The organism is Roseovarius mucosus, from assembly GCF_002080415.1.
Taxonomy (GTDB): Bacteria; Pseudomonadota; Alphaproteobacteria; order Rhodobacterales; family Rhodobacteraceae; genus Roseovarius; species Roseovarius mucosus_A.
Genome location: NZ_CP020474.1, coordinates 1687501 through 1742106, shown reverse-complemented (window position 1 = coordinate 1742106; position 54606 = coordinate 1687501). Strand labels below are relative to the sequence as shown.

57 protein-coding genes and 1 tRNA gene (2 of these 58 cut by a window edge) are annotated in these 54606 nt (G+C 61.5%); 29 read left to right on the top strand and 29 right to left on the bottom strand.

What is annotated here, in order from left to right; all coding sequences use genetic code 11:
* Positions 1 to 857, top strand: partial view of an EscU/YscU/HrcU family type III secretion system export apparatus switch protein gene (locus ROSMUCSMR3_RS08465; RefSeq protein ID WP_081507044.1) — the 3' portion only. 232 nt of this gene lie to the left of the window's left edge; the window shows 857 of its 1089 coding nt (coding positions 233–1089); the start codon falls outside the window, past its left edge; its stop codon occupies positions 855 to 857.
* Positions 854 to 1282, top strand: coding sequence for a hypothetical protein (locus ROSMUCSMR3_RS08460; RefSeq protein WP_157132407.1), 429 nt, complete (start codon positions 854 to 856; stop codon positions 1280 to 1282). Before ROSMUCSMR3_RS08465 ends, ROSMUCSMR3_RS08460 begins: the two co-directional genes overlap by 4 nt.
* A gap of 10 nt (positions 1283 to 1292) precedes the next feature.
* On the opposite strand, the gene ROSMUCSMR3_RS08455 is transcribed toward ROSMUCSMR3_RS08460, so the two are convergent.
* The 9 genes from ROSMUCSMR3_RS08455 to ROSMUCSMR3_RS08415 are packed head-to-tail and all read right to left on the bottom strand — an operon-like array spanning position 1293 to position 5842.
* Positions 1293 to 1775, bottom strand: coding sequence for a flagellar basal body-associated FliL family protein (locus tag ROSMUCSMR3_RS08455; RefSeq protein ID WP_081507043.1), 483 nt, complete (start codon positions 1773 to 1775; stop codon positions 1293 to 1295).
* A 24-nt stretch (positions 1776 to 1799) separates the two neighbouring features.
* Positions 1800 to 2534: a flagellar basal body L-ring protein FlgH gene (flgH, locus tag ROSMUCSMR3_RS08450; protein WP_008281470.1), complete on the bottom strand. Its 735-nt coding sequence runs from the start codon at positions 2532 to 2534 to the stop codon at positions 1800 to 1802.
* Positions 2535 to 2542: 8 nt separating this feature from the next.
* Positions 2543 to 2959 (bottom strand): flagellar basal body P-ring formation chaperone FlgA, encoded by a 417-nt coding sequence (flgA, locus tag ROSMUCSMR3_RS08445; protein ID WP_081507042.1) that lies wholly within the window; start codon positions 2957 to 2959, stop codon positions 2543 to 2545.
* Positions 2959 to 3744, bottom strand: coding sequence for a flagellar basal-body rod protein FlgG (gene flgG / locus ROSMUCSMR3_RS08440; protein WP_008281472.1), 786 nt, complete (start codon positions 3742 to 3744; stop codon positions 2959 to 2961). The genes flgA and flgG overlap by 1 nt, the downstream gene beginning before the upstream one ends.
* A 14-nt stretch (positions 3745 to 3758) precedes the next feature.
* Positions 3759 to 4472 (bottom strand): flagellar hook-basal body complex protein, encoded by a 714-nt coding sequence (locus ROSMUCSMR3_RS08435; protein WP_081507041.1) that lies wholly within the window; start codon positions 4470 to 4472, stop codon positions 3759 to 3761.
* A gap of 1 nt (position 4473) precedes the next feature.
* Positions 4474 to 4743 (bottom strand): flagellar biosynthetic protein FliQ, encoded by a 270-nt coding sequence (locus ROSMUCSMR3_RS08430; RefSeq protein ID WP_008281474.1) that lies wholly within the window; start codon positions 4741 to 4743, stop codon positions 4474 to 4476.
* A gap of 4 nt (positions 4744 to 4747) precedes the next feature.
* Positions 4748 to 5038: a flagellar hook-basal body complex protein FliE gene (gene fliE, locus ROSMUCSMR3_RS08425; protein ID WP_081507040.1), complete on the bottom strand. Its 291-nt coding sequence runs from the start codon at positions 5036 to 5038 to the stop codon at positions 4748 to 4750.
* 12 nt (positions 5039 to 5050) lie between these two features.
* Positions 5051 to 5443, bottom strand: coding sequence for a flagellar basal body rod protein FlgC (gene flgC / locus ROSMUCSMR3_RS08420; protein WP_008281476.1), 393 nt, complete (start codon positions 5441 to 5443; stop codon positions 5051 to 5053).
* Between the two features lie 9 nt (positions 5444 to 5452).
* Positions 5453 to 5842 (bottom strand): FlgB family protein, encoded by a 390-nt coding sequence (locus tag ROSMUCSMR3_RS08415; protein WP_081507039.1) that lies wholly within the window; start codon positions 5840 to 5842, stop codon positions 5453 to 5455.
* Between the two features lie 86 nt (positions 5843 to 5928).
* On the opposite strand from ROSMUCSMR3_RS08415, the gene ROSMUCSMR3_RS08410 reads away from it, so the two are divergent.
* Positions 5929 to 7278, top strand: coding sequence for a FliI/YscN family ATPase (locus ROSMUCSMR3_RS08410; protein ID WP_237183563.1), 1350 nt, complete (start codon positions 5929 to 5931; stop codon positions 7276 to 7278).
* A gap of 6 nt (positions 7279 to 7284) precedes the next feature.
* On the opposite strand, the gene ROSMUCSMR3_RS08405 is transcribed toward ROSMUCSMR3_RS08410, so the two are convergent.
* Positions 7285 to 7710 (bottom strand): tellurite resistance TerB family protein, encoded by a 426-nt coding sequence (locus tag ROSMUCSMR3_RS08405; protein WP_008281479.1) that lies wholly within the window; start codon positions 7708 to 7710, stop codon positions 7285 to 7287.
* Between the two features lie 121 nt (positions 7711 to 7831).
* On the opposite strand from ROSMUCSMR3_RS08405, the gene ROSMUCSMR3_RS08400 reads away from it, so the two are divergent.
* Positions 7832 to 9406 (top strand): lysine--tRNA ligase, encoded by a 1575-nt coding sequence (locus ROSMUCSMR3_RS08400; protein ID WP_081507037.1) that lies wholly within the window; start codon positions 7832 to 7834, stop codon positions 9404 to 9406.
* A 61-nt stretch (positions 9407 to 9467) separates the two neighbouring features.
* The gene (locus tag ROSMUCSMR3_RS08395) at positions 9468 to 9866 is read left to right on the top strand and encodes a c-type cytochrome (protein WP_008281481.1); all 399 of its coding nucleotides are present in this window, start codon (positions 9468 to 9470) and stop codon (positions 9864 to 9866) included.
* Positions 9867 to 9918: 52 nt separating this feature from the next.
* Here ROSMUCSMR3_RS08395 and ROSMUCSMR3_RS08390 read toward each other — a convergent pair whose 3' ends face one another.
* On the bottom strand, positions 9919 to 10578 hold the full coding sequence (locus ROSMUCSMR3_RS08390; protein ID WP_081507036.1) for an OmpA family protein: 660 nt from the start codon (positions 10576 to 10578) through the stop codon (positions 9919 to 9921).
* 123 nt (positions 10579 to 10701) lie between these two features.
* Positions 10702 to 11538: a methylated-DNA--[protein]-cysteine S-methyltransferase gene (locus tag ROSMUCSMR3_RS08385; protein ID WP_008281483.1), complete on the bottom strand. Its 837-nt coding sequence runs from the start codon at positions 11536 to 11538 to the stop codon at positions 10702 to 10704.
* A gap of 98 nt (positions 11539 to 11636) precedes the next feature.
* Here ROSMUCSMR3_RS08385 and nth point away from each other — a divergent pair, with 98 nt between their 5' ends.
* Both nth and ROSMUCSMR3_RS08375 read left to right on the top strand, forming a co-directional pair.
* On the top strand, positions 11637 to 12281 hold the full coding sequence (gene nth / locus ROSMUCSMR3_RS08380; protein ID WP_081507035.1) for an endonuclease III: 645 nt from the start codon (positions 11637 to 11639) through the stop codon (positions 12279 to 12281).
* A complete protein-coding gene (locus ROSMUCSMR3_RS08375; protein ID WP_081507034.1) occupies positions 12278 to 13264 on the top strand; it encodes an adenosine kinase in 987 nt (328 codons plus the stop codon). The genes nth and ROSMUCSMR3_RS08375 overlap by 4 nt, the downstream gene beginning before the upstream one ends.
* Positions 13265 to 13520: 256 nt before the next feature.
* Here ROSMUCSMR3_RS08375 and ROSMUCSMR3_RS08370 read toward each other — a convergent pair whose 3' ends face one another.
* A complete protein-coding gene (locus ROSMUCSMR3_RS08370) occupies positions 13521 to 14297 on the bottom strand; it encodes an enoyl-CoA hydratase (RefSeq protein ID WP_008281486.1) in 777 nt (258 codons plus the stop codon).
* A gap of 64 nt (positions 14298 to 14361) precedes the next feature.
* Positions 14362 to 15213, bottom strand: a complete 852-nt coding sequence (mutM, locus tag ROSMUCSMR3_RS08365) for a bifunctional DNA-formamidopyrimidine glycosylase/DNA-(apurinic or apyrimidinic site) lyase (RefSeq protein ID WP_081507033.1) — start codon at positions 15211 to 15213, stop codon at positions 14362 to 14364.
* Positions 15214 to 15299: 86 nt separating this feature from the next.
* Between mutM and ubiE the strand changes: the two genes are divergently transcribed.
* From ubiE to ade, 10 genes are all read left to right on the top strand, one after another.
* Positions 15300 to 16043 (top strand): bifunctional demethylmenaquinone methyltransferase/2-methoxy-6-polyprenyl-1,4-benzoquinol methylase UbiE, encoded by a 744-nt coding sequence (gene ubiE, locus ROSMUCSMR3_RS08360; protein ID WP_081507032.1) that lies wholly within the window; start codon positions 15300 to 15302, stop codon positions 16041 to 16043.
* 3 nt (positions 16044 to 16046) lie between these two features.
* Positions 16047 to 17585, top strand: a complete 1539-nt coding sequence (gene ubiB / locus ROSMUCSMR3_RS08355) for a 2-polyprenylphenol 6-hydroxylase (protein ID WP_008281491.1) — start codon at positions 16047 to 16049, stop codon at positions 17583 to 17585.
* 123 nt (positions 17586 to 17708) lie between these two features.
* Positions 17709 to 19829, top strand: a complete 2121-nt coding sequence (locus ROSMUCSMR3_RS08350; protein ID WP_112303068.1) for a YjbH domain-containing protein — start codon at positions 17709 to 17711, stop codon at positions 19827 to 19829.
* Positions 19830 to 20029: 200 nt separating this feature from the next.
* The gene (locus ROSMUCSMR3_RS08345) at positions 20030 to 20509 is read left to right on the top strand and encodes a YjbF family lipoprotein (protein WP_237183562.1); all 480 of its coding nucleotides are present in this window, start codon (positions 20030 to 20032) and stop codon (positions 20507 to 20509) included.
* A 189-nt stretch (positions 20510 to 20698) separates the two neighbouring features.
* Positions 20699 to 21145 (top strand): GntR family transcriptional regulator, encoded by a 447-nt coding sequence (locus ROSMUCSMR3_RS08340; protein WP_237183561.1) that lies wholly within the window; start codon positions 20699 to 20701, stop codon positions 21143 to 21145.
* A gap of 80 nt (positions 21146 to 21225) precedes the next feature.
* Entirely contained in the window at positions 21226 to 22572 is a 1347-nt protein-coding gene (gene aroA, locus ROSMUCSMR3_RS08335; protein WP_081507030.1) for a 3-phosphoshikimate 1-carboxyvinyltransferase, read from the top strand.
* Between the two features lie 86 nt (positions 22573 to 22658).
* A complete protein-coding gene (locus tag ROSMUCSMR3_RS08330) occupies positions 22659 to 23345 on the top strand; it encodes a hypothetical protein (protein ID WP_008281496.1) in 687 nt (228 codons plus the stop codon).
* 121 nt (positions 23346 to 23466) lie between these two features.
* Positions 23467 to 25509, top strand: coding sequence for an ASKHA domain-containing protein (locus ROSMUCSMR3_RS08325; RefSeq protein ID WP_081507029.1), 2043 nt, complete (start codon positions 23467 to 23469; stop codon positions 25507 to 25509).
* Positions 25510 to 25580: 71 nt separating this feature from the next.
* On the top strand, positions 25581 to 25976 hold the full coding sequence (locus ROSMUCSMR3_RS08320; RefSeq protein ID WP_232279205.1) for a hypothetical protein: 396 nt from the start codon (positions 25581 to 25583) through the stop codon (positions 25974 to 25976).
* A gap of 101 nt (positions 25977 to 26077) precedes the next feature.
* Positions 26078 to 27772 (top strand): adenine deaminase, encoded by a 1695-nt coding sequence (ade, locus tag ROSMUCSMR3_RS08315; protein WP_081507028.1) that lies wholly within the window; start codon positions 26078 to 26080, stop codon positions 27770 to 27772.
* Here ade and ROSMUCSMR3_RS08310 read toward each other — a convergent pair.
* The 7 genes from ROSMUCSMR3_RS08310 to ROSMUCSMR3_RS08280 all read right to left on the bottom strand — a co-directional run bounded on the left by ROSMUCSMR3_RS08310 (position 27769) and on the right by ROSMUCSMR3_RS08280 (position 31441).
* A complete protein-coding gene (locus ROSMUCSMR3_RS08310; protein WP_008281500.1) occupies positions 27769 to 28005 on the bottom strand; it encodes an Lrp/AsnC ligand binding domain-containing protein in 237 nt (78 codons plus the stop codon). The two genes, ade and ROSMUCSMR3_RS08310, sit on opposite strands and share 4 nt — an antisense overlap.
* Before the next feature lie 111 nt (positions 28006 to 28116).
* Positions 28117 to 28920: a DUF1217 domain-containing protein gene (locus tag ROSMUCSMR3_RS08305; protein WP_008281501.1), complete on the bottom strand. Its 804-nt coding sequence runs from the start codon at positions 28918 to 28920 to the stop codon at positions 28117 to 28119.
* Positions 28917 to 29321, bottom strand: a complete 405-nt coding sequence (flbT, locus tag ROSMUCSMR3_RS08300) for a flagellar biosynthesis repressor FlbT (RefSeq protein WP_008281502.1) — start codon at positions 29319 to 29321, stop codon at positions 28917 to 28919. The genes ROSMUCSMR3_RS08305 and flbT overlap by 4 nt, the downstream gene beginning before the upstream one ends.
* Positions 29318 to 29695, bottom strand: a complete 378-nt coding sequence (gene flaF / locus ROSMUCSMR3_RS08295) for a flagellar biosynthesis regulator FlaF (protein ID WP_081507027.1) — start codon at positions 29693 to 29695, stop codon at positions 29318 to 29320. Before flaF ends, flbT begins: the two co-directional genes overlap by 4 nt.
* Positions 29696 to 29767: 72 nt before the next feature.
* The gene (locus ROSMUCSMR3_RS08290) at positions 29768 to 30598 is read right to left on the bottom strand and encodes a flagellin (protein ID WP_008281504.1); all 831 of its coding nucleotides are present in this window, start codon (positions 30596 to 30598) and stop codon (positions 29768 to 29770) included.
* Between the two features lie 209 nt (positions 30599 to 30807).
* Complete coding sequence (locus tag ROSMUCSMR3_RS08285; protein ID WP_008281505.1) at positions 30808 to 31167, bottom strand: flagellar protein FlgN; 360 nt, start codon at positions 31165 to 31167, stop codon at positions 30808 to 30810.
* Positions 31157 to 31441 carry a rod-binding protein gene (locus ROSMUCSMR3_RS08280; RefSeq protein WP_237183560.1) on the bottom strand — a complete coding sequence of 95 codons (285 nt, stop codon included), beginning with the start codon at positions 31439 to 31441 and terminating at the stop codon, positions 31157 to 31159. The genes ROSMUCSMR3_RS08285 and ROSMUCSMR3_RS08280 overlap by 11 nt, the downstream gene beginning before the upstream one ends.
* A 1113-nt stretch (positions 31442 to 32554) precedes the next feature.
* Here ROSMUCSMR3_RS08280 and ROSMUCSMR3_RS21570 point away from each other — a divergent pair.
* Positions 32555 to 33052: a flagellar hook-length control protein FliK gene (locus ROSMUCSMR3_RS21570; RefSeq protein WP_217521288.1), complete on the top strand. Its 498-nt coding sequence runs from the start codon at positions 32555 to 32557 to the stop codon at positions 33050 to 33052.
* Between the two features lie 10 nt (positions 33053 to 33062).
* On the top strand, positions 33063 to 33755 hold the full coding sequence (locus ROSMUCSMR3_RS08270; RefSeq protein WP_081507024.1) for a flagellar hook capping FlgD N-terminal domain-containing protein: 693 nt from the start codon (positions 33063 to 33065) through the stop codon (positions 33753 to 33755).
* A gap of 52 nt (positions 33756 to 33807) precedes the next feature.
* Here the strand turns inward: ROSMUCSMR3_RS08270 and ROSMUCSMR3_RS08265 are convergent, their stop codons facing one another.
* From ROSMUCSMR3_RS08265 to ROSMUCSMR3_RS08250, 4 genes are read right to left on the bottom strand one after another with little or no spacing between them, the layout of a single operon-like run.
* A complete protein-coding gene (locus ROSMUCSMR3_RS08265) occupies positions 33808 to 34596 on the bottom strand; it encodes a heme ABC transporter ATP-binding protein (protein ID WP_081507023.1) in 789 nt (262 codons plus the stop codon).
* Complete coding sequence (locus tag ROSMUCSMR3_RS08260) at positions 34596 to 35663, bottom strand: FecCD family ABC transporter permease (protein WP_008281510.1); 1068 nt, start codon at positions 35661 to 35663, stop codon at positions 34596 to 34598. Before ROSMUCSMR3_RS08260 ends, ROSMUCSMR3_RS08265 begins: the two co-directional genes overlap by 1 nt.
* Positions 35644 to 36540 carry a heme/hemin ABC transporter substrate-binding protein gene (locus ROSMUCSMR3_RS08255; RefSeq protein WP_081507022.1) on the bottom strand — a complete coding sequence of 299 codons (897 nt, stop codon included), beginning with the start codon at positions 36538 to 36540 and terminating at the stop codon, positions 35644 to 35646. The genes ROSMUCSMR3_RS08260 and ROSMUCSMR3_RS08255 overlap by 20 nt, the downstream gene beginning before the upstream one ends.
* A complete protein-coding gene (locus ROSMUCSMR3_RS08250; RefSeq protein WP_081507021.1) occupies positions 36537 to 37601 on the bottom strand; it encodes a hemin-degrading factor in 1065 nt (354 codons plus the stop codon). The genes ROSMUCSMR3_RS08255 and ROSMUCSMR3_RS08250 overlap by 4 nt, the downstream gene beginning before the upstream one ends.
* Positions 37602 to 37892: 291 nt before the next feature.
* On the opposite strand from ROSMUCSMR3_RS08250, the gene ROSMUCSMR3_RS08245 reads away from it, so the two are divergent.
* The 7 genes from ROSMUCSMR3_RS08245 to ROSMUCSMR3_RS21125 all read left to right on the top strand — a co-directional run bounded on the left by ROSMUCSMR3_RS08245 (position 37893) and on the right by ROSMUCSMR3_RS21125 (position 47298).
* Positions 37893 to 39869 (top strand): TonB-dependent receptor domain-containing protein, encoded by a 1977-nt coding sequence (locus ROSMUCSMR3_RS08245; RefSeq protein WP_081507020.1) that lies wholly within the window; start codon positions 37893 to 37895, stop codon positions 39867 to 39869.
* Positions 39870 to 40081: 212 nt separating this feature from the next.
* A complete protein-coding gene (locus tag ROSMUCSMR3_RS08240; RefSeq protein WP_081507019.1) occupies positions 40082 to 41548 on the top strand; it encodes an aldehyde dehydrogenase family protein in 1467 nt (488 codons plus the stop codon).
* Positions 41549 to 41589: 41 nt separating this feature from the next.
* Positions 41590 to 42339 (top strand): SDR family oxidoreductase, encoded by a 750-nt coding sequence (locus ROSMUCSMR3_RS08235; protein ID WP_037297914.1) that lies wholly within the window; start codon positions 41590 to 41592, stop codon positions 42337 to 42339.
* Positions 42340 to 42460: 121 nt separating this feature from the next.
* Entirely contained in the window at positions 42461 to 43576 is a 1116-nt protein-coding gene (locus ROSMUCSMR3_RS08230) for a metallophosphoesterase family protein (RefSeq protein ID WP_081507018.1), read from the top strand.
* Positions 43573 to 46203, top strand: coding sequence for an AAA family ATPase (locus ROSMUCSMR3_RS08225; protein ID WP_081507017.1), 2631 nt, complete (start codon positions 43573 to 43575; stop codon positions 46201 to 46203). Before ROSMUCSMR3_RS08230 ends, ROSMUCSMR3_RS08225 begins: the two co-directional genes overlap by 4 nt.
* Before the next feature lie 461 nt (positions 46204 to 46664).
* Positions 46665 to 47075 carry a hypothetical protein gene (locus tag ROSMUCSMR3_RS08220; RefSeq protein WP_237183559.1) on the top strand — a complete coding sequence of 137 codons (411 nt, stop codon included), beginning with the start codon at positions 46665 to 46667 and terminating at the stop codon, positions 47073 to 47075.
* Between the two features lie 70 nt (positions 47076 to 47145).
* The gene (locus ROSMUCSMR3_RS21125; protein ID WP_157667280.1) at positions 47146 to 47298 is read left to right on the top strand and encodes a hypothetical protein; all 153 of its coding nucleotides are present in this window, start codon (positions 47146 to 47148) and stop codon (positions 47296 to 47298) included.
* Positions 47299 to 47433: 135 nt separating this feature from the next.
* On the opposite strand, the gene ROSMUCSMR3_RS08215 is transcribed toward ROSMUCSMR3_RS21125, so the two are convergent.
* A tRNA-Gln gene (locus ROSMUCSMR3_RS08215) sits at positions 47434 to 47508 on the bottom strand.
* 128 nt (positions 47509 to 47636) lie between these two features.
* Positions 47637 to 48140: an SH3 domain-containing protein gene (locus ROSMUCSMR3_RS08210; protein WP_081507015.1), complete on the bottom strand. Its 504-nt coding sequence runs from the start codon at positions 48138 to 48140 to the stop codon at positions 47637 to 47639.
* A gap of 102 nt (positions 48141 to 48242) precedes the next feature.
* On the opposite strand from ROSMUCSMR3_RS08210, the gene ROSMUCSMR3_RS08205 reads away from it, so the two are divergent.
* Genes ROSMUCSMR3_RS08205 through ggt form a run of 3 tightly spaced genes read left to right on the top strand, consistent with a single transcriptional unit; the run spans position 48243 to position 52165 of the window.
* Positions 48243 to 49229 (top strand): 2-hydroxyacid dehydrogenase, encoded by a 987-nt coding sequence (locus ROSMUCSMR3_RS08205; RefSeq protein WP_081507014.1) that lies wholly within the window; start codon positions 48243 to 48245, stop codon positions 49227 to 49229.
* Positions 49230 to 49268: 39 nt separating this feature from the next.
* Entirely contained in the window at positions 49269 to 50381 is a 1113-nt protein-coding gene (locus ROSMUCSMR3_RS08200; protein WP_081507013.1) for a THUMP domain-containing class I SAM-dependent RNA methyltransferase, read from the top strand.
* A gap of 11 nt (positions 50382 to 50392) precedes the next feature.
* Positions 50393 to 52165: a gamma-glutamyltransferase gene (gene ggt, locus ROSMUCSMR3_RS08195; protein ID WP_081507012.1), complete on the top strand. Its 1773-nt coding sequence runs from the start codon at positions 50393 to 50395 to the stop codon at positions 52163 to 52165.
* Between the two features lie 94 nt (positions 52166 to 52259).
* Here ggt and cueR read toward each other — a convergent pair whose 3' ends face one another.
* Complete coding sequence (gene cueR, locus ROSMUCSMR3_RS08190) at positions 52260 to 52646, bottom strand: Cu(I)-responsive transcriptional regulator (RefSeq protein WP_081507011.1); 387 nt, start codon at positions 52644 to 52646, stop codon at positions 52260 to 52262.
* On the bottom strand, positions 52643 to 54606 hold the 3' portion of the coding sequence (locus ROSMUCSMR3_RS08185; RefSeq protein ID WP_198385608.1) for a heavy metal translocating P-type ATPase. 496 nt of this gene lie beyond the right edge of the window; only the last 1964 of its 2460 coding nucleotides appear in the window; its start codon lies beyond the right edge, outside the window — the gene reads right to left on this strand; the stop codon is at positions 52643 to 52645. Before ROSMUCSMR3_RS08185 ends, cueR begins: the two co-directional genes overlap by 4 nt.

Genomic DNA, 54606 nt, shown 5'->3' with positions numbered 1-54606 from the left:
AGGGCGGGCTGGGCGCCTCAGCGCTGGGTGGAATAGCGGCGCAGATCGTTTTCGGCCTGTCCCTCTTTTTGCTTTTGCCAATGGTTATGGCACTTGCGGCCGTGATCGCACAGCGCGCTTTTGTCGTGGCTCCGACCAAGATCGAACCCAGGGTATCGCGCATCAATCCGGTTGAGAACGCAAAGAACAAGTTCGGGGCAACGGGGCTCTTCGAATTTGCCAAGAGCTTTGGGAAATTGTTTCTGTACAGCCTCTTGCTTGGGGGTTTTCTGACCTATCGGCTACCTGAAATGATGAGCACATTGCATGCAGAGGCCCCGATCATCGGGGCGGTGATGGGCAAATTGATCATCGAGTTCATGATTATTGTTTTACTCATCTCGCTCGCAATCGGCGGTCTTGATTATCTGTGGCAGTATTTCGATCATTTGCGGCGTCAGAGGATGTCTCACAAGGACCTTCGCGATGAGTTGAAGCAGAACGACGGCGATCCCGCGGTCAAACAGCAGCGCCGACGCCGCGCGATGGAGTTGGCATCTGGCAGGATGATGGCCGATGTGCCAACGGCGGATGTGGTCATCGTCAATCCCACTCATTTTGCAGTGGCCCTGAAATGGAGCCGCAAACCGGGGGCTGCGCCAACCTGTGTGGCCAAAGGCATGGATCATATAGCGCTCGCAATCCGCGATCTCGCCCGAGAAAGTGGTGTGCCCATCCTTGAGGATGCGCCAACAGCGCGCGCGCTGCATGCCACGACAGAGATCGGCCGTGAAATCGATCCAACGCATTATGCGGCTGTGGCCGTCGCCATCCGTTTTTCCGAAGACATGCGCCGCAAGGCAAGGAGTTTTGGGTGACCGCTCGAAGCCATGCAGATATGGTGGCCTTGACTGACGCGCTCTATCGTGCGGCCTCGGCCAAGATGCAGCGGATACTGTCAGAGGAGGCACGGTTGCGTGCAGACCTTAGCCAGCTTGAGACTATGCGCGGCGCTACGCAAGATATGCCCCAAGGCGATGCGAGCGGATACCGTGCGGTTGGCGCAGATCTTTTATGGCAGGGTTGGATCGGGCAAAGCAAGGCTCGCCTGCATTCCGACCTGGCACGCGTTCTGGGGAGTAAAGGACAACTAAGCCGAGAGCTGCGCCGCAGCTTTGGCAAGTACCAAGCGGCGGCACAGCTCTCTCAAGAGGAAAGGCACCGCACCGTGCAAGCGCGCGCTAAAGCGCAAGCTGCGCTCTTGGAAAGCCTTGCGCGGCTCCAACAGATGCCTCCGGACTGACCGCCGCCGCCTAGACGTCTTGTCGTGCGATTTCCGTGATCAGAACGCCCAGGATAGCATCCCCCAACACCTCTTGCGCCACGTCGCCGAGCGCTGCACGCAGTACATCCATGTTTCGAGCCTTGGTGAATTCCCCTTGAAAACCGCCTCTGTTGGCGTGATCGAAAAGTGCCTGCAACAGAACATCCCGCAGCTTTGGCTCTCGGTCATAGACCTCGGCTGTGCGACCTGCGGTGGTTTCTATGCTGAGTGACAGCACCACAAGTGCGTTTATCCTGTCCTTGGCAACCAGTGGGATGACGAACTGGTTGTTCAGCTTTACGATTTCACTGCCTTTGTGGGCCTCTGGTCGCGGTGTTGCGTGATCCGTGGTTGGTTCGGGTGGGTGTTCCGCCTGCGCGCTCTCTGGCTCAGGCTTGAGCACAACGCCTGCCCCGCCCCCCGCAGCCAAGCCAATCAGAAGCAAGAACAGAGGAAGCATTTTCGCAAGCATTATGATAGGTCCTGATTTTGGTTTTCAGAAGGGAAGAAGGCCATCGAGCAACTGCTGACCGATCCTGGGTTGTTGAACATCGGTGATCTGGCCGCGCCCACCATAGGAAATCCGGGCGGCGGCGATTTTGTCATAGGTGATCTCGTTCTGGCGCGAGATGTCTTCGGGCCGCACGAATCCGGACACCAGCAATTCGCGCAACTCGAAATTGACCCGCACCTCTTGAGAGCCTTGGATTTCGAGCACCCCGTTCGGCAGAACCTGCATCACGGTTGCGGCCACGCGCAGGGTCAGCTCTTCACTCCGGCTGACCGAGCCTTCTCCGCCGGATTGGCTGGTTGAATTGAGACCCGCCGCGCGGTCAAGACTGGCCCCTTCAGGCAGGTTGCGGTTGATCCGTTGGGGGATGCCGAAGAGATCCGGGATCGCCAGGCTCTCGGACCCGTCCCGAGAGCGCGATGTGGAGTTCGAGATCTGCGCCTCTTCGTCAATTTCAATGACCACCGTCATGATATCGCCACGCTGCGCTGCGCGCCGGTCGCCCAAAAGGGATTGCTTGCCACCGCTCCAGAGCGAGGCTTGTTGAAACGGGGCGTTCTGCGCGGTGCTGCGCGGCAGGCCCGGATCAAGCATGGCAAGCTGTTCGGTGGAGTTCATGGTCGGGGTGAAACTTGGCGGTTTGCCGAGATGGTCGAGCCGCGCGCAGGAGGCGGCCAGCAGAACCACGACAAAGATTAAATTGAGACGCAAGGCAGTCATGGTGGCTCCTATTGCGACACGAGTATCTGGCCGTTTGCCGTCACGCGCCCCGAGACAGTGGCGCGCGACGCAAGGTTCATCACGCGGACATGATCACCAATCCCGGCTCGGTCGAGCGAGCGGCCTTCTGTCATGATCTCTAGGCCGCCACGCAGATAGATCAGTGGGACGACCTGATTGCGCTCGACTACGGTGGGTGGCCCGACATCGCCTTGGCGCACCGGACGACCCGGATAGAGGGCGACGCGCGCCTCTTGCCCAATCAGGTCCTCTAGCGCCACATCGCTGTGGCCCTCGCCCTGTTGCAACAAGAGATCGGCCGGACCAAGGATTTCTTGTGGGCGGATTGTGCGGGTGGCGAGGATGACATCTGCCAAAGCCGGTCCGCTGAGAAAAATGCCGAGCATAAAAGCCAGAGACCGCATCACCGCACCTGTGTTGTGGCGCTGAGCATCTGGTCAGCGGCGGTGATGACCTTGGCATTCAGCTCATACCCTCTTTGGGCCTCAATCAACTCGGTAATCTCGCGCACCGGATCGACGGAACTGTCTTCCAGATAGCCTTGGCGCAGCGTGCCCAAACCATCTTGTCCGGCGGTGGTGACATTCGCGGGGCCAGAGGCCTCGGTTTCGACGAAAAGATTGCCGCCGATCGCCTCTAGCCCCTTGGGGTTGGTAAAGCCGACAAGGTCGATCTGCCCCAGTTGCTGCGCCTCGGCGGTGTCTTGGAAAAAGGCGAAAACCTCGCCTTCGGCGTTGATGGTGATGCTGCGGGCATCCTCGGGGATCGTAATCTCGGGGGCTATGGGAAAGCCCTCGGAATTGACGATGACCCCATCCGCCGAGCGTTTGAGCGCGCCGTCGCGGGTATAGCCGGACTGGCCAGAGGGCAATCGGACCTCGAGATAGCCGCCCCCGTCGATGGCGAGATCGAGATCGCCATTGGTCTGGGTCAGCGACCCTTGGGCCAGTTGCACGGAAATCGCTGATGGGCGCACACCAAGGCCCAGTTGCACGCCGGTGGGCAAAACCGTGCCATCGGCCGCATTGATGGTGCCAGCGCGCGCGAGTTGCTGATAGTGCAAATCCGCGAATTCTGCCCTGCGCGCATTGTAGCCGGTGGTCGACATGTTGGCGAGATTGTTCGAAATCGTTTCGACCCGCATTTGCTGGGCGGCCATTCCGGTGGCGGCGATCTTGAGGATATGCATGACGCGCTCCTGAGTTAACGGATGAGGGAATCGAGCGCGGAGGTCACGCGCTCATGTTCGGTATCGAGAAAGCTCTGGCCCATTTCATAGGCGCGCTGCACTTCGATCATGCGGGCGACCTGGCCGATGGGATCGACATTGGCCCCCTCCAGAAATCCCTGGTGGATGACCCCTTCTTCGACCGGCTCGAACCCGCTATCGGCATGGAACATCACGCCATCCTCGCGGATCATGCCAATCCTATCGATGGGGCGCACAAGGCCAATCTGGGCCAGCGGGCGGCCATTGTCGCTGAGCGTGCCGTCGGGAGAGAGACCGATACTGCTGGCGTCAGGGGGAATGAACACGGGCGCCCCGCCTGCATCCAGCACGCGAAAGCCATCCGGCGTGACCAGATCGCCTTGCGCCGAGAGTGTGAAGCTGCCCGCGCGCGTCAGCCGCTCGCCTGCCGGGGTCTCGATCAGGAAAAACCCGTCTCCCTCAATCGCTAGATCAAGCATGCCGCCCGTAGGGGTGAGGGGCCCCTGGAGCGTGGAGGTCATCCGCACATTACCCCGCGCCATCGAAAGAGAGGGGCCGCCTTCGGTGCGTTTGACGAATTCGGAAAAGATCAGCCCCTCTTGGCGATAGCCGGTGGTCGCGGCATTGGCGATGTTGTTGGCCACGACCTGCAATTCGCGCAAGAGCCCGGATTGCCGGGTGAGGGTTGTGTAGCCCGCGCTTTCCATCTCAGCCTCCTGTGATGATCGGGATGAGCCGGTCCTGAAAAAAGGTGACCAGCGTTTGCGTCATGAAGCCCATGGTGATCCAGAACACGACAATGATCGCGCCCAGTTTGGGAACAAAAGTCAGGGTCAGTTCCTGAATCGAGGTGAGCGCCTGAAAGAGGCCCACCACGAGGCCCGCCAGAAGCGCCACCGCAAGGATCGGAAAAGAGATAATCACCGAAATCCAAAGGGATTCGCGCAACGTGTCAAAGAACAGGACCTCGTTGAGCATCGGATCAGACCGGCATGCGGAGGATTTCCTGATAGGCCTCCACCACACGGTCGCGCACCGTGACGGCGGCCTCAACCGCGAGTTCGGTCTGCGCAAGCGCCTGCACCAGAGAATGTGGATCAGCCTTGCCGATCATGCTCGCTTTGGCGAGGGTTTCGCCCTCTGAGAGGGTGGCGGCAAAATCCTTGGCCACGGTCTGAAAGGCGCTGCCCGCCGCATTGTGACTGGCGGTCGGTTCGGTCGCCATGCGGGCGGCAGAGTATTTCTGGGCGGTATTCAATCCGGTAATATCCATTCTGGATCTCCTTTATCGGCGTAACAGGTCCATCAGCCCGGCAGACATTTGCCGTACCTGATCAAACATCTTTAGGTTGGCCTCGTAGCTGCGCTGCGCCTCGCGTGCGTCGGCGATTTCGATCATGAGATCGACCGTGGACCCTTGGTAATGCCCGGTTTCATCCGCAAGCGGGTGACTGGGATCGTAGATCCGCTGTGGGGCGCTCTGATCAAGGTGGACCCGGCTCACCGTGACGGCACCAGCGGTCCCGGTCCCGGCGTGGGTCGCCTCGAACGATACGGTTTTGCGGCGATAGCCGGGCGTGTCGGCATTGGCGATATTCTCGGACACATGCTGCAGACGTTGCGCCTGCGCCTTGAGCCCGCTGGCTGAAACCGAAAGGGCGTTGGAAAAATCGCTCATCTTGCGCCCCTATCGCCGCCCGATCGCCGCGCGCAGCACGGTGAGCGAGGATTTGTAGATCGCGAGCGCGCGGTCGTGTTGGCGTTTCACATCCACCGCGCGCAGCATTTCGGTCTCAAGCGTGACCGAGTTGCCATTTGGGTCCGCGACGGCATCCCTGTCTTTGGCAACAGCAAAATCAAGGCGCGTTTCATGGCCGAGCATATGCCCGCTCCGTGTCGCGCGCGGCATCTGTCCCCCGTCATCAGAGGCGTAGACCACCGCAAAATCTGCGATGTCGCGCGCGGCATAGCCCGGCGTATCGGCATTGGCCATATTCTGCGACACCAGCGCCTGACGGGCACCCGCGTGCTGCGCCAACGCATGAGCCATGCGAAATACTTCCATCTTTTCAAACATCGGGGCTTCTCCCTCGAGTGGCTTCAACCAAGGCTTAACCCTGATTCCTTTAGAAATTGTTTGCGGGATCATGATTGGAGCAGGCGATGCAGAGACAGGACATGGCGGCGTTGCGGGCGGAACTTTCTTCGCTGCGTCTGTCGCGGGTGATAGGCCGGGTCAGCGCGGTGCAGGGAAATACCTTGCGGATCAGTGGCCTGTCTTCTGAGGCACGGCTAGGAGACAGGGTGGACATTCGCCGCCGGTCTGGTGCGCCGCTCTCTGGCGAGGTGATCCGGCTTGAGGCGGCTTCTGTGATGGTCTTGCCTGAGTCTAGCCCCGAGGGGGTTGCCCTTGGGGACCGTGTGATTCTGGGGCAGGCAGAGGCCATCGCGCCGTCACACGGCTGGTTGGGTCGGATCATTGATCCCTTTGGTGCACCGCTTGATGGTCGGCCTCTTTTGCGTGGGGCCGAGGCACGGGCGTTGCGCGCAGAGCCCCCGGCCCCGGCGCGGCGGCGCGCGCTGGGCGCGCGGCTGGAAACTGGAATGGCGGCCTTTAACACGGTGCTGCCCATCGTGCGCGGACAGCGCGTGGGCCTTTTTGCCGGGTCAGGCGTTGGTAAAACCATGCTGCTGGGGCATCTGGCGCGGCACATGCAGGCCGATGTTGTTGTGATTGCTCTGATCGGCGAGCGCGGGCGCGAGTTGCGCGAATTCGTCGAGCATGTGCTGGGGCCTGAGGGTATGCGCCGCGCGGTGATCGTCGCCGCCACCTCGGACCGCTCGCCGCTTGTTCGCCGCCGTTGTGCCTGGACGGCAATGGCCGTGGCCGAGTTTTTCCGCGATCAGGGTCAGCAAGTGCTGTTCCTTGCCGATTCGATCACGCGCTTTGCCGAGGCGCATCGCGAGGTGGCGACGGCGGCGGGGGAAATGCCTGCGCTGCGCGGCTTTCCGGCCTCAACCTCGCATTTGATCATGTCGCTTTGCGAGCGGGCGGGCCCGGGCGAGGACGGGGCCGGCGATATCACCGCGCTTCTGACCGTTCTGGTCGCTGGCTCGGATATGGAGGAACCGATAGCCGACATTTTGCGCGGCGTGCTTGACGGGCATGTGGTGCTGGATCGTCAGATCGCGGAGCGCGGGCGCTATCCGGCGATCGATCTTTTGCGTTCCGTGTCGCGGAGCCTGCCGCGCGCCGCAACGGATGAAGAAAACACCCTGATTTCACGAACGCGCAGCCTTTTGGGCAATTATGCCCGGTCTGAGACCATGATCAAGGCAGGCCTCTATGCCGAGGGCAGCGATCCCGAACTCGATCAGGCGATACGGATCTGGCCCGAGCTTGACGGGTTTCTGGCCGAAAAAGAGGCGGTTTCCGCTAAGAACAGCTTTGCCCGTCTGGGTGTTATCCTGCGGCGGGCAGGAACGCCGCCACTTCGCGGCGCGGCACGTTGAACTGGCTTACGCGAGCATGTGCCGTGCCCGTGCGCCCCGTTCGATGGCGGCGGCATGCAGCCTGTCGATGGTCAGCTCGTAGCGGATTTCTTCGAGCAGGCGCAACTCGCGCTCGTTCAGTGTCCCATCTGCCGCAGCCACATCACAGGCAAGCGCATAGGCTGTCTCGAACAGCCGTTCGGGCAGGTTCGCACGCACAAGACCAAAGAGCGCATCAAGACCGTCTTCGACCGTAAAAAGGTCGAGCACGGTTTGCGACATCAACCTGAGCCGATCCAGATCATAGTCGGCAAAGATCGGCAGGTTATTCACCGTGCTTTCGATCTTGATGAGTTCAGCGGTGCGCATATCCTCATCCGAGGCCGAGACGGCGATCATCACCGCCACAAGGCAATCTTGCGGTGTAAGCGGGTGGGGCATCGGTTCTGACATGTGCGGGCCTTTCGCGCGGGGCTATGTTGCGGTGCAGAATATTGACTGTCACGCCCCCCGGCAATAGGAAGCGCAGATGCTTTGCCGGGATTTCGGCGGGCTGAAACCTGGAGTGTGACCGATGTCCGAATTGCGCGATGCCGCCATGAATTCGAAAGCCTGGCCTTTTGAAGAGGCGCGCCGCGTGCTCAAGCGCTATGAAAAGGCGCCGCCGGAAAAGGGTTACGTGCTGTTCGAGACCGGTTATGGCCCCTCTGGCCTGCCGCATATCGGCACTTTTGGCGAGGTGCTGCGCACGACGATGATCCGCCGTGCCTTTGAGGTGATAAGCGACATTCCGACACGGTTGATCTGCTTTTCCGACGATCTTGATGGCATGCGCAAGGTGCCGGGCAATGTGCCTGACCGTGAAATGCTGATGGAGCATCTTCAAAAGCCTCTCACCTCCGTGCCAGACCCTTTTGGCACGCATGAGAGCTTTGGCCACCATAACAACGCCATGCTGCGGCGGTTCCTCGATACCTTTGGGTTCGACTATGAGTTCTATTCGGCCACGGAATTCTATCGCTCAGGTCAGTTTGACGACGTGCTGCGCCGCGCCGCAGAACGCTATGACGCGATCATGGCGATCATGCTGAAATCGCTGCGTGAAGAGCGGCAGCAGACCTATTCGATCTTTCTGCCCATTCACCCCGAAACGGGCCGTGTGCTCTATGTGCCGATGAAAGAGGTGAACGCCAAGGATGGCACCATCACCTTTGACGATGAGACGGGGCGCGAATGGACCCTGCCGGTGACGGGCGGCAATGTGAAACTGCAATGGAAGCCTGATTTTGGCGCCCGTTGGGCTGCTCTTGGCGTTGATTTTGAGATGTATGGCAAAGACCACTCGACCAACACGCCGATTTACGATGGCATCTGTCGTGCGCTCGGCGCACCCGCGCCAGAGCATTTCACCTATGAGCTTTTCCTTGACGAGAGCGGACAGAAGATTTCGAAATCCTCGGGCAATGGTGTGTCAATTGATGAGTGGCTGACCTATGCCGCCACCGAAAGCCTGTCGTATTTCATGTATCAAAAGCCCAAGACCGCCAAGCGGATGCATTTCGATGTCATCCCACGGGCCGTGGATGAGTATCATCAGCAATTGCGCGCCTATCCCGAACAGACGCTAGAGCAGCAGTTGGCCAATCCGGTTTGGCATATTCACGGCGGCAAGGTGCCCGAGAGCCGGATGGTTGTGCCCTTCTCGATGCTGCTCAACCTCGCCTCGGTCTCGGCTGCCGAAGACAAGGAAACGCTCTGGGGCTTTATCCGTCGCTATGCGCCCGACGCCCGCCCCGAGACCCATCCTGATCTCGACGCGGCAGCCGGCTATGCGGTGCGCTACTACAAGGATTTTGTGGCCCCAGCCAAGGTTTACCGTGCGCCCACTGATCTGGAACGTGAGGCCTTGGTGGACCTGCGCACGCAACTGTTGGCCTATGATGGTCCAGCCGAGGATGAGGCGCTGCAATCCATCGTCTATGCCGTGGGGCGTGACCGGTTCGATCCGTTGCGCGACTGGTTCAAGGCGCTCTACGAGGTGCTTTTGGGGGCGTCTCAGGGGCCACGCTTTGGCGGGTTCATAGCACTTTATGGCGTGATGGAAACCGTGGCACTGATCGACAAGGGGTTGTCGGGCGAGTTGTCCTGATCAGGGCCGTTGCGCAGCTTTGGTGCTCTTGCTACCTTTGGTGAAAACAAAGGGGCGAGCGATGCGTATCTTGGCAATCCTGACCGCCGCAGGCCTTGCGGCCTGTGCAGCGACCGTCTCCATGCCCGACGCGGGCGAGGGGGCGGGAATTTATAATGCCAACTGTGCCCAATGCCACGGGGCATCCGGGCAGGGGGACGGCCCTTGGGCGTCTGGTCTCAGGCCGGCTCCGGCGGATCTGACGCAACTGTCGAAAGATGCGGTTTTCCCCCGCGCCCATGTTTTGTCGGTGATCGACGGCTATGACCGCACCGGACTTCCGGGTCAGGACATGCCCGAATTCGGCCTGCTGCTCGAGGGGGAAACCGTGCCGCTTGATGTGGGTGACGGCGTTCTCACGCCCACACCGCGCCCGCTTGCAGCGTTGATGGCCTATCTCGAAAGCATCCAAGTCAAATGAATAAGGGGGCTGACCGGGATTCGGCCAGCCCCCTCTTTTCAGTCAAACACGATCAGGCGTTGGGCAGGATCACGATTTCGACCCGGCGGTTCTGCGCCTTGCCTTCGCTTGTGAGGTTTGAGGCGACGGGCTGATCCTCGCCCCGGCCAATGGCGCGGAGGCGACCATAAGGCACGCCGCCGCTGGCAAGCACATCCGCAACCGCATTCGCGCGACGCAACGACAGGCCCTGATTATATCCTGCATCGCCGTCGCTGTCGGTATGGCCTACGACCTGCACCGTGGTGTTGGGATAGGCTTGCAGGCTCTGCGAGACCTTGAAGAGATCATCACGCAGCGCGGGGGCCACTGTTGCCCCGTCCACCGGGAAAAGGATGTCTTGCGGCATGGTCAGGATCAGGCGGTCACCGGTGTTGACGATCCGCACATCGCCGTCGAGTTGCTGACGCAACTCGGCCTCTTGCCGGTCCAGCGCGTTTCCGATGGCCGCGCCACCCACGGCACCAAGTACGCCACCAAGCAGCGCGCCCTTCCCCTTGCTGTCGCTGACAATCGCTCCGGTCCCGGCACCGATGAGACCGCCGATGATCGCCCCCTGCTGGGTCTTTTGGTTGGGGTTGGTGCCACCCACATAGCCCGGATCGGTGCAGGCGGTTGCCAGCAACAAGGATGCGCCGGAAAGCATCAGTAAGGGTTTTTTCGCTCGTATCATGGAATTCGCCTCTTCGGTTCAACTGGCCCGATGGATCGGGTCTGCGCCGATGATATGCAATAACAACCCGTATCCCAAGGGTCATTCACGGGGAAAAACCTGGCATTGCCTGCAACTTTCCGCCTATCCGTCGGCGCGGGCACCCTCCCAGGCAAGAATAGCGCGCTTGACGGGCAAGCCCCAGTGATAGCCGCCAAGCGCGCCTGATTTGCGCAAGGCCCGGTGACAGGGGATAATGTAGCTGACCGGATTGCGCCCAACCGCAGTGCCCACAGCCCGCACCGCACGTGGATTACCGATGGCGCTTGCGATTTCGGAATAGGTGGTCACGTGGCCCGAAGGTATTTGCAAGAGCGCCTCCCAGACCTTGATCTGAAACGGTGCGCCGATCATGTGGACCGCCGCCTCGCCGCGCCCGCCAAAGGCTGCATCGACCCAGCCCGCGATTTTGTCGGGCGCCTCGGTATACGCGGCCTTGGGCCAGCGGGATCGCATATCGGCCATCGCGATCTCTCGCCCGAATTCCTCGGAAAAGGCCAGGCCACACAGCCCACGATCGGTGCCCATGGCAAGCGCCTCACCAAAGGGGCTGTCGAACCAGCCGAAATGGATCGTCAGCCCGTCGCCCCCGCGGGCAAAATCGCCGGGGCTCATCGCCTCCCACCGCAGAAAAAGATCGTGGAGCCGCCCCGTGCCCGACAGGCCCGCCGCATCGGCAGCCTCCAGCGTCGTGAATCGCTCTGCCAACAGCGCCTTGGCATGGCCGAGGGTCAGGTACTGCTGATAGCGTTTCGGCGACACCCCCACCCATTGCGAAAAGAGCCGCTGGAAATGCGCAGCACTCATGCCCATCTCTCGCGCCAATTCCTCGAGCGTCAGCGCCGCGTCGTGGCCATCAATAAGGTCGATAGCACGGCGCATGACGTGGTAGTGATAGCCGGATTCGGGTTGGGCGTTCATCTTGGCGTTCCTGTGATTTCACAGGCAGGATAAGACGCCGGTTCAGGGCATGCGACCCGAATGTTGCGCATCCCGCCAAATCCCGGCATAGAACAGCCATGGCACGCCAACTTGACTATCATAAGGTCCGCGAGATTTTCGCCCGGTTCGAGGCTGCAGAGCCGGAACCCAAGGGCGAGTTGGAGCATGTCAACGCCTATACGCTTGTCGTTGCCGTCGCCCTTTCGGCGCAGGCCACCGATGTCGGCGTCAACAAGGCGACGCGCGACCTCTTCAAAGTCGCTGACACCCCGCAAAAGATGCTCGATCTTGGCGAAGAGGGGCTGATCCAACACATCAAGACCATCGGCCTCTATCGCAACAAGGCCAAGCATGTGATAAAACTCAGCCGGATCCTTGTCGAGGACTACGGCGGAGAGGTGCCCAACTCCCGCGCCGCGCTGCAATCCTTGCCCGGTGTCGGGCGCAAAACGGCGAATGTTGTGCTCAATATGTGGTGGCATTATCCGGCGCAGGCGGTGGATACGCATATCTTCCGTGTGGGCAACCGCAGCGGCATCTGCCCCGGCAAAACGGTGGACGCTGTCGAGCGCGCTATCGAAGACAACGTGCCCGTGGACTTTCAGCGCCACGCGCATCACTGGCTCATCCTGCATGGCCGCTACACCTGCAAGGCGCGCAAACCCGCCTGCGGCACCTGCCTTATTCGTGATCTCTGCTTATTCGAGGACAAGACCCTATGACAAAATATCAGGCCGTTGGCATCGGTAATGCCGTGGTGGACGTGATCAGCCAATGCGATGATGCCTTTCTGGCGCGCATGGCCATCGACAAGGGCGTGATGCAATTGATCGAAACCGAACGCGCCGAATTTCTCTATGAGAACATGACCGACCGTCGGCAGATGCCGGGGGGATCGGTGGCCAATACCATCGCGGGACTGGGCGCGCTTGGCCTCTCGACAGGTTTTATCGGTCGGGTCAGCGATGACGATCTTGGGCGCTACTACGCTGCGGCGATGGCCGAGGTCGGTACTGATTTCGTCAATCCACCACGCGGCGATGGCGCGCTGCCCACCTCGCGGTCGATGATCTTTGTCTCGCCAGATGGCGAGCGGTCGATGAACACCTATCTGGGTATCTCGACCGAACTCGACGATGCAGATGTGCCCGAGGCCGTGGCCGGGCAGGCAGAACTTTTGTTTTTAGAGGGGTATCTCTTTGACAAGCCCAAGGGCAAGGCAGCGTTTCAGGCGGCAGCGCGCGCGGCGCGGGCCGGCGGCGGCAAAGCCGGGATCACCCTCTCCGACCCGTTCTGCGTCAATCGCCACCGGGATGACTTCCGGGGTCTCTTGCGCGAGTTGGACTATGTGATCGGCAACGAACACGAGTGGTGCGCGCTCTATGAGACCGAGGATCTGGGCTCGGCCTTGGAACAGGCGGCGTCTGAAAGCGGCCTCATTGTTTGCACCCGTTCGGGGCATGATGTTGTGCTGGTTCAGGGGGATGAAACTGTCACTGTTCCCGTGCATCGCGTGACCCCGGTTGATACCACCGGCGCGGGCGATCAGTTTGCCGCTGGACTGCTCTACGGCCTGGCGACGGGCCAACCGCTGGCGGTGGCCGGGCGCATGGGCTGTATCGCGGCGGCCGAAGTGATTGGCCACTATGGCGCGCGCCCCGAGGCGGACGTGAAGGCGCTTTTTGCTGCCGAAGGATTGATCTGAGAGGTTGGCGTCTGGCGGCAGAGCGCAGAGTTTGAGTATTTTTGCCAAAAAGAAGCGCAAGGTTTTATTAACCCTGACGTGAGATGCTGGGTCTGCGGTACAGGCTGGAGAGCCGATGACCGCCCATGAAGAAGCCGCGCCCGGGTGTTGCGTGTGTCAAATCCGGGCGCGCATTTCGGTTTCTTTATGGTCCAAATACTCCGGGGTGAATTGGCCGTAGGCCAAGAGGGGCAGCGCCCCTTTTGGTGTAAACCGCTTACTTGTCGCGGAACTGCGCCTCGCGTTTCTCGGAAAACGCGGCCATCCCCTCTTTCTGATCCTCGGTAGCAAAGAGCGAATGGAACACGCGCCGCTCGAACAAGAGCCCCTCGCGCAATGTCGTCTCATAGGAGCGGTTGACCGCTTCCTTTGCTGCCATCACCGAAATTTGCGATTTCTCCGCAATTTTCTGCGCGGCTGCCATCGCCTCTTCCATCAGCTTCTTGGCTGGGACCACCCGGCTCACGAGGCCTGAACGCTCTGCTTCTTCCGCATCCATGAAGCGGCCCGTCAGGTTCATGTCCATCGCCTTGGACTTGCCCACCAGCCGTGTCAGGCGCTGCGTTCCGCCAAGGCCCGCGATCACACCGAGGTTTATTTCAGGCTGGCCGAATTTGGCGGTGTCCGAGCAGATGATGAAATCGCACATCATCGCCAGTTCGCAGCCCCCGCCAAGCGCATAGCCCGACACCGCAGCGATGATCGGCTTGCGCACCCGGGCGATGGCGGCGCTATCGGCGGTAAAGAGGTCTTCGGTGAAGACATCGACAAAGCTCTTCTCGCTCATCATCTTGATATCGGCCCCGGCGGCAAAGGCTTTTTCCGAGCCGGTCAGCACGATACAGCGCACTTTTTCGTTCTGTTGCGCCTCTCCCAATGCCTCTGCAAGTTCCGACATCAACTGCGCATTGAGCGCATTGAGCGCGTCAGGCCGGTTGAGCTTGATGAGGGCGACGTGGTCTTCTATTTCGACGATGATCGTCTCATAGGCCATGAAATCAGCTTTCATTTGTTTCCATCAGGGCCGATTCATTACCACTGTTGGCCGCGCGTTCAACCTATCTTTGACATAGCGGGCAATAGAAGCTGGAGCGACCGGCCTGTACGACGCGGGCGATCTGGCCTTTACATCCGGGGCTGCGGCAGGGCTCGCCCTCGCGCCCGTAAACATCAAAACTATGCTGGAAATAGCCCAACTCCCCGTCAGCCTGACGAAAATCCCGCAACGAAGAGCCACCGGCAGAAATTGCATCGCTCAACACGTCGCGGATGATCGGCACAAGGGCGGCGGCGCGTTTGCCTGAGAGTGCTCCGGCCCGCTGCAAGGGCGAGAGGCGCGCGCGATAGAGCGCCTCGCAGACATAGATATTGCCCAGACCTGCGACGATTCGTTGATCCAGCAGGGCGGATTTGATGGGGGTGTTGCGCCCCTTGAGGGCGGCGACCAAATAGGGTTCGCTGAATGCATTGCCCAAGGGTTCCGGCCCAATCCGGGCCAAGAGGGGATGCGTCTCTGCCGTGGCTGTGGGCAAAAGATCCATCGCGCCAAAGCGGCGCGGATCGTTGAAGGTGATGCGCGCGCCGTTTGCCATGTCAAAAACCACATGGTCATGCTTTTCCGGGGCCGGGTGATCGTGGACAAAGCGGCCCAAAGGGTCGCCTGAAACCAGCATGCGGCCCGACATGCCAAGATGAATGAGAAGGCTCTCGCCGGATGTCAGATCGGCGAGAATGTATTTCGAGCGTCGTCGCAGCGCTGTCACGGTCTGACCAGTCAGCCGTGCCGCCATATTGGGCGGAAATGGCCAACGCAAATCTGGACGGTTCACGGAGGCAGAGGCGATCACCTGCCCCTCCATCACCGGGGTCAGGCCGCGGCGGACTGTCTCAACCTCGGGCAATTCTGGCATATCGGACCTCTATGGGCACAAGGGGCGCATTGTAACCCCCTGTCATAGCCCTATAAGAAAGGCGAGACACAAGAGCGGCAAGGCCCATGAACGAGAAAACCACGCATTTTGGATTTCAGGATATCCCCGAGTCGGAAAAGGCCGGGCGTGTGCGCGGCGTGTTTGGCAGCGTGGCCAGTAAATACGACGTGATGAATGATGCCATGTCCCTTGGTATCCATCGAATCTGGAAAGATGCGATGATGGATTGGCTGGCCCCGCGCGCAGGCCAACGCCTTCTTGATGTGGCGGGGGGCACGGGAGATATCTCTTTTCGCTTTCTCAAGCGGGCCGGGCATGGTCATGCCACCGTGCTTGATCTGACAGAGCCGATGCTGGTCGAGGGGCGCAAGCGCGCCGAGGCCGAGAGTATGGCAGACAGCCTTGATTGGGTGGTGGGCGATGCGATGGCGCTGCCCTTTCCGGATTCGAGTTTCGACGTCTACACGATCAGTTTCGGCATCCGCAATGTGACCCGCCCCCAAGAGGCGCTGAACGAGGCGTTTCGCGTGCTCAAGCCCGGTGGGCGGCTGATGGTGCTGGAATTCAGCCAAATCCCCAATGAGTTGATGCAAAAGGTTTATGACCTCTACAGTTTCAACATCATCCCGCGTCTGGGGCAGATGATCGCCAATGATCGCGACAGCTATCAGTATCTTGTCGAATCCATCCGCCAATTTCCCGATCAAGAGACGTTTCTGGGGATGGTCCGGCAAGCCGGGTTCGAGAATGCCAAATACCGCAATCTGAGCATGGGCATTGCCTGTCTGCATTCCGGCTGGAAGATCTGAGCGATGCGTGGCCCGCACAATATCCTGCGCCTCATCCGAACCGGGGCGACGCTGGAACGCACGGGGGCGATGGGCCTCATCATGGATGCCTTCGAGGCCCCACCCTTGGTGCGCGGCACGATGCGTTTTCTGGCTTGGCCGTTTCAATGGCTAGGGGACAAGGGCGATCTTGCCACTCCGCCCGCGCCGCGTGCGCTGACCGCTCTGGGGCCTGCCTATATCAAGTTTGGCCAGATCCTCAGCACCCGTCCCGATCTGGTGGGCGAGGAATTGGCAACGCATCTGCGGGTGTTGCAGGATAAGTTACCGCCCTTTTCGGTGGATCTGGCCAAGCGCAGTATCGCGCAGGAACTCGGCCGACCGGTCGAAGACATCTTTGATGATTTCAGCCCGCCCGTGGCCGCCGCCTCTATCGCGCAAGTCCACAAGGCGCGGCTGCGCGATACGGGCGAGGCGGTTGCCGTCAAGGTTCTGCGTCCGGGGATCGAACGGGCCTTTCGTCGCGACATCGACGCCTTTTATTTTGCCGCGCGCATGGTCGAGCTTTTGGCCCCCGGTGCGCGCCGATTGCGCCCAACCGATGTCATCGCCCATTTCGAGGGCGTGGTGATGGGTGAACTTGATCTGCGTCTTGAGGCGGCTTCGGCCTCGGAATTTGCGGCCAATACCGCCAAGGATGCCGGGTTTCAGTTGCCGACGGTGCAATGGCCGCTTTCTTCGCGCCGAGTGATGACCATGTCTTGGGCCGACGGTTTGCCGCTTGGGGACAATGCCGCGCTGGATGCCGCAGGACATGATCGCGCCGAATTGGGCGAACGGGTGTTGCAGCTCTTCCTCAGCCATGCGCTGCGTGATGGCTATTTCCACGCCGATATGCATCAGGGCAATCTCAAGGTTTCCGGGAATGGCGATATCATTGCCTATGATTTCGGTATCATGGGGCATATCGACGAATATACCCGCCGGGTTTATGCCGAGATCCTTTATGGATTTATCAAACGCGATTACCGCCGCGTCGCCGAGGTGCATTTTGAGGCGGGCTATGTGCCTGCGGACCGGGATGTCGATGCCTTTGCCCGTGCGCTGCGCGCGGTCGGTGAGCCGATTTTTGGCATGGATGCCAGCAAGATTTCCATGGGCAGCCTGCTTAGCTACCTCTTTGAGGTCACAGAGCGGTTCGGCATGGAAACGCGCACCGAACTGATCCTGTTGCAGCGGACGATGGTTGTGGTTGAAGGCGTGGCGCGCAGCCTCAATCCACAGATCAATATCTGGCAGGTCGCAAAACCTGTGGTCGAGGACTACATCAAAAAGACCATCGGACCGCGCGCCGCTCTGCGGGATCTGGGGCGCACGGCCATGGTTCTGTCGCGCTATGGTCCAAGGTTGCCGGGGCTGGTCGAGGCTGCGCTTATCCGGCAAACCGCAGCGCCGGTGCCGGTCAAACGCGCGGTCTGGCCCGAGCGCGCGCTTTGGGCCGGGCTTGGGTGCCTGGTCGGTGCGGTTGGCGTTACGCTCACGGTATTTCTGGTCGGGATGTGACGGATTTTTGCACAAATTAAGAGCAATCACAGCAACGGCTGAAACTCACATTGCCGTGCCGCGCTGTGATCGTTATGGTCGCCCGGGAGAAGTTGCAAGGCGCTCGGAACCGGTGAACAGTCGATGACAATCAGATTGCGAAACATCTTGGGCGCAGTGGCCGTTATGACAGGGGCTACCGGCGCATCAGCGAACGATCTGGTCACGACACTTACCAATAACTATGGCACCCCGGGCGGTCTTATTGACATGCCCACCGCCGAGATGGCGCCGGATGCGCAATTGTCGACGACCATCGCCTATTTCGACGGGTTCAGCAAAACGACCCTCAGTTTTCAGGTGGCCCCTTGGCTGACAGGCAGTTTTCGATATTCCGGCACCAAGGATCTGACGCCGCAATTCGATATTTTCTATGACCGCAGCTTTGACTTGCGGTTCCGGCTGTTCAAGGAAACCGAATACTCACCGGCCATCGCGGTCGGGCTTCAGGATTTTCTGGGGACAGGCGTGCTTGGCGCGGAATACATCGTTGCCACGAAATCTGTTGGCAGCCGTCTGCGTGTGACCGCAGGTCTGGGTTGGGGGCGGTTTGGATCCAACAACTCGATTGGTGGATTCGGAACGAGAACACCGTTCAACTTTGCAGGTGTGGGCACCGGCGGGGACGTGAGCATATCCAACTGGTTCAAGGGGGATATCGGCCTCTTTGGGGGGTTCAGCTATAACGTATCGGACAAGCTGACATTCGCACTGGAATATTCATCCGACAGCTATGACACCGAACGTCGCGCCGGTATTTTTGAGCAAAGCACGGCGGTTAATGCGAGCCTGAATTACGAATTCGCACCCGATGCCAATCTCCGGGCCTATGTTCTGCATGGCGAAGAAATCGGCGTCAGCCTTGCCATCGCGATCAACCCGCGCGGGATGCCTGTTCCGGGCGGGTTAGAACCCGCGCCTCTGCCCGTTGCGGTGCGAGATCCCGATGCCGCCCGCGATCTTGGTTGGGCAGACCAGCCGGCGGCGCGTGCGCAAGTTGCGAAATCGCTCGAGGAAACGCTGGCTTTGGATCAGATTGACCTGATCCGCCTGCGACTTGAAGGGCGTGCGGCCTATGTCGGCATCCAGAATGAGACCTATGACCGCACATCGCAGGCCCTGGGGCGCACCGTGCGCGCAATGACCCGCGCGCTGCCTGCCTCGGTCGAGGATTTTCACGTCACGCTCTACGCCAAGGGTATCCCTGCCAGCACGGTCAGCTTTTCACGCACCGACATCGAGCGGTTAGAGCACAAGGCCTCGGATGAGGCGCTGGCGGCGGCAACCTTTCGCGACAGTCTGCGGTTCGGCAATCTTCCCGAGCCGGTTCTAGGCAAGTTTCCGCGCTACGGATGGAGCATTTTTCCCTTTACGCGGGTCAGCCTGTTTGACCCCGACGAGCCGCTGCGTTTTGACGTCGCGCTGCGTTTGCAGGGGCAGGCCGAATTGGGGCGGGGATGGGTTGCTCGGGCGGCAACCTCTGTCAAGCTGTTCGGCAATCTGGATCAATCCAACCGTTTCAGCAATTCACGCATTCCGCGCGTGCGGTCGGATGCGGCGCGATTCGCCCAATCCGATGCGCCTCGTGTCGATTGGCTGACACTCAGCAAATATCACCGGCTTGCCCCGGATTATTACGGGCGCATCACCTTGGGATACCTCGAACAGATGTATGCGGGTGTCTCGACCGAGGTGTTGTGGCGGCCCGTGGACAGCCGCATCGCCATCGGCGCGGAATTGAACTACGTCCGCCCACGCGACTTTGATGGTGACTTTGGCCTGCGCGACAGCAATACGGTCAGTGGCACCATTCCGGATTTCAACGGGCATGCCTCGGTCTATTACGATTTCGGCGGTGGATACCACGCGCAGGTCGACGCCGGCCGGTATCTGGCGGGGGATTGGGGCGTGACCATCGGTTTTGACCGGGAATTCGCCAACGGCTGGAAAGTTGGGGCCTTTGCTACCAAAACAGATGTCTCTGCGCAGGATTTCGGCGAAGGGTCATTTGACAAGGGCATTCGCATTACCGCCCCGATTTCGTGGCTGTTCGGGAAGCCCACACAGCAGGCCCCAACCGCCGTTATCCGCCCGCTGACCCGCGATGGGGGCGCGCGCGTCAATGTGACGGGCCGTCTTTATGAAACCGTGCGAAACTCGCACGAGCGCGACACCGTGGCAAGCTGGGGGAAATTCTGGAGATGATCGCTGCGTCCCTGCCTCGGCTGAGTCTGTTGGTCTGCGCCATGGTCCTTGCGGGCTGTACGAACCAGCGGAGTTCCGAGAATGTTTTTACCGTCACAAAGAGGTTGATTGAGCAGCGCCGCGCGCAGCCCGTCACCCCGGACCCAAAGATTGTGCAGGCAGTCGCCACGGATGCATTGTCAAGAACGACTGGCCCTGTCTTGCTTTATACTCTGGAGGACCGCAAAGCGGTCGCGGTTCTGCGGCCTATTGCAGAGAATGGTGCCTACCAGACTTGGGCCTCCTATGGCAGTTCCGAGCGGCTGAGCGCCACGACGTTGAACGGTGTTCTGGTCTCGACCCGGGGGCTTGGCAACGACCTGATGTCATCTCGCGTAGAGCCGCTGCTTGAGGTCGTATCGCGCCGTGAGGATGGCGTTGCCACGATCCAGCAACGCTATCTCGATGGTGAAAACCAGATCGTAAATCTGAAATCCGACTGCAAGATTACGCGCGGGGAAACAGAAGCCGTGACCAGTGTCGCTGGTTCGGTGCAAGGGGTGCGCATGACAGCGGAATGCTGGCAGGCCAACCGCAGCGTGGTGAATTCCTATCTGGTCGATGCAAATGGTGCCGTCGTGCAATCGCGCCATTGGGCGGGGCCGACCATGGGCTACAGCACCATTCAGCGGTTGCGTTGACCGCAAGCGTATGCGCTGCCTCGACGGTGGGGCGCATGCTGTGGTCGAGAGTGACGGCACGTTGCGTGCAGCAGATGCGTTCCAATCGTTCCTGATCGGAAACCAGTCGCATCGTCTGGCCGTACAGCCAGCAATGGCCTGCACCCGTTCAGCCGCGCAACGGTCGACATTCCTGTAATCCGGCAAGAGGTGGGCGCGCTTGGCAAGACCTATGGCTATCGGCGTCTGACCCATGCAACGAGCCTTCCGCCGGAGGGCGTGGCGCGCCGCCTCGGATCTTCTACGACCTGTCCCTGTCTGCATGTCACGGCGCTGCACCTTGCCTCTGGCAAACCTTTCGTGCTCGAGGATCGTTGGATCAATTTGCAAACGGCCCCCGCTGCGGCTGCACAGGATTTCGAAACGACCAATGCCAATGAGTGGCTCTTGGCCCATGTTCCTTACACTCATGGGGAAATACGCCTATCGGCTCAGGCCGCCTCAGGCGACGAAGCCCGATCGCTAGAGACCGACCCCGGCGCGCCCCTTTTTGTCATCGAGCGGCTGACATGGGATCATGGGCGCGGCGTAACGCTTGCGCGCCTTTGCTACGCGCCGGGGCACTTGATCGTGACCCAATTGGGCACCGCCCCTTAATCCAAGGCGGCGATGGTCATGGACGGGTCCGCCTGCTTGGGCTATCAGGCGGGCAATACAGACCAGTCAAGAGGCGCACCATGTCCGGCCACGGCACCCCCATTCCTATGACCTCTCACCGCTCCGGGCCGCTGTCCGGTGTCGCCGATGTGCCGGGGGATAAATCAATCTCGCACCGCTCCCTTATCCTTGGGGCCCTGAGCGTTGGGGAAACGGTGATCACCGGGCTGCTTGAAGGCGAAGATGTGCTGGATACGGCCAAGGCGATGCGCGCCTTTGGTGCCGAGGTGACACGCGATGCGGCGGGTGTGTGGCATGTGCATGGTGTGGGTGTCGGTGGCTTTGCCGAACCGGGCCACGTCATTGACTGCGGCAATTCGGGCACCGGCGTGCGGCTGATCATGGGCGCGATGGCGACCTCGCCTATCACGGCAACGTTTACGGGCGATGCAAGCCTTAACAAGCGCCCTATGGCGCGGGTCACGGACCCTCTGGCCCTTTTTGGGGCGCAAGCGGTGGGCCGGTCGGGCGGGCGGTTGCCCATGACCATCGTGGGTGCAGCAGAGCCGGTACCGGTTCGCTATGTGGTGCCTGTACCCTCTGCGCAGGTCAAAAGCGCGGTGCTCTTGGCTGGCCTCAACGCGCCGGGGCAGACTGTGGTGATCGAGCGTGAAGCGACGCGCGACCATACCGAGCGGATGCTGGTCGGCTTTGGCGCAGAAATCACTACTGAAGAAACTGATGAGGGGCGGGTGATTACCCTGACCGGGCAACCCGAACTTCGGGCGCAAACCATCGTGGTGCCACGTGATCCGTCTTCGGCGGCCTTTCCGGTCTGTGCTGCTTTGATCGTTCCCGGTTCTGACGTGCTTGTGCCCAATATCGGGCTAAACCCAACGCGCGCGGGCCTATTTGCGACGCTGCGCGAGATGGGGGCAGACCTGAGCTATGAGAACTTGCGCGAAGAAGGCGGCGAGCCGGTGGCCGACTTGCGCGCGCGCTTTTCGCCAGACCTCAAGGGGATCGAGGTGCCGCCCGAGCGCGCGGCCAGCATGATCGACGAATATCCGGTGCTGTCCGTTGTGGCCGCCTATGCCACCGGCGAAACCGTGATGCGCGGCGTCAAGGAATTGCGTGTCAAGGAAAGCGACCGGATCGAAGCCATGGCTGCCGGATTGCGCGCTGGCGGTGTCGAGGTCGAGGATGGGCCGGATTGGTGGATCGTACGGGGCAGGGGGCATGGGCATGTGCCGGGCGGCCAGACCTGCGCCAGCCATCTTGACCACCGGATCGCGATGTCCTTTCTCGTCATGGGCATGGCCAGCACTGCGCCGGTGCAGGTCGATGACGCAAGTCCCATCGCCACCTCTTTTCCGATTTTCGAGTCGTTGATGGCACAGCTTGGCGCGGATATCAGGCGTGATTGAACCCGCCGCGCGGGGCAGGCGGTGGGCAAGGCAAATGTGCGTGTGTCCCATTGCGCGCACCAGGGCAGAGGGCCTAATTTCGCCGCATGGATGACCCCGCCCACAACGCCCCGCCACCTGCTCCGCCGCCTGTGAAAACCGGCCTGCTGCGCACGGTGATTCGCTTGGCTGCATTGGCGGTGTTGGCCTTGGCCATGCACCACGTCTTTGTGTGGGCCGAAGGCTATATCCTTGAAAATGAACAGGGTTGGGCGATGCCCGGGTTCCTCGTCATGGCCTTGTTGGTCTATGCGGTGCTGATCGCTATTCCCTTTGTGCCGGGGATCGAAATCGGGTTGATGGTACTCGCAGCGGGCGGTGGCGATATCGCGCCCTTCGTCTGGCTGGCCACGGCCTCTGGGCTGACGCTGGCCTATATGGTGGGCGGCAAGGTGCCCTATCGCTGGCTGCACCGGGTGTTGCTTGATTTGCACCTCCTGCGCGCCTGCCGCTTGCTGGAAGAGTTTCAGACCCTGTCGCCAGCAGAGCGTGCGACCTATATTTCGGCGCAACTGCGCGGACGCTATCTCGACTGGATTGTCCGCTATCGTTATCTGCATCTCGCGGCGCTGATTAATGTTCCGGGCAATTCGATCATCGGCGGTGGCGGTGGCATCGCGTTTGTCTCGGGCCTCTCTGGGATCTTTCGCGCGCCTCTGGCGATCCTCACGCTCTTTGTCGCGACGGCCCCGGTGCCCTTGGCGATCTGGCTATTTGGCTGGTCGCTGACCTGACAGGCCCTGCCAGAGCGGTGCATGCCGCGTGCCGACGATTTTCTGACGCTTGTGGGCTGTCGGACAAGCGCCTATGGCTTATGTTCCCCGCAAGCAACGCTTCAGAAGCAGGATTTCGCATATGTCGACCGACCCACTCGTCGTTTTCACGCCCTCCGGGAAGCGCGGGCGCTTTCCCAAGGGAACACCGGTTCTGACGGCGGCGCGCCAACTCGGCGTTGATCTTGACTCGGTGTGTGGCGGGCGGGGGATCTGCTCGAAATGCCAGATATCGCCGGGCTATGGCGAGTTTTCCAAACATGGCGTCACCGTTCATCAGGATGCGCTGTCCGAATGGAATGCGGTCGAGGAACGCTATGACCAGAAGCGTGGGTTGAAGCCGGGCCGCCGTCTGGGCTGTCAGGCTCAGATCATGGGCGATGTGGTGATCGACGTGCCCCCGGAAAGCCAGGTTCACAAGCAGGTGGTACGCAAGGCCGCCTCTGCCCGCGTGATCGAGATGGACCCAGCCACCCGCCTCTATTTCGTTGAGGTGGAAGAGGCCGATATGCATGAGCCCACCGGCGATTTCGAGCGTTTGCAACGCGCGCTCAAGGCTCAGTGGGAGATCGACAACATCCGCGCCGATCTGAGCCTTTTGGCCAAGCTGCAACCCGTGCTGCGCAAGGGCAAGTTTCAGGTCACGGTCGCCCTGCACAGAGGGCATGCGGAAACCCCGGCACAGGTGCTGGAGATTTGGCCGGGTCTGCACGAAGGGGGGCTGTTTGGTCTGGCCATTGACCTTGGGTCTACCACTGTTGCGGCCCATTTGACCGATTTGGAAACCGGCGAAGTCAAGGCATCCTCCGGTATCATGAACCCGCAGATCCGCTTTGGCGAGGATCTGATGAGCCGCGTCAGCTATGCGATGATGAACCCCGGCGGCGACCGTGAAATGACGGCAGCGGTACGAGACGCGATCAATACCTTGGCCGAAGAGATTGCCAAAGAGGCGGGGATTGACGCCAAGCTCATCGTCGAGACGGTGTTTGTCTGCAATCCGGTGATGCACCACCTCTTGTTGGGGATTGATCCGGTGGAATTGGGCCAGGCCCCCTTTGCACTGGCCACCTCGGGGAGCATGGCGCTGAACGCCCGCGAACTGGATTTGGTTGCGATCAATCCGCGCGCGCAGATTTATGTGTTGCCCTGTATCGCAGGCCATGTGGGGGCCGACGCCGCCGCCGTGGCGCTGAGCGAAGAGCCGGGCAAATCCGAAGATCTGGCGCTGATCGTCGATGTGGGCACAAACGCAGAGATCCTTTTGGGCGACAAGACGCGGGTTTTGGCCTGTTCCTCGCCCACCGGCCCCGCCTTTGAGGGGGCGCAGATTTCCAGCGGCCAACGCGCCGCCCCCGGCGCGATCGAGGCTATTCGCATTGATCCCATGACCAAGGAACCCCGTTTCCGGGTGATCGGCTCTGACATTTGGTCGGATGAGGACGGTTTCGAGGCGGCGGTAGGCGACGGGGGCATTACCGGCATTTGTGGGTCTGGCATCATCGAGGCGGTGGCCGAAATGCGCATGGCTGGGCTATTGGATGAAAGCGGTCTGATCGGATCGTCCGAGGCCACTGGCACCGCGCGTATGATCGAGGATGGGCGCACCCATTCTTATGTTATCCACGATGGCAGTGCCAAGGGTGGGCCGGTCATCACCGTGACCCAAGGCGATATTCGTGCCATCCAGCTTGCAAAATCGGCTCTCTATGCGGGCGCGCGTCTGTTGATGGACGAGCGCGGCGTCGACAAGGTGGACCGCGTTGTTCTGGCAGGTGCCTTTGGTGCGCATATCTCGCCGTTGCATGCGATGGTGCTGGGCATGATCCCCGATGTGCCGCTAGACAAGGTGACATCGGCGGGCAATGCGGCGGGTACGGGCGCGCGCATCGCGCTGTGCAACGTGGCCGCCCGTCGCGAGATTGAGCGCGTGGTGGGGCAGATCACCAAGGTCGAGACCGCCATCGAGCCGAAATTCCAAGAGCATTTCGTTGCCGCCAACGCAATCCCGCACAAGACGGACCCTTTTCCGGAGTTGTCCAAAATCGTGACACTGCCCAATCCCAGCTTTAACACCCATGGCGATGGCAGCGACGGGGGGCGGCGCAAGCGTCGGCGGGGATAGTGCGAAATCGCGGCTTTTCATCATCTCAGGAGCGGGATACTGACGCGAACACTCTGTAAAAAGGCAATCAGATGAAACAGTTGTTCGTGCCGGCCCTCTTGTCCATTTCCCTCCTGAGCGCATGCGGTGGTCGTACCCCTGATCCCGTGGCCGAAGTGCAGCCCGGTGACAGCGCCCTTACCTGCGCGCAATTGCGCAGCGACATTACGGCCAATACCCGCGCCATCGAGGGCCTTGTCAAAGAGCAGGAAACCAAAACCGCCCAGAACATTGTGGCCGGGACTGCCGGGGCCTTTTTGCTGGTGCCATGGTTCTTCATGGATATGAAGGGTGCCGCAGGCGACGAGGCACGTGCCTATCAGCGCCGCAATGAAGCCCTGGTCAGCCGCTACAACGGCATGGACTGTAAACCAGAGATGAAGCTTGCAAAACCAGCAGCGCAGAAACCTGCCGCGCAGACCGAGTGAGGACAGCCTGATAGCAAGCCCAGGGCCGACAGGTTTCGGCCATCGGGCTTGCTCTTGACCCTTCGACGCGCGACAGTTGCAGGATGTCGGAGAGTCAGCGCATGGCAAATCTAGAACAACGGATTGCTCAGGGCCGGGGGGATGAACCCGCCGATTTGGTGCTGCGCGGGGCGCAGGTGTTTGACCTTGTGACGGGGGAAATGATCCCCGGCGATGTGGCCATTTGCGGCGATACCATCGTAGGCATTGGCGACACCTATGACGGGCGCGAGGTGATCGACCTTACGGGGCTGATCCTTGTCCCCGGTTTTATCGACACCCATCTGCACATCGAAAGCTCTCTTGTCACACCCTTTGAATTCGACCGCTGCGTAACGCCGCGCGGCGTAACCACCGCGATTTGCGATCCCCACGAGATTGCCAATGTTCTGGGGCTGGACGGCATCCGCTATTTTCAGGCGGCCTCGGAACAGACTTTGATGGATTTCCGGGTGCAGCTCTCGTCTTGCGTGCCCTCGACCCATATGGAAACCTCGGGTGCCGAGATCGACGCCGAAGACTTGCGCGCGGTGATGGGGCATCCCTCGGGGATCGGTTTGGCCGAAGTGATGAATTTCCCCGGCGTGATCCACCGCGATCCGGGCATGATGGCCAAGCTGCGGCTTTTTGAGGGGGGCCATATCGACGGCCATTGCCCGCAACTCACGGGGCGTGATCTCAACGCCTATTGCGCGGCAGGCATCCGCACAGAGCATGAGGCGACCACCGTAGAGGAGGCGCGCGAGAAACTGCAGCGCGGCATGCGCGTGCTGATCCGCGAAGGCTCGGTTAGCAAGGATTTGCATGCGCTCGCCCCGCTGCTGTCGGAGATCACGGCGCCCTATATGTGCCTCTGCACCGATGATCGAAACCCGCTCGATATCGCGGAAGAGGGCCATCTCGATCATATGATCCGGGTTTTGATAGCAGAAGGGGCTTCGCCTCTGGCGGCCTATCGCGCGGCGTCGCTCTCGGGGGCCGAGGCATTTGGCCTCAGAGATCGCGGATTGATCGCGCCGGGGCGGCGGGCGGATATCGTGGCGGTGGGCTCGCTCGCCGCCTGCGACGTGCGGCGCGTGTTTTGCGCCGGTCGTCTTGCGGATGCGGCGGCCTTTGCTGCGCGGGGCACGGTGCCCCCCATCGGGCGATGCTCCGTGCGGGCGCCTGCGGTTAGCCCACAGGACTTTCGCCACGCCGGCAACCGCGCCGAGACGGATGTGATCGGCATTCTCGAAGGCAAGATCCTGACCGCGCATCTGCGCGAACGGATCGAGCCGGTAGAAGGCGACAAACATCCCGATCCCACGCGCGATCTGGTAAGGATTGCGGTGATCGAGCGGCATGGCAAGAACGGCAATATCGCCACCGGCTTTGTTCGTGGTTTCGGGCTCAAGTCCGGGGCTATCGCCTCGACCGTTTGCCATGATCACCACAATATCGCCTGTGTCGGGGTGGATTATGCGGATATGGCCCTCGCCGCCACACGGCTGGGTGAGATTGAGGGCGGCTTTGTCGTGGTGCAGGGCGGGCAGGTTTTGGCAGAACTGCCCTTACCTCTGGCAGGGTTGATGAGCCTTGAGCCCTTTGAGGAGGTGCACCACCGTCTTGTCGATCTGCGGGCAGCAGCACGGTCCTTGGGTGTCACCTTGCAGGAACCCTTCCTGCAACTTGCGTTTCTCGCGCTGCCGGTTATCCCGGCGCTCAAGATTACGGACCGGGGTATGGTTGATGTCAACCGGTTCGAAATCCTAGGCTAGAACGCCTTGAAGGTCAGGGTCGTTTCGGTGCGCTCGATCCCGGCGATGTCCAGAAGGTTGTCGTTGATATATTTGCCGATATCCTCAGTCTCAGGGATGTAGAGCTTGAGCAGCAGGTCAAAGGGACCGGAGGTCGAGTAAAGCTCTGAATGGATTTCGCGCAGGGCTATGGCCTCTGCCACGCGATAGGAATGCCCCGGTTTGCAGCGGATGTTGATAAAGACGCAGCGCATGAATTCCTCCTGTGGCTCAGCCCCATAGGGCTTTTACTTGCAAGCAAATGCAACGGCAAACTCGGAATGGCCTGCTTGCCACGGCGCAAAACCCACACGCAGCGCCCAGTATCAAGCCCGGCGCGGAACCGATTGCAACAGCGTCAGCGCGATTGCTTGCGAGGATTGAACATTGAAACTTGCCACCTGCTCGCGCAAGAGGAACCGTTGGATCAATTGCTCCCGCACGCTCTCCGCACTCAGATCCGACAGGGAGCCTATCTTCAATTGCTGCGCGCTGCGGGATTTGATCTCGTCCAACTGCCGATCAAGATCAGCTTGCCCGAAACTGTCTGGAAGACCAAGCGCCACTTCGAACACGCGCCGCAGGGGTGGGTTTCCCAAGATCCGAAACCAGCGCGTGTCCTCGGTCTCTGCATCGCCTGCGATGTCGCCCAATTCGCGTTGGACGTTCAGGGCCAGGCGCAAGGCCTGATTCTGATCCCCGACGGCAACCTCAAATTCCCGACGCCGGAATTTCTCGGTGATCTCGGTTCCAAAGGTCGATAATTGCGTGCGCGGGATCGGACGGTCGGCGAAGGCAAACGCCTCGGACAGCTGTTTGTACCGGTCATCGGCAAGACGGTTGGCAATTGCATCATCCCGAATGGTGCCCTCTTCCAGAATGGCGCGGATAAAGGCGCGGCTGTTGATATCTTCCTGAAGGCCAAACGCCCCCAAGGCCACCCGCAAGAGGCGGCGATCTGAAACCAAACCTTCTGCCGTGGTGATCTTGGCAATATTCTGCTCGAAATATTCGGTATCACGCACGATCTGCGGGGATTTGTTGAACAGATCCGTCTGACGCTCGGACGTGCGCGACAAGAGCGCCCAGCCCGACAATCCACCCAGCGGCACTACAGGCGTAAAGTTCATGACGCACGATGCGCCAAAAGACGCTCTTCACGTGGTAGGAGGGCTCGCAGGGCCTTGAGGCATTTGTAGTATTCCCCGTCCAGAAGCGCCCGCGTGGCGAGGGTCAACTGGATACGGCTGTCGGGATCGCGCAACGCCTGGCTCAGCTCTTCGATTCGTCGCAGGATCTGGCGGCGCGCGTCCTGCGGATCGCCATCGCCCGAGAGCAGAAGTTGCGTAGCAAAGCAGGCCCTGCGTACAGGCGTTGTTGCACTTTCTGGGTGAATGGCATCCCGAAGCCGCAGGATATGCGCATTCGGCGTCATGATGGACAGCCGTGAGCGGCGGTCGCCGTTCTCGATCACCGCCCCGTTGATAAGCACCCGCTCTTTGGGATTAAGTTTTAGGACGAGGCCGCTCATTGGTCTGCTCTCCTATCGCTCAGCCCGCGCATGATGGCTGTATTGATGTCGATCAAGGGTTGAAGCGATGCGTTTGCATTCAGCACCGCGCTGCTGTGATGATGGCAAAACTGCGCGAGATAGACGACTTGGGCCCGCAACGATTGCGGCAGTGGGTTTTGTGGGTCGGCGACGTCAGTCGCCAAGATTGTCCAGAGCCGCCGATTGTCATGAAGGGCGGCCGCGAGATTGGCTATATCTCTTGGGTCCTGCCCTGCTGCGTGCACCAAGCGTTGGGTGATACGGGCAAAGGCATCATATTCCAGCCCACGGTCAGTCCGGACGGGCCGGGATTGGTCGCGATAGGCGCTCTGCGCCAGACGGGTCGCATTCACGTCAAGTCCTTTCAGGGTCAGTCTGTCACCGAAGAGATGTCAGGGGCGCCCCGAGAGACGCCCCTGAATGGCTTAGTTCCTGAACAGCGACAGGATGGCCTGCGGGGCCTGATTGGCGATGGACAAAGACTGTGTCGCCAACTGTTGTTGCACCTGCAAGGCCTGGAGACGCGCAGAGGTCTCTTCCAAATCGGCATCGACCAATGCGCCGATCCCGGATTTGATCGCATCCGTCACCTTGCTGACGAATTCGTTTTGATCCGATATCCGTTTGGCCGACGCACCAAGCGCTGCCGCCCCGTCGACCGCCGTCTGGATATGGACTTCGATTGCGGCAAGCGAGGTGTCAGCGGCTGCAGAGTTCGTCACATCAATGTCGCTCAGATCAAGGTTGGCCTCGAAATCAACAGAAGCCACGCTGATGTTCGACGCTGTGACCGTTCCGGTTGCGTCCCGATCGAGGGACGACAGTACCGTTATCCCTGCGTTGCCCGCCGTGTTGAGCAGATTCGCGCCGTTGAATTGTGACGCGCCGATAATCGACGTGACCTGATTCACCAGCTCGTCGACATCGTTCTGGATCTTGCTGTGATCGACGTTTTCACCGGTCGCGGCGACGACCTTTTCCTTGATCTCGTTGAGCAAATTGGTGATCTGCTCTGCCCCGGCCGAGGCCACGGCGACCGTCGATTCGCCCAAAGACAGCGCGTCGGAAACGGCCTTGAAGCCGCTGACGTCGGATTCCATCACCTTGGAAATGGCAAAGATGGCCGAATTGTCCTTGGCCGTTGCGACAGCCTTGCCCGTCGAGATCATATCCTGCGTCTTGGCAAGGTTAGAGTTCACGGATTGCAAGGTCTGAAGAGCGACCATGGCGCTGTTATTGGTCAGAATACTGGACATATCATGTTCCTTTCGGGTTTGGCGAATTTCGCCATTTCATGGTTCGTCTCCCCGGAGGAGACGGTTTGGACTGTCTTTCTGACGGTTGCAGGGTGCGGGATGGTCCCGGCTGCGCCATCCGTTTCGGGATGCAAGAGATAAAATGCCTTCAAGATGCTAACGGAGTGCTAAGTCCCATCTCTGAAACGCCGCGAATTTTAGCCAATCCCTCAGGCACGCTTTTCAAGATGGTGCGCGATGTCGCCGGGGATCGAGCGTTTGTGACCGTTCTGGTCATAGGTGTCCAAGGAACGTCGAATGCGGCGGTGCGCTGCGAGGCGCGCCGCAACAGTGCGAATACCCTGCAAGGCCCCGTCAAGCAGGGCCTGATTGCGGCTCAACTTACCTTGAACCGCAATCAGATCGCCGCTTGCCGTCGCCGAAAGGGCATTGAGCGCGTCTACCAACTGTTCCTTTTTCAACATGAGCGCCACGATCTGCGACAGATCTCCGCGCAAAAGGGCGTCGCGCTCTTCCTCCAGAATAAGGTCAAGCTGTTGGATGATGCGGGTACTCTGATCAAGCGTCATGGGCGCGCTCCATCATCGAGCGATAAAAGACATCTGCCAGCCCGATGCCACCCGCTTTGACCATCTCTTGTGCCAATGCCTCGCGGTGAAAGGATGCAAATTGCGATTCGCCCGTGCTCGCCACAAAGCTGTCGCTCTTGGGGTCCAGCCCCCCGAACTTGAGCATTTCAGCAAGAAAGCTTGCCTCTAGCCGTTCGGCCACTTGCTTGGTGCGGGTTAAGCTGGTCGAGGGCCGGTCCACGGCTCTGGAGGAAAGTTGTACAGGGTCAGTCATGAGAATCCCTCAAATTGATCACACTGGACACAAGAAGAACCGAAACCGGTAAAGAAGCAGTAACTGGTTTCTGCAATCCTCCGGCTTATCGCCATGGCATCACGGAGGGCGCCTATGTCAGTAATCCCCGCCAAGGATCCTCTTAATCCCGTCCTTGGGCTTTCATCGGCATTGCCGTCCGGTTTGGGCGCGGCTGCTGCCGGTGGACCGTCGTCTGAAAGGGCGAAAACATTCGCCGACATTTTCCAAAGTGCGGAAGAGGCCGCCTTGGATCTGCAGCGCGAGAAAGACGATATGTCAGACGCTGGGCTTGCCGCGTCTGTTGTGGATGTCGCGCGGACCCAAATCCGCAAGGAATTGGTGTCCAAGGGTGGATTGCCCAGCACCGATGCCGGGCCTCGGCCACATGCGGGGCCGGTGCCTGGGTTATCTGAGGCTGAGGACCAGAACGTGCCGCCTGTCTCAATGGCGGTCGATGGTGCCTTGTCGCAAGCAGAGGAGGATGCCCCCATAGTCCCGATCCAGGGCTATGCCACGGCGCAGTTCGAGGGATCAGTTGCGGACGGGATGAACCCCTCGGAGCAGCGATCGGCACCGCATCGGTTTGCAGATCAGACGACATCAGCCTCTTTCGCTCATCCGGTGGGCCCGGTACCAGAGATATCGCCAGAGGACTTCACCCAAGTGGACCTAGGCCAAAGATCGTTGACAGGTTCCCAGACGGGCGGGGATGCAAAGCAGCCAGCGGCGTGGCGCGCCGATCCTTTTGTCTCTCAGCCCCGGATAAAGGCAGAACCCGACCTCTCCGCGCCGCCGGGCATGCGCCCAGATAGTTCGAATGTTGGCCCGAACCTGCCCCATGCCTTAGGGCAAGTCGAATTTGATCCAGAGTATGCTCTGGTCACAGAATCGAAGACAGGTTCGCCTCGGGAATTGATGTCCGGGTCGTGGGGCGCGTATCCCGCACAGAAGGGTGCACGATACGCGCCTCTGCCGTCTCTGGCCATGCGGTCAGCAGGGCTCAATCTGCTTAGCGGAGGGGAGGCCGCAAAGGCAAATCCATTTGCAGATATCCCGGAGCTTGGTCTTGGAGACGAGGCGGAAATGCCAGCGGTGACTGAGGTTTCCGACTTGCGGTTTGCCGTGTCTACGGGGCCAAACGGGCAATACCAGCCGCTCCTGTCCTTGGCGCGGACCGACTTGCCGCAGGCCATTGCCCAGCAGATTGCGGTGGCGGTGCAGTCGCAGGGTGCTGGCAAATCCACCATCGACCTTCAGCTTGCGCCCGAGGAACTGGGCCGGGTGCGCCTCAGGTTGACAAGCCATGAAGGCGTCGTGGCCGTGACTGTATTGGCCGAGCGGCCAGAAACGCTCGATCTTCTTCGGCGGCACATAGAGACATTGGCGCGGGGGCTGCTGGATGTTGGTTATCAAGAGGCGCGTTTCGCCTTTTCTGGGCAAAACCCTGGCGGAAGCCCGGGCAAGACCCTGAACGCACAAGGCGCCACCCACCGCGAGGATGAGGGGCGCGGCGCGGTGCCAGACGTGTTTGTGCCCCCGGCTCTCAGTTCGCCTGCTTTGGCAGGCGCGCGCATCAATGTCTTGATTTAAAGGAAACAAGATGGACGTGACGACGATTCCACCGGGCACCGGCCTGGACCGCAGCCAAGCAGCCCCCCCCTCAACCAACGCTGCTGCCCCTGCGCGTCCTGCAACCGGTTTCAGCTCTGACTTTGAAACCTTTCTCAGGCTGCTAACGACCCAATTGCGCAATCAGGACCCACTCAATCCAATTGAATCTTCTGATTTCGCTGTGCAGTTGGCGACATTCTCGACGGTCGAACAACAGGTGCTGACCAATGATCTGCTCACAGATCTAGGCGCGCGGTTGGGCGCACAGGGCTTGTCGCAAGTATCCGGATGGATCGGAATGGAGGCGCTGGCAACCGGCCCCGTCGCGTTCTCTGGACAGCCGATTTCCCTGATCGCCACGGTCGAGTCGCAGGCGGATGCCGCCGAAATCGTTGCAAGCGATGCCCGCGGCATCATAGTGAACCGCCAAACGATCCCGGCGCGCTCGGGTCCGGTGGTCTGGTCCGGTCTCGATTCGGCGGGTTTCCCGCTTGCAGAGGGGGAATATACGCTCTCTGTGCACTCCTTCGCGAATGAAGAAACGCTCGCACGCCACAGCGCCAGCTTTTATCGTCAAATCGCAGAAGCACAGTTCGAGGCGGGCGAGACCGTCTTGATCCTCAGGAATGGCGAACGGATCGCCCCTGCACAGGTTCTTGGCCTGCGCCCGGCACCGCAATAGGGCCCTCTTCATGACGCAGGTTTTGCGTATGGCATGGGGTGCAATGTCGACATCAGCCTGCAAACTCTTGCGCGGCTTGGGGCAGCAGATAGGGCACATCCTTTGTTGGCGGCGTACTTATCCTGAGCGCACAGCCGTAGACCGCCGAGAGCGTGCCAGAGGTCAGAACCTCTTGCGGCTTGCCCGCGCCTGCAATCCTGCCCTTCTGCACCATGATGACATGATCGGCGAACATCGCGGTCAGGTTCAGATCGTGCATCACCGCAACCACGCCGCCCCCTGTCTCCGCATAGGTGCGGGCAATCTGCATGACGCTCAATTGTTGGCCAATATCAAGGCTCGAGACGGGTTCGTCCAAAAACAGCCAGTTTGCCCCGCCCGGTCCGACAGGCTCCCAAACCTGCGCAAGAACGCGTGCCAATTGAACGCGCTGCTGCTCACCCCCCGACAGGTCTTGGTAGAAACGGTTGGCCATATGCGCCAATCCCACCCGGGCCAAGGCGCGTTCGGGAACATCAGCCCGCCCGGCATATTGCCCTGCGCTATGGCCTATGCGGACCAATTCGATCACCGTAAAGGGAAAGGCGATCCGCGTGGCCTGTGGCAGCACCCCGCGTCGTGCGGCAAGTGCTGCAGCCGCACGCGGAGTTACCTCCAATTGACCAAGCTGAACTCGGCCCGAACCGGCGCTCTCGCCCGTCAGCACGCGCAAGAGCGACGTCTTGCCCGATCCATTCGGGCCGACAATGGCCGTCACCGCACCTGCGCGGGCAGAAAGCGTGACGTCGCGCAGGATGGTCCGGCCCCCAAGGCCGAGCGTGATCCGCTCTGCAGCCAGCATCACATATCCCCCATCGGGCGCTGTCGGAGCAATATCCACAAGAACACCGGCGCGCCCAGAACCGCTGTGACGATACCGATGGGCAGTTCGGCTGGGGCAATGATCACGCGGCTGATGATGTCTGCCCCAAGCAGCAAGATTGCCCCGAGAAGCGCCGCATTCAGCAGCAGTGGCCCGTGATCCGGCCCGGTTGCCAGACGAAGCAGATGTGGCACGACAATGCCGATGAACCCAATCCCGCCAGACACCGCCACCGCACCGCCAGTCGCCGCCGCAACCGCGAGAATGGCCAGCGTTTTGGTCCGTTGCACCGGGATGCCAAGATGCAGTGCGGTTGCCTCGCCAAAAGCAAGACCATTCAACCCACGCCCCAGCCCGAGGGCCCCGACCATGGCCACAACAAGGATCGGCATGGCGGTGGCCACCTTGGCCCATGTCGCCCCAGCCAGAGAGCCGAGGCCCCAGAATGTCAGGTCTCTCAGCTGCTGATCATCCGCCGCATAGACCATCAGGCCCGACACTGCGCCCGACAGCGCGCCAAGCGCGATCCCCGCCAGCAGCATCGTCGCCACAGACGTGCGCCCACCGCGCGTGGCAACCCCGTAGAGCAAAAGAACAGAGGCCCAGCCGCCCAAGAACGCTGCCGCCGGCACAAGGAACGGGCCCAGACTGTCGCGCAGGGCGATGGGCAGCAGGCCGCCCAGCACAATCGCCGTCACGGCCCCAAGACCGGCCCCGGCGCTAACCCCCACGATGCCGGGATCGGCCAGCGGATTGCGAAAAAGCCCTTGCATCACCGTGCCGGAAACCGCCAGAGCCGCCCCAACCAGCGCGCCCAGTAAAACGCGCGGCAGGCGAACCTCCCAAAGGATGATGCTGTGGACGGGTGTATCCTGCCCCCCCGCACCGACCATCGACCAAAGCGAGACCCCGGATGCGCCGGTTTCAAGACTGAGGGCGCACGTCAGAAGCAGACCGAGACCCAGCCACAGATGCGCGCGACGCGCCCGCGTGCGGCGATCCGTGAAACGGCTGGGCGTCAGCGCGTCAGCTTGGGTCACGGTCATTGTCGGTCTCTTGGGGCTGCGGATAAAGGGCTGTGTTCAAATCGAGGGCAGCCGATGCGGTGCGCGGCCCGAAGCCCAACAGATAGAGCCCGTTCATCCGCACAATTGCCTCATCGGCACCTGCCGGCGTGATGCGGATCGCGGGCATGGCAAAGAGTTGTTCGTCCAGGATGGCATGATCGCCAGTTCGGTCCATCATCAGGATCACATCGGGGGCGGCCTTTGCCACAGCTTCATCTGTCAACTGTTTGTAGCCTTCAAAGGCTGTAACCGCGTTGATGCCCCCCGCCATCTCGATGATGGCGGCGGCCTGCGTGTCGCGCCCGGACGCGAGGATGCGCCCGCCTTGCAGGCTGAGGATGAAGAGGACGCGCTTGCGCGCGGCCTCTGGCACTTGAGCAGTCCGCGTGGCCGCGGTTGCAAGCGCGGTGCGCGTCTCTGACGCCAAGGCTTCGGCGCGCTCAGGCACGCCCAAGGCTGCGCCAACAGCGGTAATCTTGGTGATGATTCCCTCGGCACTGTGCGCCTCTGGAATGGTGACAAAACCTACGCCTGATTGCCGCAGGACTTCGATCGTTTCGGGGGGGCCAGCCCCATCGATAGCGAGGATGAGCGACGGAGCGACCGAGAGCACACCTTCGGGGCTGAGCGCGCGCGCATAGCCCACATCAGGCAATTTGGTCACGTTGGGCGGAAAGGTCGAGGTCGTATCGCGCGCGATCAACCGATCCTCTTGCCCCAAGGCATGCACGATCTCTGTCACCGATCCGCCGATGGACAGCACTCGGTCGCCGTCCTGCGCAAGGCTTGTCCCCGCCAAGGCCAAGATCGCCACCTGCGCCAAGAGTGCGCGGCGCGTCAGGGAACTTCCACTCATGTCAGGGCCTCCGTGTCAGCGTTGTGCAGAGCCGGAAGCGCCTTTACGACCCGACCAAAGGCCGCGCGGCTGTCACGCCCCTCCTTGCCCAATCCAAAGATCTGAAAAATCAGCGATCCCTGAGCGTCAAACGCTTCTACCGAAATCGCCGCACCGCGTTGCGTCGGTTTGTCTACGGCCCAAACCTCGGCCACATGATCCAGCCGCAGATGCAGGTTGAACCCTGGATCCATCACATTCTGCCATGGTCCCATCGGTTTGAGGGTCACAACAGGGCCGGAATGAATCTGAATGCAGCCCCGATTGCCGACAAAGATCATCACTTCGGTGCCTGCCTGCGCCAGTTGGGTCAGAAGGGTGTTCACCGCCTCTGGGGCCAATGCCCGCACAAACGGTGCCCCCGCGATACGGTAGGCCCCAAGCCGGTTCATCCGCAGTTTGGACGTCAGGCGCAGGAATTGATGCGTATCGGTCATCCGCCGCCATTCCTCGCGCAGGACCTCGATTTTGTCGGGGTTTGATTTCGCAGCCTCCGGGGGCGTGCGCGCTGCAACCGTCAAGCTTTCGGACTGGTCTGGCAGAGCCAACGAGAGGCGAAGCGCCTCCCATGCGGTCAGCGATGATCCATCGCGCAGGAAAATCTTGTGCACCGCGTCGCCTGCGGCGTCGAACACCTGCAGACTGCGCCGGGGCCCTGTCTCGCTCTCGGTTTCGACCATAAAGGCATGGCGCCAATGGCTTGGGAACATCCTGAGGTCGATATCCTCGGTCAGGACCATCGCCGTGTGTTGTCCGCTGTGATAATTGTCATAGCGCCCCACTTTTTCATGCACGCAACTTTCATTGCGGGTGAGCGCCATCACTTCGCCAAGGCGTTGCGCGGCCCCCATCACCTGATCGGGGTGCGCGGCAATGGCCGTCACACCGCGTCCGATGTGGGCCGCGACCAGTTGCGCTTCGCTGATGCCAAGGCGGTTCGCCTGATCGCGGCTGCGCATCTTGGGGTTATCGGCCATAAAGGCACGGAGTGCGTCGGGGGTAAGGGGAGCAGAGTCTGTCATGCCGGCCTCATGTCTGGATGGATGGGCTGGCTGCATCGCACCTGCGGCGCGGACGTGGCTCTCGAAAACGATTTCTCAAAGTTGAATCGCAATCTTGACTCTTTTACTCATAAAAGACTAAGGAGCGCAAGGCCGATCCCAGAAAGATCGTTCGACCGCTGAAATCAAACGAAAAAACCGTGCCAGCCTTTCGCAAGCACAACGGTGTGACAGCCATTGTCAAGGAAACGAAAGGGACACGTGATGACATCGCGCACACGCTGCAGACTACTGACTACGACCTGCCTTTGCATGGGGCTCGGCTATGGCTCTGCCAGTCTGGCACAGGAAACACCCGGCCAAGAGGGGTTTCTTGGAACGCTGACGCTGGGAGAAAGCAAGCGTGCGGTGCAAACCGATACCGCCACCCCCACGACCGTGATCGACCAAGACGAAATCCGTGACCGACAGGCGGGTTCGGTGGCCGAATTGCTCGTGACAGTGCCGTCTGTGGCCCTGCTCAATGGCGACACGGCGCAGGGGTCGGGTATCTCGATCCGTGGGTTTGGATCGAATGACACGTTTGGCACGGATCAAAAGGTGCTGATCCAGGTCGATGGCGCAACGCGCGGGTCCGAGGAGCTTTACCGCATTGGCACACAGCTTTTCACCGATCCTTTCCTCTTCAAGGAGGTTGAGGTGATCCGTGGAACGGTGGGATCGTTCCAATATGGCTCTGGCGTGGTTGGTGGGGTGGTTCGGCTTGAAACCATCGACCCTGAGGACGTCACCGGGGGCGAAACCGGCTTTGGACTGCGTCAGACACTTGAGTTTCAGACCAATGGCAATGGTGTGACATCCTCGACCATCGGGGCGTGGCAGCCCACCGAGGACTTTGGGGTGCTCTTCAACTATGTCAGCCGCAGACTCGGCTTTCCTGAGGATGGCAATGGCGCTGTTATCAACCCCCTGAGGGCGCGGATTGACGATCCGTCCTGGTTGATCAAGGCCAAGTATCGTTTTGGCGAAGAAAAGGCCCATTCCATTGAAGCCAGCTATCAGGATACCCAAAGTTCGCAATTCGACGTGCCATTCGACAGCTTTGGCAACCTCACCTTTTTCGGGAATGTCGACCGAGAGGTCGAAAGCCAGACCAGCATTCTCAAATACAACTTCAACCCGCTCAATGATCTGGTTGATCTGACGCTGCAATATTCGCACGTTGACGAGTCGATCTTGCAGAACGCGGTGTCTTGTCCTGGCAGCCCGCCCGCGCCGATCACGATTTGCTCGGAGCTTCTCAACGCTGACCATGACTATGAAACCACGACGCTTACACTCAAAAACACGTCCTTGTTTGACACCGGCGCGTTGCGCCATGATCTGACGGCGGGGATTGAGTATATCAACCGCGAGCGCGTCAATGCCTTTGCCGCACCGGGGGGCGAAGACAACCGATGGGCGATCTTTGCGGTGGACGAAATCGACATCGGCCGCGCCTGGACCTTAACGCCTGCCATTCGGTATGAAACATCAAAGGTCGAGGGGGACACAGCGCCAAACGATGGCCGCTTTTCCGAGGATGCGCTGATGGGTGGGCTGTCGCTGCGCTATGCCTTTGACAATGGCTTTGCCCTGTTCGGCAGCGCCGCCTATACCGAGGTTTTGCCGATCATCGACGATCTGGAATTCCCGATCCGGGTAGGGCGGAGCGAAAAATCACGCACCTATGAACTTGGCTTTTCGTATGACCGTCGCGGTCTCTGGCGCGACAATGATAACCTCGCGCTCAAGGTCACGTATTTTGACAGTGAGCTTTGGGACGTGAATTCCTTTGTCGATACGACGCCCGCGCAGAACCTGCTGGATGAAATCCAGACCCAAGGGCTAGAGTTCGAGGCGTCCTATGCCATGGAAAACGGCTTTTACGTCGATTTCAACGCGACTATCGCCGATGGCGAAGAGGTGGATCTATTGGGCGGCGTGCGCGACTGGCGCAATCTTGCGGCCAACAGCCTGCGTGCGACCGTGGGCAAGGTGTTTGACGATACCTATGACCTGAGCTGGGAGGTTGTCAGCGCCGACTCCATCACCGTCAACGGGGTGCGGGATGACGGCTACACGGTCCACAACTTGCGCGGCACCATCGCGCCCAAGCGCGGCGTGTGGGAAGGAACCGAGTTCCGTCTTGGGATCGAAAACGTGTTTGACGAACAGTATATGCCTAATCTTGCTACCCGCCCGGCGGTTGGGCGAAACTTCAAACTCACGCTGGCCAAAACCTTCTGAGACGGGCTTGGGGCGGTAGAAGGGGCGGGTTTACCCGGCCTGCCGCCCCGGCATTACATCATGCCAAGACCTTTCAGAGCTTGCGCGCGCGGGATCGCTCGATCACGCTGGGCACGAGCGAATCCAACCCTTCGACGACATGTATCTTTTGTGGTCGCCACCATCCGGCCACATACCATCGCAAGGGGCATTGAACCGCAAGGAGCCAAGGCATGAAAGACACTGACCCCGATGCAACGCTGGTCATCCCGCAACCGCTGAACCTGATTGGCAATGCTTGGGTTCCCGCGCGCTCGGGGAGGGTGATGGAGGTGCTTTCGCCCATTGACGGGCTGCCCTTTGCCCAGATCGCCGACAGCGATGCCGCCGATATCGACGCGGCCATCGCAGCGGCGCGCGCGGCCTTTGATGGTGGCGAATGGTCAAGGCTGACTGCGGCAGAACGCGGTCGCCTGATGATCCGCCTGTCAGAGCGTATTCTTGAGAATATCGAACCTCTGGCCCAGCTCGAGCGGCGCGACAACGGCAAGCCGATTGCACAGGCGCGCACTGACATGAAAGTCACCGCGCGCTATTTTGAATTCTACGGCGGTGGCGCCGACAAGGTGCATGGCGAGATTGTGCCCTTTCTCAACGGCTATAATGTCGAGGTGCACCGCGAGCCTTATGGCGTGACCGGCCATATCATCCCGTGGAACTATCCGGCGCAGATGTTTGGCCGCTCGGTCGCCCCGGCGCTGGCCATGGGCAATGCAACGGTCCTGAAACCCGCCGAGGATGCCTGCCTCAGCGCGCTTCGGATTGCGGAACTGGCGCTCGACGTGGGCTTTCCGCCCGGTGCCATCAATATCGTGACCGGGCGCGGTGCGGTGGCCGGTCAGGCTCTGGCGGATCATCGCGGGATAGATTTCATCTCCTTCACCGGATCGCCCGAAGTGGGCGTGATCGTTCAGACCGCAGCTGCCAAGAATTTCATCGGCTGCACGCTGGAACTGGGGGGCAAGTCGCCGCAAATCGTGTTCGACGACGCCGATCTTGACGCGGCCATGCCCGTTCTTGTCAACGCTGTGATCCAGAACGCCGGACAAACCTGTTCTGCGGGCACGCGCGTGTTGTTGCAACGCGGCATCTATGACCGCGCCGTTACCGAATTGACCGCGCGTTTCAGCGCGATTGCCGCCTCAGAGTCTGGCGAGGATGCGGTGCTTGGCCCGCTTATTTCGGCCAAGCAGAAAAAGCGGGTCGAGACCTATATCGCCGAGGCCGACGCGCCCTTGATGGCCCGTGGCAGCATCGATCCCAAGGCCCCAAAAGGCGGCTATTATGTCGCTCCGGCAGTATTCGGCCCCTGTGATCCCAAGGCGCGGATCGCGCAAGAAGAGGTTTTCGGCCCTGTGCTCTGCCTCATCCCGTTCGAGGATGAGGCAGAGGCTATTTCCATCGCCAACGCCACCGAATACGGTCTTGTCGCCGCGGTCTGGACCAAAGATGGCGGACGTCAGCAACGTGTCGCCAAGGCAATGCGCTGCGGTCAGGTGTTCATCAACGGCTATGGCGCGGGCGGCGGGGTGGAATTGCCGTTTGGCGGCATACGCAAATCCGGGCATGGCCGCGAAAAGGGCTTTGCGGCGCTGCTGGAATTCTCGCGTATCAAGACGATCATCAACAATCACGGCTAGGCCGCACGCAGGCGGAAAAGACCAGACCAAAGGAACGCAAGATGAGACTGGATGGAAAACGAGCCCTCGTGACCGGCGCGGCTTCGGGCTTTGGCAAGGGCATAGCCGAGACCTATATCCGCGAAGGTGCCAAGGTAGCAGTGGTCGATATGAACGCGGACGGTGCGCGCGCCGTGGCACGCGACCTTGGTGAGAACGCCATCGCCGTGACCTGTGATGTCTCCAAAGGCGATCAGGTGCAGGCTGCCGTTGACGCCACTGTTGCGGCCTTTGGCGGTCTTGATATCGTGGTCAACAACGCAGGCTGGACCAATCCCAACAGCCCGTTGATGGACACCGACGAGGCGACATTTCGCAAGATCTATGAGATAAACGTGCTGTCGATCTTTCACATGACCAAGACCTGCGTGCCGCTTTGGCGTGCTGCTGGAGGCGGGGTGATGATCAACATCGGCTCTACCGCAGGTATCCGCCCGCGTCCCGGTCTGACGTGGTATAATTCGTCCAAGGGTGCCGTGAACCTGATGACGCGCTCATTGGCAGCGGAACTGGCCCCCGACAAGATTCGCGTCTGTTGTATCGCACCGGTGATGGGGGCGACCGGATTGCTGGAACAGTTCATGGGCATGCCCGACACGCCCGAAAACCGCGCGCGATTTATCTCGACCATCCCGATGGGCCGCTTGTCCGAGGCACGCGACATCGCCAACGCGGCGCTATATCTCGCCTCGGACGAGGCGGATTTCATCACCGGCGTGGTGCTCGAGGTTGATGGTGGCCGCACCATCTGAGCGATGCGTTGGCGGTGTCGTGAAACTGTCTGTTCGGCCTGATGACCATACGCCAGTGCTTGATCTCTGACGCATTCGCGGCAAGGCTGAAACAGAGCGCTTGGGCGCAACAAGGACCTCTATGACCCCCTTCCGCTTTCTTCATACCTCGGACCTGCATCTTGGGCGCGCTTATGGCGGCTATCCCGAGGGCATTCGGCACCGTTTGCGCGAGGCGCGGCATGGCGCGATATCCCGGCTGGCCAAGGCTGCGCGCGATGGTGGGGCAGGGGTGGTGCTGCTTGCGGGCGATACGTTCGATGCCGAAACGCCCGCCCCCGACACGTTGCGGCAAGCCCTCAGTGCGATGGGCGAGGAACGCGATTTGACTTGGGTGCTGCTGCCCGGCAACCACGACAGCCTTGCGGCCTCCGAACTTTGGCGGCGGATTGCACAAGACCCACCTGGCAATCTGATGGTCCTCACGTCTGAGGTGCCGGTTGCCCTTGCCCCTGACCATTGGCTCTTGCCTGCGCCTTGTACACAACGCCGTCCGGGGCGCGATCTGACCGAGGCGATGTCGGCCCCCACACCCCAAGGGGCGCGCCGTATCGGGCTTGGGCATGGGGCGATCACCGATTTCTCGGGCGAAGAGGGGGCCCTGGGCATCATTCCGCCCGACCGGGCCGCGCGCTCGGGTCTTGACTATCTCGCCCTTGGCGATTGGCACGGGCGGATGCAGGTGACGCCAACCACCTGGTATTCCGGCACCCCCGAACCAGACGGGTTCAAGCACGATGCGCCGGGTTCTGCGCTTCTTGTGACGCTCGGGGGGACGGCTGAAGTGACGCCGGTCGAAACCGCGCAGTTCCGTTGGCGTCGCCCGGCCCTCGACCTGCTGCCGGGCGAGGATCTGACCGCTCGCTTTGCTGATATCCTGCCACAAAGCCGTGCACGCGATCATCTGGTGCGGCTCACTGTGACGGGACGCCTGCCTTTGGCTGACCGCGCCGCGCTCGAGGCCGCGCTGGCCGCTCGTGCCCCGGATTTCGGCTGGTTCGCGGCGGACCTCTCTGCTTTGGGCGTCGAGGCGCTGCCCGAAGACCTTGACCAGATCGACCGCGCCGGAGCGCTGCGTCAGGCTGCCGAAGTGTTGCTGGCCGAGGCAGGGGATGCCACACTTTCACAATCCGACCGCGATACGGCGTCTGCGGCACTCGCGCGTCTCTATGCGCTCAGTCAGGAGGTGCAGGCGTGAAGCTCCGGGTGATCGAGGTGACCAATGTGCGCCGTTTCGCGGGTCAGCGCGCACGCCTTGGCCAGATTGGCGACGGCATCACTGTGCTCTCTCAACCGAATGAATTTGGCAAATCGACCTTTTTTGACGCGCTGCATGCGTTGTTTTTTGAACGCCACAACAGCCGGAATGCGGCCATCAAGGCGCTGCAACCGCATGCCGGGGGCGCGCCCGAGGTGGCGGCCGAGGTGGAGCTTGCGGAGGGGCGGTTTCGCATTGCAAAGCGGTGGCTCAACCGCCCGCAGGCGCAAGTGCACGACACCAACGGCCGCCTGATCGCTCAGGCAGATGAGGCGGAGGCGTGGATTGACCGGCTGATGGGCGGAGGTCTGGCAGGCCCGTCCGGCCTGCTCTGGGTGCGGCAAGGGTTGATGGGGTTGGAACCCGACGGCAGCAGCGCAGATGACAAGCGCGAGCGCGAGCGCGGGTTGAATGCGCGGCGCGATCTTTTGTCTTCTGTCGCGGGCGAGATTGACATGATGACCGGCGGGCGGCGGATGGATGGCGTGATTGACCGCGTGACCGAGGCGCTGTCGAGATTGGCGACCGCAACCGGACGCCCCAAAGCCGGGGGAGAATGGGCGCGCGCGGTGGAAGAGGCCGCAACGCTTGCCACCGAAGAGGCCGAGTTGCGCCCGCGCGCCGAGCGGCTCTCGGATGACCTGATCCGCCGGGCGGAGGTGCAGCGTCACCTTGCCCGACTGACCGATCCTGCGGATACGGCGGCCCGCGCACAAACCTTGGCCGAGGCTGAAGCCGCGCATCAGGCGGCCCAGGCCCATCAGGCCGAGGTTGCACAGGCGGAAACCGCCCTACGCCTTGCCACACTGGATGCCGAGCATTTGCAGCGCGATGTGCTGGCCGCCGAAAGCCGCGCCGCCCGCCTTGAGGAGGCCCGCAGCGCAGTTGCCAAGGCCGAAGAAGCGGCAAAGAAGGCCCGCGCGCGCGCCACTGAGCTGACCGCACGCGATAGTGCCGCCGCGGTGAATGCCGAGGACCAAGGCACCAAGGCGCGTGATCTGCGCAACCGTCTGCATCAGGCCACCCGCGCCCAAGCGGCGCAGGCGGCGCAGATCAAGGCAAACGATCTCCAGCGCCGGCTTGACCGCGCCACCGAGCTTTGGGCGATGCTGAACAAGACCGAAGCGGCGCGCGCCCGTATCCGCGTCACGTCCAAACTGCTCGACGCCGCCGACAAGGCCCAAAGCGCGCTTGATCTGGCGCGGGCGCGGGCCGAGGCACAGGCCGTGACGATCGAGGTTCACCCTGACGGCTCTCCAGCGCTGCATGACGGTCAACCTCTTGGATCAGGCCCGACGCCGATCTTAGTGCCGACTGAGCTTGCCTTGCCGGGGTTTGGCAGGCTGCACATTGATCCGGGTTCTGCGCGCGGCACAGACAGCGCCGCCGAGGTTGCGCAAGCAGATCAGGCGCTTGCGCGTCTTTTGGCCGAGGCGCAGGTTGACACGCTGGCCGCCGCCCGCACGCAATGGGCTGAAGCCCAACAGCTTGAGGCAGAGGTGAAACAGGGTTTGGCCCTCTGCGCCGAAGTGGCCCCCGACGGTGTTGAGGCGTTGCGCGCGGCCCTTGCGCGGGCGCAGGCCGAGGTGGCCGATGCCCCGACAGAAGCTGAGGATGTTGCAGCCCTGACCAAGGCGCTGACCGCTGCCGAAACCGACGAGGCGACCGCCCGCGCCGCCGCAAAAGCGGCGCATGAACTGGCCGTGATCGCAGGTGAAGCCCGCGCCGCAGCCGAGGCCAATCGCAGCAATGCGGCGCGGCAGTTTGACTCTGCCCTGTCCGAGGCCGGAGACCCAGAGGCTCTTGTTGCGCTAATCGCCGATCTCAAGGCCCGACAACCCACGCTCGCGAACATCTGCCTCGGGGCGCAAGAGGCCTGCGACCGTTTGCGCGCCACAGCGCCGGACCTTGTCACCACCGAGGCGCGGCTGGCTCGCGCCAAGGGGGCGGTCGAGCAGGCTGCACGTGATCTGGCCAAAAACCGCGAAGACCTTGCCAGCCTGAATGCCACCATCACCGCGCTCGCCGAGGAGGGGATTGAGGAACGCCTCTCCACTCTCGCCGGGGCTCGCGCCGAATCCGAGGCACGCGCAGCCCGGTATGAGGCCGAGGTGCGCGCCCTGACCCGCCTTCGGCGCGCGTTGGACGAGGCGCGAACCCTCGCCCGAGACGCCTATTTTGGCCCGGTTCTGCGTGAGTTGCAGCCGCTGCTCGCCATCCTTTATCCGGGGGCACTGCTAACGATTGACGACACCAGCCTTTTGCCCGCGACCCTGACCCGCAAAGGTCAGGCCGAGTCGTTCGAAATCCTTTCGGGCGGCACCCGCGAACAGGTGGCGATCCTGACACGACTGGCCTTTGCCCGGCTCTTTGCGGCCTCAGGGCGCCCCGTTCCTGTGATCTTGGACGATGCTCTTGTCCATTCGGATGATGACCGCATCGAAGCCATGTTTGACGCGCTCCATCGTTCGGCCCGTGACCAGCAAATTCTCGTGCTCACCTGTCGACAACGCGCCTTCGCAGCCTTGGGCGGCACGCGCGCAGAGGTGACGGTTGACGCAACCTGAGCGCCGCATCGGGCCCGTGCGCTGCGATGTCAGGGTAGAGACCAGAAGCGTCACTGGAGACACCAATACGCAAGACCCGTCCCGTGCTTTCCACTCCACCTGGAAATGGTTCATCCCCCAATGTGGCGGACGGGTGCCCCGGAGCATAGGACGTCTCTCGTCGCCCACAGAGCCGCGCGGTCGTAGAACGGGATCACCCAGGTGTTTGATCCCGGACATCGAGGCCATCAACACGCGGGCAGCCGTCGCGGAGTAGGGCGGTGGTTTGTCTCGTGCGGGGGCGAACGATCTCGCCGCCAAAGCGCAACGCGCTCCGGATCGTGACCCGTACTGGCACTGGTTGGCGGATTGCGTCGTGGCGCGTAAGCTGCCCAGAGACAAGCCCCGGTTGGTAAGCGCGGGCCGGGGTTTTAGAACGGTGGAGGCCAGTCGTGTCGAGGATCTTCGGTGTATTCAGGAGCGTGGTTTTCCTAGTTTGGCTCAGTGCGGCGCTCGCGTCCACGGCGATTGCCGCGAGCATCTGGGCGCTGCAGATGACGTCTGCGGTTGCGGCGATGAGCGCCAAGGCCGTGGCAACGGGGATTGCACATCGTCAGCAATTGGCGAAGGCCGTCGCGAAGACCAAGGCGAAGGCCCGGCTCAGGAGGGCAATCGTTGCCGTTCCTATCGCAGGTATCGGCGCAATCGCCTATTTCGAAGAGCAAGACTTTCGGGAATGGCTGGAGGAAAACCCGGAGGGCACGCGCCAAGCCTACGCTTGCGAAGTGGCGGCGTTGACGGCGGAGGTGATCGACGAGGTTCTGCAGGACCTGCCAGAGATCGCGCGCCCGGCGCCAGAGACGGTGCTGGGTTACATGCCGGAGTGTGAGTAGTCGGGTAAATCAGGCATCAGAGATATGTCTGCTCACCTCTCGCTGAAAGTGCCACGCCCCGGCGCGACCCGTGCGAGGCGTATTCCGCTGTACCTTTCAGGCCGTCCCCTCGCGGGCGGTCGTTGGCTTTACCCTCGAGCCTCTCGAGATCGGCTTACAGGCGGACAACAAGAGCGACGACTGGGGCTATTGGGCCTATGGGCTCGATCCAGACTACCTCTGACATCCCGCGTGGGAGAGGCCTTCGCCGAGCAATCCGGGGCGTCACCCGAGCCACCCGCCAGCGGGGGCACAAATCGGGGCACTTTCGCGCTGAGAACAGCCCGCGCGCGTCATCGGATCAAGGATCGGGAGAACTTGGCTGGGGTGGTAGGATTCGAACCTACGGTACACGGTACCAAAAACCGACGCCTTACCACTTGGCTACACCCCAACGTGACGCGCTAATTACTCTGGAGCATGGTGCGGTTCAAGGGTGCTTGGCAAAAAAAACGTGGTGCGATCCAAATACATGGTTAAGTATATAATATAATTCAGTAAATTAAAGGACGCGGCGAGCGGTTACTCGAATGTTTCGCCGTCCATAACGCCCCAGAGCGCCGATTTCGGGGCCCAGCCATCATAGCCGCCGGCGGAAACCGCGCACCAGTCGGGCTGGCATTCCTCGAGTCGCGCGATCACGCCTTGCTCCAGCCGGGCCACGACCATGGCTTTCGCATCAGGCTTGGCCAGCAAGTCCAGCATTTCAACCTCGACGCTGGCGGTGCGCACGCCGGACAGAAGAGTGTAATGGACCCATCCGCCCGCGCCGTCGCGATCCCGCACCCGGCGCCAATGGCCATGCTCTGCGGTGATCTCGAGCGGCATGTCGCGCCGTTTGAAAATCCAGTCGATACGATGCGTAAGGCTTGGGCCGCGGCGTACATTGCCCTCCGAGGCCTTCATCGACACAAAACGCGGCAGCGGCAGGTTCGTGACCGGCCCGCGCTCTTGGCCCATGGCCGCAACGGGGCCCAGTCCCATCATTATGACAAGGGCGGCAAGCCCGGATTTCATCACCGTCATTCGAATTCTGCCCGTAATCTGCAAGGGGGTTCTTGTGCCCCGCTCTTTCCTGCGCCACTCTGGCAGCAACGCGCCTGAAAGGAAAGTTTCAAGGAGGGCTTCATGCCATCTGCACGCCTGAGTGTTGTTGTTACGCGACGCCTGCCCGAGCCGGTCGAGACGCGGATGCGCGAACTTTTCGATGTTCGCCTGCGCGAGACGGACGTGCCCATGACGCGAGAGGAACTGGCTCGCGCCGCCAAGGAGGCAGATGTGCTGGTTCCGACCTTGTCGGACCGGATCGACGCCAGCCTGATCGCGCAGGCCGGGGATCGGCTCAAACTGATCGCCAATTACGGGGCCGGGGTGGACCATATCGACGTGGGCACCGCGCGCCAGCATGGCATTCTTGTGTCGAACACGCCGGGCGTATCGGCTGATGACACCGCCGATATGACCATGGCCTTGATCCTCAGCGTGACGCGCCGCCTGCCCGAAGGGTTGGCGGTGATGCAATCGGGGCAATGGGGCGGTTGGTCGCCCACGGCCCTGTTGGGGGGGCGGATCGCCGGGCGCAGGCTGGGTATCCTTGGCATGGGCCGGATCGGTCAGGCGGTGGCGCGGCGTGCGGCGGCCTTTGGCATGCAGGTGCATTACCACAACCGCCGCCGCCTGCGCCCCGAAATCGAAGAGAGCCTTCAGGCGACCTATTGGGAAAGCCTGGATCAGATGGTGGCGCGTATGGATGTGCTCAGCATCAATTGCCCGCACACGCCCTCGACTTTCCATCTTATGAACGCGCGGCGGCTCAAGTTGATGAAACCCGAGGCGGTCATCGTCAACACCTCGCGCGGCGAGGTGATTGACGAAAATGCCCTCACCCGCATGTTGCGCGCCGGAGAGATCGCAGGCGCCGGTCTCGATGTTTATGAACATGGCGCGGACATCAACCCGCGCCTGCGCGAGTTGAAAAACGTTGTGCTCTTGCCGCATATGGGGTCGGCCACCGTGGAAGGGCGGATAGAGATGGGCGAAAAGGTGATCATCAATATCAAGACTTTTGACGATGGCCACCGCCCGCCCGATCAGGTCGTCCCCTCGATGCTGTGACGGCTCGCCTTTGGGGCCAGTCTGGCCTATGACGGCGCGATGACACAGCCTGAGCCTTTTGAAATCTTTCTCGCCGCCGCTCCGGGGCATGAAACTGCCCTCGCGGAAGAGGCGGTGCAACATGGCTTTGGCCCTGTCACGATCCTGCCCGGCGGGGTCAGCTTTCGGGGGCTTTGGCCTGATGTCTGGCGCGCCAATCTTGTGCTGCGCGGGGCAGGGCGGGTGCTGGCGCGGATTGGGGCGTTCCGCGCGATGCATCTTGCACAGTTGGACAAGCGGGCGCGTAAATTCGATTGGGCCGCGCATTTGCGCCCGGATGTGCCGCTGCGCGTCGAAGTCACCTGTCGCAAGTCCAAGATCTATCATGCAGGGGCCGCGACAGAGCGTATCGTCAAGGCCTTGACCGAAACCTTGGGTGTGGCCGTCACCGAGGATGCGCCGCTGCGCCTGATGGCACGGATTGAGGATGATCTGGTCACTTTCAGCCTGGATACCTCGGGCGAGCCGTTGCACCGGCGCGGGTATAAAGAGGCGGTGGGCAAGGCCCCCTTGCGCGAAACCTTGGCAGCGCTCTTTCTGCGGCAATGTGGCTATGACGGGCGCGAGCCGGTGCTTGATCCGATGTGTGGCTCTGGCACTTTTCCCATTGAGGCGGCAGAGATCGCGGCGGGGCTGATGCCGGGCCGCGCGCGCCACTTCGCGTTTGAGGATATGGCGGCCTTTGACCCTGCGGTCTGGACCGCGCTCAAGTCGGCGAGTGCGCCGCACGCCACAGAGTTGCGATTCATGGGATTTGACCGTGACGCAGGTGCCGTGCGGATGGCAACTGAGAATGCGGAGCGGGCGGGCGTGGCGGGCACTACGCAGTTTGCTTGCCAACCGCTTTCGGCCTTGACCCGCCCCGAAGGGCCGCCGGGATTGGTGATGGTCAACCCGCCTTATGGCGCGCGCATCGGCAATCGCAAGTTGCTCTTCGGTCTCTATGCCAGCTTGGGCGAGGTGCTGCGTCGCGAGATGCACGGCTGGCGGGTGGGGATTGTCACCAGCGATGGGGGCTTGGCCAAAACTACCGGTCTGCCCTTCTTGCCACCGGGGCCGCCGGTGGCGCATGGTGGGCTCAAGGTGACGCTCTGGCGCACCGATCCGCTTTAGGGGGGGGGCTCATGCGCGGTCTGGTTCTGATCTTGTCGATCTTCGCAGGGGGTGCCGCTTTGGCACAACAGGCCGCCGACACTGTCGCACCAGAGGGGGCAGGGGCCGGGGTATTGCAGGTGCCCGCGCGCCTTCTGTCGGCGCAGGCGGCCAAAGACGCAGGCCAGCCGGTTGAGGCACAAAACTGGATGATCGCCGCCGCCCATCCGCTTGCCGTTGACGCCGGCGCAAGGGTGCTGCGCGAAGGCGGCACAGCGGCGGATGCGATGATCGCCACGCAGCTTGTGCTAGGGCTGGTGGAGCCGCAAAGCTCGGGGCTAGGCGGCGGAGCCTTTCTTGTCTGGCACGATGGCGCGAGCGGAGCGATCACCACGCTCGACGGGCGCGAGACAGCGCCTTTGGCGGCAACCCCCACACTCTTTCAAGATGCCAACGGGCAACCCCTTGCCTTCTTTGACGCGGTGGTGGGCGGGCGCTCGGTTGGCACGCCCGGCACCCCGGCGCTTTTGGCAGAGGCGCATGCCCGCTGGGGCCGCACGGCGTGGGCGGGGCTGTTTTCCGAGGCCATCGCCTTGGCCGAGACCGGCTTTCCCGTTAGCCCGCGCCTTGCCGGGCTTATTGCCGAGGATGCCGACCGTCTCAAGATATTCAAGGACACGCGCGAGTATTTCCTGCCCGGTGGCGCGCCGCTCGCGCCGGGGCACATCCTGCGCAATTCGGATTACGCCGATACCCTGCGTCTGCTTGCCGATAAGGGCGTATCGGCCTTTTACGCGGGTGAGATGGCGCTCGACATCGCGGAACGGGTGCAGCGGTCGGGTGGCAATCCGGGCGTTCTCAGCCCCTTGGACCTCGCCATCTACCGGGTCAAGGAACGGCCCGCACTTTGCACGCCCTATCGCGGCTATGAGGTCTGTGGCATGGGCCCGCCGTCTTCGGGGGCAAGCACGGTGGGGCAGATACTTGGCCTGCTGGAACCTTTCGATCTTTCATCTCTTGGGCCTCAAAGCCCCGAGGCTTGGCGCCTGATCGGGGATGCCAGCCGATTGGCCTTTGCCGACCGGGGGCGTTACCTTGCGGATAATGATTTCGTGGCCGTGCCGCTCAAGGGCCTTTTGTCACCTGACTACCTCAAACAGCGCTCTGACCTGTTGCGCGGCGATGATGCCTTGCCGGAGGTGACGCCGGGCCGCCCCGACTTTGATCACGCCTATCTCTGGGCGGATGATCAATCGCTGGAACTGCCCTCGACCTCGCATATCTCGATTGTCGATGGCTATGGCAACGCCCTGTCGATGACGACGACGATTGAAAACGGGTTCGGGTCGCGGCTGATGGTGGGGGGCTTTCTGCTCAACAATGAGCTGACCGATTTTTCTTTTGCCACGCATGACGCAGGCCTGCCTATCGCCAATGCCTTGGCCCCTGGCAAGCGCCCGCGTTCCTCAATGGCGCCCACAATCCTGCGCCGCGACGGCGTGCCGGTCCTTGTGCTGGGCAGCCCGGGGGGAAGCAGCATAATTGGCTATGTTGCCAAAACCATCATCGCCTGGGTCGATTGGGGCCTTGATGTGCAAGAGGCGGTCAGCCTGCCGCATCTGGTCAACCGTTTTGGCCCTTATGACATTGAACCGGGCGCGCGCGCCTTGGTCCCACCTCTTACCGAGATGGGGTTCGAGATACGTGAGACGGCGCTTACCTCGGGCCTGCATGTCATCGCCATTGGCGCAGAGCTTGCAGGCGGTGCCGATCCCCGTCGTGAGGGTCTCGCCTTTGGGGAGTGACGGATTTTGAGTATTTGAGCCAAAAAGAAACAGCTTTGTTTTCATCTGGCCTTAAATACCGCGGGGGGTTCGGGGGGCAGCGCCCCCCGCCTGTTCAGCCTTCGGCCAGATCGCGCAATATGGGGCAATCGGGCCGCGCATCCCCGGCGCATTCCCGCACCAAGTGGCGCAGCGTCGCCTGCATCGATTGCAACTGTGCGATTTTTTCGTCGATCTGCGCCAGATGCTCTTGCGCCAGTTGCTTGACATCGCTGCTGGCGCGATCCTGATCCTCATAGAGCGCCATCAGCTTGCGGCAATCCTCAATGGAGAACCCAAGCGCGCGGGCACGGCCCAGAAAGGCCAGCTTGTGACTGTCGCTTTGGCGAAACACGCGGTAGCCATTGGTATCGCGCAAAGGCCGGATGAGGCCGATTTCCTCATAATACCGGATCGTCTTAGGGGGCAGGCCGGTTTCGCGGGCCACATCCGAAATATTCATGCCGCAGCCCCCATCACCGGGCGCAGACGCTTAAGGCGCAGCGCGTTGGACAGCACAAAAACCGACGAGAGCGCCATCGCCCCCGCCGCCAGCATGGGCGACAAGAGGACACCGCTCACCGGATAGAGAACCCCCGCCGCCACGGGGATGAGTGCCGCGTTATAGGCAAAGGCCCAAAAGAGGTTTTGCCGGATGTTGCGCAGCGTGCGATGCGATAGAGCCTGCGCCTCGACCACGCCGGTCAGGTCGCCTGACATCAGCACCACATCTGCCGCCTCGATGGCGACATCCGTGCCGGTGCCCACGGCGATCCCCACATCAGCCTGCGCCAACGCGGGCGCATCATTGATCCCGTCCCCGACAAAGGCGAGCGTGCCAAATCGCGCTTGCAAGGCGCGCACCGCTGCCACCTTGCCTTCGGGCAGAACTTCGGCCTCGACATGGTCGATGCAGAGGTCGCGGGCGATGGCATGGGCGGTGGCGGCACTGTCGCCTGTGATCATCGCGGTTCTGATCCCCTTGGCATGCAGGGCGGCGATCACCGCAGCACTGGTCGGTTTGACCTGATCGGCAATGCCCAGCACCGCCACAAGATGTCCGTCAACCGCGATGTGAATAGCGGTCTGCCCTGCGTCGGCCAAAGAGGCGGCCTCACTGGCCAAGGCATCGATCGCGATGCCCTCGCGCGTCATCAGCCGCGCCGCGCCGATCAGCACGCGGGCGCCTTCGACCTCGGCGCTTAGCCCGTGGCCAGCGATGGCGCGCACAGCATCAGCCGCCGGCACCTCCAGCTCGCGCCGCGCTGCTTCGGCCTCGACCGCCCGGGCGATGGGATGTTCAGAGCGCGCCTGAGCCGCCGCTGCCAGCCGCAGCACGGTGTCCGCCTCTTGCCCCGCAACCACGGCAACCCGCGTCACCTCGGGCTTGCCACGTGTCAGCGTGCCGGTCTTGTCAAAGGCGATGGCGCGCACCTCATCCAGCCGCTGCAACGCTTCGCCCTTGCGAAAGAGCACGCCCAGGTCTGCCGCGCGCCCGGTTCCCACCATGATCGAGGTCGGCGTGGCCAGCCCCATCGCGCAGGGGCAGGCGATGATCAGCACCGAAACCCCCGCCACCAGCGCATGGGTTAGAACCGGGGCGGGACCCAGCAGCAGCCAGACCGCCACCGTCAAAAGCGCAATCGCAATCACCACCGGCACAAAAATTCGCACCACCCGGTCGGCCAGCGCCTGCACCGGCAGCTTGGCCCCCTGCGCCGTCTCGACCATCGCCACGATGCGCGCGAGCACGGTATCCTGCCCCACCGCCGTCGCACGAAAGCTGAGTGCGCCCGCACCATTGACCGTGCCGCCGACGATACTGTCACCGGGCCCTTTGGCTACGGGCAGCGCCTCGCCGGTGATCATGGATTCGTCGATGTAAGACTGGCCTTCGATCACCTCGCCATCAAGTGCCACCCGCTCGCCGGGACGCAGATGGATCAGATCGCCAAGCGCCACCTCCTCGATGGGCAGATCGTTGACCTTGCCGTTGCGCGCGACACGGGCTGTCTTGGGCTGCAATCCGATCAGCCGCTGGATCGCTGCGCCCGTGCGCCCCTTGGCCCGCGCCTCCAGCCAGCGGCCTGTCAGGATCAACGTGACAATCACCGCCGCCGCTTCGAAATAGACAGCGCGCGTGCCCTCGGGCAACACGGTAGGGGCAAAGAGCGCCACGGTGGAATAGGCCCAAGCCGCAGTTGCGCCCAGAGCGACGAGGCTGTTCATATCCGGCGCGCCTTTGAGCAGCGCAGGAACCCCCAGACGGTAGAATTGCCGCCCCGGCCATATCAACACCAGCGTGGTCAGTCCGAACTGAATCGACCATGACAGAGCCATGCCAAGCGTCGCCATGATCAAATCATGCAGCGCGGGGATCATGTGCCCCCCCATTTCAAGCACGAAGACCGGCAAGGTCAGCA

Excerpts from the sequence above, each read along its gene's own strand:
- ROSMUCSMR3_RS08200 (WP_081507013.1), top strand. The coding sequence starts at position 49,269 with ATGACACAGCCTGAGCCTTTTGAAATCTTTCTCGCCGCCGCTCCGGGG.
- ROSMUCSMR3_RS08390 (WP_081507036.1), bottom strand. The coding sequence starts at position 10,578 with ATGATACGAGCGAAAAAACCCTTACTGATGCTTTCCGGCGCATCCTTG.
- flgA (WP_081507042.1), bottom strand. The coding sequence starts at position 2,959 with ATGCGGTCTCTGGCTTTTATGCTCGGCATTTTTCTCAGCGGACCGGCT.
- ROSMUCSMR3_RS08400 (WP_081507037.1), top strand. The coding sequence starts at position 7,832 with ATGTCCGAATTGCGCGATGCCGCCATGAATTCGAAAGCCTGGCCTTTT.
- ROSMUCSMR3_RS08430 (WP_008281474.1), bottom strand. The coding sequence starts at position 4,743 with ATGCTCAACGAGGTCCTGTTCTTTGACACGTTGCGCGAATCCCTTTGG.
- flgG (WP_008281472.1), bottom strand. The coding sequence starts at position 3,744 with ATGCATATCCTCAAGATCGCCGCCACCGGAATGGCCGCCCAGCAAATG.
- ROSMUCSMR3_RS08285 (WP_008281505.1), bottom strand. The coding sequence starts at position 31,167 with ATGACGCTTGATCAGAGTACCCGCATCATCCAACAGCTTGACCTTATT.
- ROSMUCSMR3_RS08250 (WP_081507021.1), bottom strand. The coding sequence starts at position 37,601 with ATGACAGACTCTGCTCCCCTTACCCCCGACGCACTCCGTGCCTTTATG.
- ROSMUCSMR3_RS08455 (WP_081507043.1), bottom strand. The coding sequence starts at position 1,775 with ATGCTTGCGAAAATGCTTCCTCTGTTCTTGCTTCTGATTGGCTTGGCT.
- ROSMUCSMR3_RS08240 (WP_081507019.1), top strand. The coding sequence starts at position 40,082 with ATGAAAGACACTGACCCCGATGCAACGCTGGTCATCCCGCAACCGCTG.
- cueR (WP_081507011.1), bottom strand. The coding sequence starts at position 52,646 with ATGAATATTTCGGATGTGGCCCGCGAAACCGGCCTGCCCCCTAAGACG.
- ROSMUCSMR3_RS08435 (WP_081507041.1), bottom strand. The coding sequence starts at position 4,472 with ATGGAAAGCGCGGGCTACACAACCCTCACCCGGCAATCCGGGCTCTTG.
- aroA (WP_081507030.1), top strand. The coding sequence starts at position 21,226 with ATGTCCGGCCACGGCACCCCCATTCCTATGACCTCTCACCGCTCCGGG.
- ROSMUCSMR3_RS08280 (WP_237183560.1), bottom strand. The coding sequence starts at position 31,441 with ATGACTGACCCTGTACAACTTTCCTCCAGAGCCGTGGACCGGCCCTCG.
- fliE (WP_081507040.1), bottom strand. The coding sequence starts at position 5,038 with ATGGATATTACCGGATTGAATACCGCCCAGAAATACTCTGCCGCCCGC.
- ROSMUCSMR3_RS08255 (WP_081507022.1), bottom strand. The coding sequence starts at position 36,540 with ATGAGTGGAAGTTCCCTGACGCGCCGCGCACTCTTGGCGCAGGTGGCG.
- flbT (WP_008281502.1), bottom strand. The coding sequence starts at position 29,321 with ATGAGCGGCCTCGTCCTAAAACTTAATCCCAAAGAGCGGGTGCTTATC.
- ROSMUCSMR3_RS08375 (WP_081507034.1), top strand. The coding sequence starts at position 12,278 with ATGACAAAATATCAGGCCGTTGGCATCGGTAATGCCGTGGTGGACGTG.
- ROSMUCSMR3_RS08415 (WP_081507039.1), bottom strand. The coding sequence starts at position 5,842 with ATGTTTGAAAAGATGGAAGTATTTCGCATGGCTCATGCGTTGGCGCAG.
- ROSMUCSMR3_RS08305 (WP_008281501.1), bottom strand. The coding sequence starts at position 28,920 with ATGAACTTTACGCCTGTAGTGCCGCTGGGTGGATTGTCGGGCTGGGCG.
- ROSMUCSMR3_RS08230 (WP_081507018.1), top strand. The coding sequence starts at position 42,461 with ATGACCCCCTTCCGCTTTCTTCATACCTCGGACCTGCATCTTGGGCGC.
- ROSMUCSMR3_RS08395 (WP_008281481.1), top strand. The coding sequence starts at position 9,468 with ATGCGTATCTTGGCAATCCTGACCGCCGCAGGCCTTGCGGCCTGTGCA.
- ROSMUCSMR3_RS08245 (WP_081507020.1), top strand. The coding sequence starts at position 37,893 with ATGGGGCTCGGCTATGGCTCTGCCAGTCTGGCACAGGAAACACCCGGC.
- ubiE (WP_081507032.1), top strand. The coding sequence starts at position 15,300 with ATGAACGAGAAAACCACGCATTTTGGATTTCAGGATATCCCCGAGTCG.
- ROSMUCSMR3_RS08370 (WP_008281486.1), bottom strand. The coding sequence starts at position 14,297 with ATGGCCTATGAGACGATCATCGTCGAAATAGAAGACCACGTCGCCCTC.
- ROSMUCSMR3_RS08210 (WP_081507015.1), bottom strand. The coding sequence starts at position 48,140 with ATGACGGTGATGAAATCCGGGCTTGCCGCCCTTGTCATAATGATGGGA.
- ROSMUCSMR3_RS08350 (WP_112303068.1), top strand. The coding sequence starts at position 17,709 with ATGACAATCAGATTGCGAAACATCTTGGGCGCAGTGGCCGTTATGACA.
- ROSMUCSMR3_RS08265 (WP_081507023.1), bottom strand. The coding sequence starts at position 34,596 with ATGCTGGCTGCAGAGCGGATCACGCTCGGCCTTGGGGGCCGGACCATC.
- ROSMUCSMR3_RS08410 (WP_237183563.1), top strand. The coding sequence starts at position 5,929 with ATGCAGAGACAGGACATGGCGGCGTTGCGGGCGGAACTTTCTTCGCTG.
- ROSMUCSMR3_RS08325 (WP_081507029.1), top strand. The coding sequence starts at position 23,467 with ATGTCGACCGACCCACTCGTCGTTTTCACGCCCTCCGGGAAGCGCGGG.
- ROSMUCSMR3_RS08405 (WP_008281479.1), bottom strand. The coding sequence starts at position 7,710 with ATGTCAGAACCGATGCCCCACCCGCTTACACCGCAAGATTGCCTTGTG.
- ROSMUCSMR3_RS08235 (WP_037297914.1), top strand. The coding sequence starts at position 41,590 with ATGAGACTGGATGGAAAACGAGCCCTCGTGACCGGCGCGGCTTCGGGC.
- ROSMUCSMR3_RS08385 (WP_008281483.1), bottom strand. The coding sequence starts at position 11,538 with ATGAACGCCCAACCCGAATCCGGCTATCACTACCACGTCATGCGCCGT.
- ROSMUCSMR3_RS08270 (WP_081507024.1), top strand. The coding sequence starts at position 33,063 with ATGGACGTGACGACGATTCCACCGGGCACCGGCCTGGACCGCAGCCAA.
- ROSMUCSMR3_RS08260 (WP_008281510.1), bottom strand. The coding sequence starts at position 35,663 with ATGACCGTGACCCAAGCTGACGCGCTGACGCCCAGCCGTTTCACGGAT.
- ggt (WP_081507012.1), top strand. The coding sequence starts at position 50,393 with ATGCGCGGTCTGGTTCTGATCTTGTCGATCTTCGCAGGGGGTGCCGCT.
- ROSMUCSMR3_RS08320 (WP_232279205.1), top strand. The coding sequence starts at position 25,581 with ATGAAACAGTTGTTCGTGCCGGCCCTCTTGTCCATTTCCCTCCTGAGC.
- ubiB (WP_008281491.1), top strand. The coding sequence starts at position 16,047 with ATGCGTGGCCCGCACAATATCCTGCGCCTCATCCGAACCGGGGCGACG.
- ROSMUCSMR3_RS08205 (WP_081507014.1), top strand. The coding sequence starts at position 48,243 with ATGCCATCTGCACGCCTGAGTGTTGTTGTTACGCGACGCCTGCCCGAG.
- flgC (WP_008281476.1), bottom strand. The coding sequence starts at position 5,443 with ATGAGCGATTTTTCCAACGCCCTTTCGGTTTCAGCCAGCGGGCTCAAG.
- ade (WP_081507028.1), top strand. The coding sequence starts at position 26,078 with ATGGCAAATCTAGAACAACGGATTGCTCAGGGCCGGGGGGATGAACCC.
- ROSMUCSMR3_RS08290 (WP_008281504.1), bottom strand. The coding sequence starts at position 30,598 with ATGTCCAGTATTCTGACCAATAACAGCGCCATGGTCGCTCTTCAGACC.
- ROSMUCSMR3_RS08330 (WP_008281496.1), top strand. The coding sequence starts at position 22,659 with ATGGATGACCCCGCCCACAACGCCCCGCCACCTGCTCCGCCGCCTGTG.
- nth (WP_081507035.1), top strand. The coding sequence starts at position 11,637 with ATGGCACGCCAACTTGACTATCATAAGGTCCGCGAGATTTTCGCCCGG.
- ROSMUCSMR3_RS08310 (WP_008281500.1), bottom strand. The coding sequence starts at position 28,005 with ATGCGCTGCGTCTTTATCAACATCCGCTGCAAACCGGGGCATTCCTAT.
- mutM (WP_081507033.1), bottom strand. The coding sequence starts at position 15,213 with ATGCCAGAATTGCCCGAGGTTGAGACAGTCCGCCGCGGCCTGACCCCG.
- flgH (WP_008281470.1), bottom strand. The coding sequence starts at position 2,534 with ATGACTGCCTTGCGTCTCAATTTAATCTTTGTCGTGGTTCTGCTGGCC.